The sequence below is a fragment of the Lautropia dentalis genome (assembly GCF_003892345.1).
GTDB classification, from domain to species: domain Bacteria; phylum Pseudomonadota; class Gammaproteobacteria; order Burkholderiales; family Burkholderiaceae_E; genus Lautropia; species Lautropia dentalis.
In genome coordinates, this window is sequence record NZ_RRUE01000001.1 from 792,741 (window position 1) to 850,411 (window position 57,671).

Here is a 57,671-nt window from a genome sequence, read left to right on the forward strand (position 1 = left end):
CGGGAGCGGCTCAGCGCACGATGACCGGCTCCGGATGCAGTTCAACGCCAAAGCGCTCATGCACACTGCGCTGGATGCGCCCCGCCAGATTCAGCAGATCCTGCCCGGTCGCCTGACCGTAATTCACCAGCACCAGGGCATGGGTGGGCGATACCCCGGCATCGCCGTCACGAAAGCCCTTCCAGCCGCAGGTGTCGATCAGCCAGCCGGCCGAGAGCTTGTAATGGGGCAGGGCGCCGGCGGTGGCAGGGGCTGAATGCCCGTTGGTTGCGCAGCGGTGATGTGTGGTAACGGGCGAGGCTGCACTGGAGGGGGGCAGGCGGGTGTCCGTCTCGTGCGCTGCCGGGATGACGGCATGTGCCGGAGGTTCGGGACGTACCGGATGTGCCGGCAGACCTGGGTGCTGGTGCCGCAGCCGCTCCAGCGTGTCGCCATCCACCACCGGGTTGTGGAAGAAGCTGCCGGCGTTGCCCAGCACGGCCGGGTCGGGCAGCTTGCGACGGCGAATGGCTTCCACCGTGTCCGCGACCTGTGCTGCGGTCAGCCCCATCATGCTTTCCGAACCCGAACCCGAACCCGAACCCGAACCCGAACCCGAACCCGAACCCGAACCCGAACCCGTCTTCGTCGGGCTGCCTGCGTTTGCAGCACCAGGGACGCCATCACCCGCCGGTGGCACGACGCCGAGTGCCCTGGCCAGCTCAGCATACCCCAGCCGGGGCTCGAAGGTGCGCGACAGCCGCAGCCGCACCGACAGAATCAGCCAGTCACGCCCCGCAGCCGTCTTGAAAAAGCTCTGCCGGTAGCCAAACGCACAGTCGGCCGCCGCAAAACGGCGGCGTTCGCCCGTGTGCAGATGCACGGCCGCCACCGAATCGATCAGTTCGCCCACCTCCACCCCGTAGGCACCGATGTTCTGCCACGGCGCTGCCCCGGCACGCCCAGGAATCAGCGCCAGATTCTCCAGCCCGTAACAGCCCTGCTCGAGCGTCCAGCGTACCGTGTCGTGCCAGACTTCGCCGGCGGCCACGTCCAGCCACACCGTATCGCCCTGTTCATCGACGATGTGCCGGCCCTGCGTGCGTACCAGCAGCAGCGGCTCGGTCAGGTCGCGGGCCAGCAGCAGGTTGCTGCCGCCGCTCAGAATGAAGGGACGGTGTGTGGCGCCGCTGGAGGTTGGGTGGGCAGGAATCTGGATGAAGGTGTCTGGCGCGGCGGGTGAAGTCGTGCGGGGAGCAGGGGGTGAAGTGGGGTTGCCCTTCTGGCCCGGCGCTGCCTGTTTCGGTGCTGCCTGTTTCGACGCTTCCTGTTCGAGTGCTTCCAGTACCTCGTCCACGCCTGCGTCGTCTGTCAGGGTATATGCCATCCGTGCCGTCGCGGCAATGCCGAAGGTGTTGAAGGGCTTGAGTGGCAGATTGTGCTGGATTGTGAAAGGCATGGCGGGCAGCGGCTTCCTCGGTGGGCTGTCGTGCTGTTATGGCAGGGGGGAACGTGCCCTGTGTGAGGGGAACGTCCAGCATGGCACACTGGGCCGAGACGGGCCGACGGCGGAGGGCAGGCTTGCAGACGGCTGTGCCGACGTCAGGGCAACGTTGACTGTTGCATGATGCCAAAGACAGCGCAACGCCGGCAGGGGCGGCAGCCCCTTGCCGTCAGACCTGGTCAGTCGTCTGCAATGATTTCGTCATCGTCAGCCGTGATCGGCTCGTCCGCCACCGCTGTTCGTGCCTGGCTGGGCAGGTACGACAGCCGCACGTAGATGGGGGCAAAGGCTTCGGCCTGGGTGATCTGAAGGAGGCTTTCGCGGGCCAGCTCCAGCATGGCCACGAAGGTCACGACCACGCCCGCGGTACCCTGTGACAGGTCGAACAGCTCGTGGAACTCGGCAAAGCGCAGGTTCTGCAGCTTGCGCAGGATTTCGGACATGTGCTCGCGCACCGACAGCGACTCGCGCTGCACCTGGTGATGCTGCACGAGCTTGGCGCGCCGCAGCACTTCGGCCCAGGCGGCGCGCAGATCGTCGGCCGATACATCGGGCAGGCGAATCTCGGCCGTGTGGTCCAGATGCACCTGGGCACGCACGAAGTCGCGGCCCAGTGTGGGCAGGGCATCGATCTGGGCCGCACCATACTTGATGCGCTCGTACTCCAGCAGCCGGCGCGCCAGCTCGGCCCGTGGATCTTCCACTTCCTCGTCGCTGTCGGCCTTCTTCACCGGCAGCAGCATGCGGCTCTTGATGTCGATCAGCATCGCCGCCATCAGCAGGTACTCGGCAGCCAGCTCCAGGTTGCGGGCGCGAATCTCGTCCACATAGGCCAGGTACTGCGCCGTCACCTTCGCCATCGGGATGTCGAGGATGTCGAAGTTCTGCTTGCGGATCAGGTACAGCAGCAGGTCCAGCGGCCCCTCGAAGGTATCCAGCAGCACCTCCAGCGCATCGGGCGGGATGTAGAGGTCGTTGGGGATGCGCCGCAGCGGCTCGCCGTGGATGAGGGCGAGCACGGGCAGGTCGGCATCCGGGTCCGGTTTGGGCTCGTCGGCCTGCTTGCCCTTTTTCTTCCTGCCGGAGGCTGCAGTGGTGCCGTCTGCCGCCCCTGCGTCATTGACAGGAGGCGCAACAGCCTCGTTTCTGCCATCAGCAGGAGGATGTGCCTCCGCCCCATCTCCCTCATCAGGGGCGGGGACAATCGCCTCGCCCTCGCCATCCGAGGGAGATGCGGGAGACTGGGCAGAAGGTGTGTCGTCGCTGATGGGGGTACTTGCGTCGCCCGCGGCAGGGGCGCCACCGGCGTGGTCGGCCACGGGGCTGTCGCTGTCCTGCATGCAGGGTTTGCCTTACTCGGCCACTTCGGCAGCGGCGGGCGCTGGCGTCACATCCGTCTGGTACGGGTAGGGTTTCTGGAACACGCGCGAGGCGTTCTCTTCGGCACGGCGGGCCAGGTCGATGGGCGCCTTGTCCCACCAGATGGCGCGGCCGCGCTGCTGCTCGGCTTCCAGCGACGGGCGTTTTTCCTTCAGCTGCTGCAGGAACTGGGTGACATCGGAGACGTACAGGGCCATGACGATGGGCCACGTGGGCGGAAAGAGGGTTGAGAATGAACGGCAGACAGATGGTCGGAGAATCGTTCGAGGCAAATGGCGTAAAAGCGCGCCGCAATGACAGGGTCATTGAGGCGTTCCGGGGCCGGTGCTGGAGGCATCCTGCATGCAAGACCCTGCCGCGGAAACGGATTCTTCGGCAATTGTAATGGAGCTGTTGGCGTTTGCGAGGCTTGCCGGCAGGTGTGTGGCAGATGCCTCCGTCCGGGTGGCGGAAGGATACGAAGCGGCAGCGATGGCGGGGGGCGCCCTGTGTGCGGGGCAGGCGTGCCGGCGTGGATCCGGGATGGGAGGGCACGGGAGTCGGAGTGTCCGGGAGACGAAGCACAGTTTTCGTGTACGCACATGAGAGCTGGTATCCGTGGCCCGGACAAACGGCGGAGCGGGCGAGGAAGCACACGTACACTGTCCGGTGGCGGACAGCCGCAACCGCAATATACGGACGATAGCGAGGAGCGATATGGACAGTATCAACTACACCGACGACAAAAACCTGGTCAACTACGACGAGGTGGCCGAACTCTACGAGAGTGTCGGATTCGGCAAGGCGTCCGATTACAAGGGGGATGCCCGCTACAGAGCCACCCTGAGCCAGCCCGGAACCTACGCCTTTTTCGCACTGGACAGCAACAACCATCTGCTGGGCATGCTGCGCGCCTTCAGTGATGACCGGATCTGCACCTGGGTAGCCGACATCTGCGTCCAGCCCCAGTGGCAGCGGCAGGGTATCGGCGCCCATCTGATGGGTATGCTGGAAAAGCGTTTTGGTCACACGGCCATCTATGTCTCGGCGCTGTCGGGTAGCGAAGACTTCTTTGAGAAACAGGGAGTCAAGCGGGCCAGTAAGCTCATTGCCTGCGCCCGGCGGGGCGGCGACGGCCTGTCGTAGGAGGCTTCCCTTGCAGAGGCGGGGAGAGCCAGAGCGCCCCTGCAGGAGCCATGCGTGCAGGGGACAGTGCAGTGCAAGAAGCACGGGAATCCATGGGTCACAGGAAATCCGTTATGCTTGCGGGCTTTCGTGAATCTCGGCATGACCCCGGTGCCCGGCATGTCTGCTGGGACAGCATGCCGCCTGACGGGGGCTGATGGGCCTGTCTGCCAGCTCCGGGGCCTCCAACACTGCAATTGCCTGCCGATGAACAACCACAGGAAAAACTCTGTTTCCCGCCCTCGTGGCTGGGCTGGTGCGGCCCTGCTGGCCCTGAGCCTGCTGGGCGGCTGCGACTATATTGCCGAGAAGAAGCTCAGCGCCGGCGAAAGCACCGAGGCCGACGTGCGCCGCTACATGGGCGAGCCCGAGATGATCTGGGAAGAGCAGGACGGCAGCCGCACGCTCGAATACCCCCGTGGCCCCCTGGGCAAGGAAACCTACTTCGTGGTCATCGGCGCCGACGGCCGCTACCGCAGCATCACGCAGGTACTCAACGAAGAGAACTTCCGCAAGGTCCAGCCGGGCATGACCCGCGACGAAGTGCGGCAAATTCTGGGCAGGCCCGGCGAGATCACCCGCTACAGGCGCCAGAACGAGGAAGTCTGGAGCTGGCGCTACCTGGGCGGCGACACCCGCACCATGTTCTTCCTCGCCCACTTCGACCAGGACACCGGAAAGCTCAAGCGCACCGATGCCATGCAGGACTGGAAGAAGATGGGGCACTGAAGCCCGGGTGTGTCCATGGTGATTACCCGGTGCATGTCTTGTTGGCGGTCTGAAGTGATGGATGCTCCCGCAGATCATGCACCATGGCATCACGCAGGATGGCGTTCAGACGGCTTTGGTAACCTTCTCCGTCACGTTTGAGCCAATGCAGCACATCCGCATCGATACGGATGGTGATTGGCTTTTTGATGGGACGGTAGAAGCGGCCCTGCACGGCGGGCACTGATTCGAATGCGGAGACGGATGGGGCAAACGCTGCGGGATCGGGATTCATGGAAGTCCTCGCTGAGGGCGTGCTTCCGGCCGTTTGACCAGCGCTTCATACACCTGCTCCAGCGACTCGAAGCAGTTCCCCTTGCCCAGCTCTTCCAGAAAACCGGCCCGGTTCATCAGTGAGGTGGGCTGCCTGTTGGCCCCGCAGACGATCAGCCGGTGGCCGTGTTCCAGAATGTGGTTGTGCAGCGTCTGCAGCGCATCCAGCCCGGTCGTGTCCATGGTGATCACCCGGTGCAGGTCCAGCACCACGATATTGGGCAGGGGCTGCGGTGTGGCCGTGATGGCTTCCAGCTTGCTGATCGAACCGAAGAAGATCGAGCCATACGCCTGCCAGACCCCCACGCTGCGACCATCGGGCAGCGTGGCCACGTCGGCCGGCGCTTCGATGCGGTCCACCCGCGTGACGCGTGCCACCCGGTAGACGAAGAAGAAGCTGGCCAGCAGCAGGCCGAACTGCACGGCCACCGTCAGGTCGAACACCACCGTCAGCAGGAAGGTGGTGACCAGCACGGTCCGGTAGTTGAGCGTGAAACGGCGCAGCCGTGCAAAGGCGCGCCAGTCGCCCATGTTGAAGCCCACGAACAGCAGGATGCCAGCCAGCACGCTCATCGGAATGTTCACGGCCAGCGGCGCCAGCAGCAGCATGAACACCAGCAGCGTGAGGGCATGCACCACGCCCGCAATGGGTGAATGGGCGCCGCTGCGGATGTTGGTCACCGTTCGGGCGATGGTGCCGGTCACCGCAATGCCGCCGAACAGTGGCGTGGTGAAGTTGGCAATGCCCTGCGCCATCAGTTCCTGGTTGGGGTCGTGCCGGTCGTGTGCCATGCCATCGGCCACCCGCGCGCACAGCAGGGATTCGATGGCCCCGAGGAAGGCAATGGCCAGCGTCGGTCCCACCAGATTCTGGGCCGACTGCCAGTCGAAGCTGGGCAGCACCGGCGAAGGCAGGCTCTGTGGAATACCGCCGAAGCGGCTGCCGATGGTTTCGAGCGGCAGCTGCAGCCACCAGGTCAGCACGGTACCGAACAGCAGGACCACCAGCGGCGCGGGAATGCGCCAGAGCAGACGTTTGAGGGCGCTGGCCTGCGGGGCAGCCTCGGTCGGAGTCAGGGGCTGATGATGGGCTGCCGCGCCGTGATTGCGCGGGCTGCCCGGGCGGGGGGCGCCTTCATGATGCAGAGACGCTGGCGTGGCGGCGGGTGCGGCGGTGGATGTGGCGGTGGATGTGGAAGGTAGGGGTTGTCCGTTCGGATCGATGATCGTCGTTGGCACGTCGAGATCCACCACACCCTGTGCCGGCTGTTCCAGCGCGGTCTGACGCGAGGTCATCACCTTCGGCGGCTTGGGCCACAGGAAGAGCGTTACCAGCGTAGCCAGGCCCAGCCCCACGGCGGGCAGGTTCAACCCGTCGCGGTAGTGCAGAAGCACATCCAGCTGCGAGAAGAAGTTGGCCGGCATCTTCTCGATGCGCAGCCCGAGGAAGTCCTTGAGCTGCGACAGCATGATCACCACGGCAATCCCGTTGGTGAAGCCAATCACGATGGAAATGGGCACGAACCGGATGATCTGCCCCAGCTGCAGCGCGCCCATCAGGAAGAGCACCACGCCCGCCATCATCGTGGCCAGCAGCAGGTTCGACATGCCGTAGGTCATGGCAATGCCGTAGAGCATGGCCACGAAGGCCCCGGCCGGCCCGCCGATCTGTACCTTCGACCCCCCCAGCAGCGACACCAGCGCACCGCCGATGATGGCGGTGATCAGCCCCTGCTCGGGCTTGACACCGCTGGCGATCCCGAAGGCCATGGCCAGCGGCAGCGCCACACAGGCCACCGTCAGCCCGGCGCCCACATCGGCCATCAGGTCCTGCCGGCGGTAGGTCTTGAGGCTGTCGAGGAGGGCGGGGCGGAAGTGGAGGGTGAAGCGCTTCATGGTCGAAAGTGCCGTCAACGGAGGTAGGCGAAAAGACAGACGGAGAAGGTGGGACATTCCCTGGGCGAAACGTATGGCGCAGACGACGGGATGACTGACGGGATCATGCGTCAGGCGTCCAAAGGAATGGCCAGCAAACCAGCCGTGTGCTGCCGTGGGGAAGATGATAGCCCATGAATTTTATTGATGTCGTGCATGAATGGTGGGTGAGCCTGGGTCGTGAGGCTCGCGTGGCCGTCTGTTTTGGGGGGAGGCTGCCATTGACGGGCTATGAGATTGACAGGGCGCAGGGTATTCATCCTGATAAAGAAAAACAATGGCTATGAATAAATATGGGAATGCTCGATTGTCAGATGTTTTAGATTTCTGGAATTGGTATCAAATATTTAAGGCGGAGCAATCATGACCAGGAAAACAGCATCAGACATATCCGGAGCCCACTCCAGTAATGGTATATCCGGCCCGCAGCCTCTCACATCGGTGCAGATGGGGGTCTGGATGGATCAGATGCGTTCTCCCGACTGTCCTTCCTACAATGTCGGCATGGCTGTAAATGTGGATGGTCCAGTTGATCAGAACCTGTTCGTCCGAGCGCTGGAGGAAGTGTCGCATCGCCATTCGGCACTTCGCCTCGTGTTTGGTTCTCGTGATGGGGTTCCCTGGCAACGAATTCTCGGAAGAATAGAGGTGCCGTTCCGGAGTCTGGACCTTCGCCAGAGCATATCTCCGGAGTCGGAGGCCAAACAATTGATTCAGGAGGCAATGGACCGGGTATTTCCCTTGGATGGCGGGCTGATGTGGGCGTGTATGCTCATTAGAACCGGTGTGCGGCGTTATGTATGGTCTGCCCGATTTCATCATCTTATTTGCGATGGTGTTTCTGGTGCAAACTTCTTTATGGATCTCAGTCAGACGTATACCAATCTGTGGAAAGGGGGGGCTGATGAAAGGGATGTTTTTCCATCATTTGACATGTATTGGGGTACAGATCGCGATTATCTGGTATCGCTGCGTGCAGACAGGGATCGCAATTTTTGGAAGGAGCGCTTTCGTACATTGCCTCCAGTGCTTTTCCCCTCTCAGCGAACGCTTGGTAAAGAGCCGGAAAGCCGTGGTAGCGGGTTACATGCGTGGATCCTGAGTAGGGAACGATATTCAATTATTGAAAATTATGCGAGGCGGCATGATGTTTCCGTGAATGGTTTTTTTCTTGCTTTGCTTGCATGTTATTTTTATAGAACGACGTGTGCCAGCGATATGGTTATTGGTGTACCTGTGCACAATCGGTCGGGAAAGAGGCATCGGCAGGTTATGGGAATGTTTGCATCAGTAGTTCCTGTGCGATTCGGGGTCGAGGGGCAATGGAGATTCTCAGATCTGATAAGGCGTGCTGGCAACGAACTTCGTCGTAATTATCGCCATCAACGTCTTCCTGTTTCAGAAATAAATCGTTGCGTGTCCCTAGATTACTCGGTGCGGCCCAGTCTATATGACGTTGTTCTGGCATTTGATCAATTTCAGGCTGAAGCTCCGCTGGGTGACGTCGTGACGCGGTGGACAAAGGTCCGACATGGACATGAACAGATGCCCCTTGTCATCAGCGTCAACGATTTTTATGATAATGAAGATGTCGTTGTGGATTTTGCCTATAACTCGGATTATTTGAAGGACGAGGATGTCCGAAACATGGTGAATCGCATCGACTTGATGCTGGATTGTGTCCTGACGCTTGATGAGGTTCTGATTGACTCCGTTCCCATCATGAATAGCGACGAATGGAATAAAGTCATCTTCCGTTTCAATGAGACGGAAATGGACTATTCGAAGGACGCGCTGATTCATGAGCTGTTCGAGCGACAAGGCGAGCATACACCAGAGACTGTGGCGGTTCAGTATGAAGGCAAGAGCATGACGTATGCTCAGCTCAACACGAGGGCCAATCAGCTGGCATACCGGTTGTTGTCGTTGAAGGACACCTCGGGAGAAATGCTGGTCAGTCCAGATACCCGCGTGGCAATCAGTGTGGAACGCAGCCCCGAGATGGTGGTGGGATTGTTGGGCATCCTGAAGGCGGGTGCTGCCTATGTATCGGTGGACCCGGCCTATCCGGCAGAGCGTATCGAATATATGCTTAGGGATTCGCAGGCGCGAGTACTGCTGACGCAACGCAGACTGCTGGAGTATCTATCAACGCCGGCACGGGCTGTTGGCACGGGAATCGAAGAGCTCGTCTTGCTCGATGAGGAATCGACCTATGTGGACCAGCCGGAACAGAATATCGGCCGAGAGGAGACAGGGCAGACCTCATCGAATCTGGCGTATGTGATCTATACCTCGGGCTCGACGGGCTTACCCAAGGGCGTGATGGTCGAGCATCGCCAGCTGGATAATCTGTTGTTGGCCATCCAGCGTGCGTATGGGCTGACGGAAAGGGACCGGGTGCTGCAGTTCGTCTCGATGTCTTTCGACGTGGCAGCCCAGGAGATCTTCAGTACATTGACCTCGGGTGCGACACTGGTGCTGCGTAACGAGGACTGCATCGGTGACAGTGTGTCGTTCTGGCGGGCGTGCCGGGCATGGGGAATCACGGTGGCGCACCTGCCGGCGGCTTTCTGGCACCGGCTGGCCTACGAAGTACCGGAAGAATTGCCCGAAGCGCTGCGGCTGATTGCGCTGGGTGGTGAGCGGCTGGATCCGGCAGCGTTGTCGCACTGGTTCGAGCGCCAGGGCGAGCGGGTGGTGCTGCTCAACGAGTATGGACCGACTGAGGCGACGGTGACGGCCACGACCCATGTGGTGCAGCCGCAGGAGATGGCGCGGGCGCCGATCGGCAGACCGCTGGCCAATGTGCGGATCTATGTGCTGGATGATCACGGTTGGCCAGCGCCGGTCGGTGTGCAGGGGGAAATCTGCATTGGTGGCGAAGGTGTGGCCCGGGGCTATCTGAACCGGCCGGAGCTGAGCGGAGAACGATTCGTGAAGGATCCGTTCAGTGAGAAGCCGGGAGCGCGGATGTACAGGACGGGGGATCTGGGTTACTGGCAGACTGACGGTGTGTTGCAGTTTGCTGGTCGCAACGATGACCAGGTCAAGATTCGTGGTTTCCGGGTGGAGCTGGGAGAGATCGAGGCACGACTGGGCGAGCTGGCACGGGTTCGTGAGGCCGTGGTGGTGGCACTGGAGGACCAGCCGGGAGACAGGCGTCTGGTGGCGTACTGGACGGCACGGGGTACCGAACCATCGGATCGATCGGCGCTGTTGGATGCTGTGGAGCATACCGAAGGTGTTCTGCCAAAAGAGGGCGATCCTCGAGATGCGGTCAGTCATGATGAGGAGGCACGGCAAAAGGCAGATGTCCGGCAGAAGGAATTGGAGCAGCTTCGGGATCATCTGAGAGCGGAGTTGCCAGAATACATGGTGCCGTCGGTATTCGTGAAGCTGGAGGAGATGCCGCTGACCCCCAATGGCAAGGTGGATAGGAAGGCGCTGCCGGCGCCGGATGCGGACGCGCTGACTGCACATGCATACGAAGCGCCGCAGGGTCCGGTGGAAGAGGTGCTGGCTGGAATCTGGCAGGAGCTGCTGGGTGTGGAGCGGGTTGGAAGGAACGACAGTTTCTTCGATCTGGGCGGACACTCGCTGCTGGCAGTCCAGCTGATTGGCCGTATGCGGCGAGATATGGGCCAGGAGGTTCAGCTGGGAGAGATATTTGATGCTCCGACATTGACCGGGGTTGCGGGTAGGCTGCAACGGGTCGATGAAGTTCAGACAACACCGATAGAGCGGGCAGATCGGGCGAAGGATCTGCCGCTGTCCTGGGCACAGCAACGGCTGTGGTTCCTGGAGCAGTTGGAGGATCTGGGGTCGGCGTATCACATCCCGGCCGTGTTGCGCCTGCAGGGTGAGCTGGATCGGAAAGCGTTGCAGCGCACACTGGATACGATAGTGGCCAGGCATGAGGCGCTGCGCACGGTGTTCGAGCGCAATGCGGACGGAGAACCGGTGCAGAGGATACTGCCGGTACGGCCGTTTGAGCTGCAGTACCGAGACCTGTCGCAACTTGCAGGCGCAGAGAAAGAACAGGTGAAGGACGCCCTGATAGACGAGACATTGCACAGACCATTCGATCTGACGCGGGATGCACTGGTCCGGGCCAGCCTGGCGAAGCTGGGCGACCAAGATCATGTGTTGAGCTTGTGCATGCACCACATCGTGTCGGACGGCTGGTCGATGGGTGTGCTGACACGGGAGCTGGCGGCGTTGTACGAAGCGTTCAGCCAAGGTCGGGACAATCCGTTACCTGATCTGCCGATCCAGTATGCCGATTACGCACAGTGGCAGCGGCAGTGGCTGATTGGTGAGCAGCTGCAAACCCAGACTGCATATTGGAAGGAAGAGCTTACAGGGGCGCAGACGCTGCTGGAGCTGCCGACGGACAGGCCGCGGCCGCCAGTGCAGAGTTATGCCGGCAGCGTGGTACCGCTCGAACTGGATAAGCATATAACAGAAGAGCTTAATACCCTGGCCAGGCGCCATGGAGCGACGCTGTTCATGGTGCTGCAGGCTGGGTTTGCGGTGCTTATGGGCAGGCTCAGTGGCCAGGACGATGTAGTGATTGGTACACCGGTGGCCAATCGACGGCGCAGTGAGCTGGAGGGACTGATAGGGTTCTTTGTGAACACGCTGGCACTGCGCACGAGGCTGGATGCACAGGCAACGGTGTCAGAGTTGTTGAGTCAGGTCAAGGAACGGATGCTGGCAGGCTTTGGACATCAGGACGTGCCGTTCGAGCAGGTGGTTGAAGTGGTGAGTCCCGAGCGGAGCATGGGACACAGCCCATTGTTTCAGGTGGCGCTGACATTACAGAATGCCTCCGGAGACGTTCTGAAGCTGCCGGGGTTGAAGCTGACTGAACAGGATTTCAGGCATGAGAGCACTCATTTTGATTTGATGCTGTCCGTGGAGGAGGTGCAAGGGCGATTGCGGGGTGTGCTGGAGTACAGAACGGATATATTTGACCGTGAGACCGTTGAGCGGTGGCTGGGGTGCTGGAAATTATTGTTGCAGTCCATGGCTGCCAATGATGAGCAACGGATCGGTGAACTATCCTGGGTGTCGGAAGTGGAGCGTGAACAGGTCATACGTGAATTCAATGCTACAGAGGCGTCATACCCGAAAGATGCACTGATCCATGAACTATTCGAGCATCAGGCGCAAAGGACGCCGGACGCGGTGGCAGTGCAATACGAGAACAAGACCCTGACGTACGCAGAACTCAATACAAGGGCCAATCAGCTGGCGCACCAACTTAGGTCATTGAAGGATGCCTCGGGAACTACGATCATGGGGCCGGATGTACTAGTGGCAATCAGTGTAGAGCGTAGTCTTGAGATGGTGGTGGGGCTGCTGGGGATTCTGAAGGCAGGTGCGGCGTATGTGCCGGTGGATCCGGCCTATCCCGCAGAGCGTATGCGTTATATCCTGGAGGACAGCAAACCAGTGGCACTTCTGACCCACAGCCTCATTCCCCCGTCATTGCGTGAACAGTTGAAAGACGTGATTGCTGGTCTGCCGCTGATCGAACTAGATGAATCGTCGGAGATTTGGCAACGGTCAACGAAGGTGAATCTGCCTTCAGCGTTGGTTGGGGTACAGCCATCTCATCTAGCATATGTGATTTACACCTCGGGTTCGACAGGTCTGCCGAAGGGGGTCATGGTCGAGCACCAGAATGTCGTAAGACTGTTTTCTGCCACGCAGGAGTGGTTCCATTTTGATGGTCATGATGTCTGGACCCTGTTTCACTCGTTTGCATTCGACTTCTCGGTCTGGGAGATTTGGGGGGCGCTGCTGCATGGTGGACGGCTCGTGGTGGTTCCCTATCTGATGAGCAGATCTCCGAATGCATTCTATGAGCTGCTCCGCAATGAGAATGTGACGGTGCTGAACCAGACTCCCAGTGCCTTCCGGCTGCTGATGACTGCCCAGGATATGGCTGCCGGGGCGGGACACCGGCTGCGTGTGGTGATATTTGGCGGCGAGGTTCTGGAGCCATCCATGCTGGCTCCCTGGTATGGGCGGGAGCAGAACCAGAACACGCAGTTGGTGAACATGTATGGCATTACTGAGACGACGGTACATGTGACGTACAGAGCACTGTGCATTGAGGATTTGAATAAACGAGGTAGCAGTCCGATTGGAGTGCATATTCCGGATATGAAAATCTATGTGCTGGATGTGGACAGGAAACCCGTGCCCATTGGTGTGAAGGGAGAGCTGTATGTGGGTGGACCCGGTGTGGCACGGGGTTATCTGAACCGTGTGGAGCTAACGGCAGAGCGCTTCATGGACGACCCGTTCAGTGATGATCCTAATGCCCGGATGTACAGAACGGGAGATCTCGGCAAATGGCGGGCTGATGGTCAGATCGAGTATCTGGGCAGGAACGACTTCCAGATCAAGATCCGAGGGCTGAGAATAGAGCTGGGAGAGATCGAGACACGACTGGCGGAGTTGCCGGAGGTGCGGGATGCCGTGGTGCTGGCCCGGGAAGACCAGCCGGGAGACAAACGGCTGGTGGCGTACTGGACGGCACGACCCGAAGAGGCAGGGGCAATGTCCGGCACGTCGGGCCATGAAGCAGAAGCCGGAGATGACGAAGACAGGCGCCAGCAGCCGGATGTGGAGCGGTTGCGGAATTACCTGAGGGCGGAGTTGCCGTCGTACATGGTGCCGAGTGCGTTCGTGAAGCTGGAGGCGATGCCGCTTACGCCCCATGGCAAGGTGGACAGGAAGGCGCTACCGGCACCGGGTGTGGATGCGATGATTGCACATGTGTATGAGGTGCCGCAGGGTCCGGTGGAAGAGGTGCTGGCTGGTATCTGGCAGGAGTTGCTGGGTGTGGAGCGGGTTGGAAGGAACGACAGTTTCTTTGATCTGGGTGGACACTCGCTGTTGATCGTGTCAATGGTGGAGAAACTGCGACAGGCAGGACTGAAGGCCGAGATCCGTCAGGTGTTCCAGGCGGGAAGCCTGGCAGACCTGGCAGCGGAGATCCGCGGACAGGAAGTCGATACCTGGCAGGCACCGGCCAACCTGATCCCGCAGGCCTGCACACACATCACGTCGGAGATGCTGCCACTGGTGGCACTGGATCAGGCGCAGATCGATCGGATAGCGGAGACGGTACCAGGAGGGATGGCCAACATTCAGGACATCTACCCGCTGGCGCCGTTGCAGGAGGGGGTGTTGTTCTATCACCGTTTCCACCGGGACAACGATCCGTATGTGCTGAGTGCCATCGTGTCGTTTGCGTCAATGGCGCAGTTCGAGCGCTTTGCATGGGCCATGAATAGGGTAGTGGCGCGGCATGATGTCCTGCGTACGGCGATCCTTTGGGAGGGTCTTCCGCAGGCGGTGCAGGTGGTGTACCGGCATGCGGAGCTGATGACGGAGCCTCTGGAAGTTGCTGCAGAAAGTGATGAATTGCAGAGCATTCGGGCGTACCTGGATGAGGCGCCGCTGTCGATGAACTTGGCTGAGCCGCCGCTGCTCAGCTTTCGGCCGGTGCGTATGATTAGCCGACAAACGGATGAAGATGGACAGTGCCATGCGGTATTGATGTTTCATCACGTGGTGCTGGATCATGTATCTATGGATGTGATGTTGGAGGAAGTCGCGCGAATCCTGGAAGGCGAGGAAGATGAACTGTTGCAGTCAATACCGTACCGGGGATTCGTGGCCCACAGCCTTGACCGTCAGCGTGACGCAGAAGCCGAAACATTCTTCTGGCAGATGCTGGGGGATGTTGATGAGCCGACAGCACCCTTTGGGATGATGGATGTTCATGGCGATGGGGCGGCGATCAGGGAGGAAGAGTTGCTCTTGGATTCAGGGCTTTCTCAGCGGATCAGGACGTGTGTACGCATGCTGGGCATGAGTGCGGCGATACTGTTTCATGTGGCCTATGCTCTGGTACTGGCACGATGCGCATCGCGTGATGATGTGGTCTTTGGTAGCGTGCTGTCGGGCCGGATGGGGAGTGTGGCCGGAGCGGATCGAATGCTGGGGATGTTCATCAACACGCTTCCGGTGCGGTTGAAGATGCAGGGCACGAGTGTTATCGAGGCGATGCGTGAGACGCAGAGTATGTTAGTGGGTTTGCTGAAGTATGAGCAGACTGCATTGGCGTTGGCACAGCGCTGCAGCGGCGTGGCCAGTGGTGCCGCACTGTTTAGTGCGGTGCTGAACTTCCGGCACAGCCAAGGAACGAATGATCTGACAAGCCGTTCTGGTATTGAGGTAGTCGAGCCGAAGGAACGGACGAATTATCCGTTTGTAGTGTCGGTTGATGACCTGGGGGCTGGTGGATTTGCATTGATAGCCCAGACGGACGCTCGTGTTGTTGAACCGGAACGTGTTCTTGGATACTTGAGTTGTGCGGTGCTTGGGGTTGTCCAGGCACTGGAGGCAGAGCCAAAAAGGGCACTTCTTCAGCTGGAGATACTTTCCCAGTCAGAAAAGGAGCAATTGGTCCATGGGTTCAATGCCACGGCAGCGGAATATCCGAAAGAGGCGCTGATCCACGATCTCTTTGAACAGCAGGCCGAGCGTACGCCGCAAGCGTTGGCGGCGCAGTATGAAGGCCAGAGTCTGACGTATGCCCAGCTTAACACAAAGGCCAACCAGCTGGCACACTGGTTGCTGGACCATGGCGTGGGACGGGGACAGAACGTAGCCATTGTTGCGCCACGTGGTATCGAGATGCTGCTGGCGCAGCTGGCGACCCTCAAGGCCGGCGGTACCTACGTACCGGTTGATCCAGAGTTTCCGCAGGAGCGGCGGCGGTTCATGCTCGAGGACTGTCAGGCGAAGGTCGTGCTGTTCGATGGTGCAACGGCGCAGGAGGCCGATGCAACGACGTCCGGCCAGGAGTCGCAGTGGCTGGAGTTGGGTCGGGCGATGAAGGTTGTGGCAGGGCTGTCGGCGGATAATCCTGCTGTGCCGAAAGCAGAGTGCTCGGAAGTGGCATATGTGATGTACACCTCGGGTTCGACCGGCAAGCCCAAGGGCGTGATGACCCCGCACCACGGTGTGAACAGGCTGGTGTTTTCCAACGGGTACGCCGACGTCACACCGGAAGATGTGTTCGTGCACTTCAGCAACCCGACGTTTGATGGTTCGACCTTCGAGGTCTGGGGCGCATTGCTCAATGGGGCACGGGTGGTGATCGTGCCGCAGGATACGGTGCTGGATCCGGTACGGTTCGGGCGACTGTTGCTGGATGAGGGCGTTACGGCGATGTACATCACCATCGGCCTGTTCCACCAGTACGCGGATGCGTTGGCCGAGCCGCTGAGCAGGCTGAAGTATTTGCTGACAGGTGGGGATGTGATCGAGCCGAACACGATCCGTCGCGTGTTGCAGTACGGCGCACCAAAGAACTTCATGGCGGCCTATGGTCCGACGGAGACGACGACGTTTGCTACGACCTGCCGGCTCAATGGCCTGATTGATGAGAGCTGCCAGAGGATTCCGCTGGGCAAACCGATAGGCAACACACAAATCTACATTCTGGACGGACACGGCCAGCTGGTGCCGGTTGGCGTGACAGGCGAGATCTACATCGGTGGTGATGGTGTAGCGCTGGGGTACTTGAACCGGCCTGATCTGACGGCCGAACGCTTCATACCGAATCCGTTCAGTGATGAGCCCAATGCACGGATGTACAGGTCGGGAGACCTGGGTTACTGGCGCGAGGACGGTCTGATCGAGTTCGTGGGTAGGAACGACTTCCAGGTCAAGATCCGTGGTTTCCGGATAGAGCTGGGAGAGATAGAGGCGCGGCTGGGAGAGTTGCCGCAAGTGAAGGAAGTGGTGGTGCTGGCGCGGGAGGACCATCCGGGCGACAAGCGGTTGGTGGCGTACTGGACGGCCCATGAGGCGCTGCCCGAAGAGGCGTTGCCGGATGTGGAGCGGCTGCGGGATCACCTGAAGGCGGAACTACCCGAATACATGGTGCCGAGTGCGTTCATGCGTCTGGAGACAATGCCGCTGAACACGAGCGGCAAGGTGGACAGGAAGGCGTTGCCGGCGCCGGACGTGGATTCGCTGATCACACACATGTACGAGGCGCCACAGGGACCGGTGGAAGAGGTGCTGGCCGGTATCTGGCAGGAGCTGTTGGGTGTGGAGCGCGTGGGGCGCCACGATAATTTTTTCGATTTGGGTGGGCACTCACTACTTGTAATGAGTCTATTGAGTAGAATGAAAGAACGAGGACTGTACTGTTCGGTGGCACAGGTTTTCCGTTTTCCGACCATTGCTCAACAAGAACATTTTCTGCTTGATGAAAGCCAAGTTCCTACTGGAGGTGATTGTCTGGTTCCCATGAGACCAGGCGGTTCAGAGGATGCAGTGCCTTTGTTTTTGATACATGAAGTCAGTGGAACTGTTATGGCATATGTTCCAATGGTTAGCCTGCTTGCGGGTGACTTCCCTGTATATGGGTTTCATGCGATGAATTTCGATCTTGAGGGTAAGGAATTTCTATCAGTGAAAAATATGGCTTCCTCATATATTGAAGCCATAAGAAAGGTTCGGCCAAGTGGGCCTTATAGGCTGTTTGGTTGGTCGGCTGGTGGGTTGATTGCATATGAGATCGGGCGCCAATTGATAGAAATAGGTGAAGATATAGATTTTATAATCATGATCGACACGTACGTTCATTGCTCTTTTGGTCTGAAAAGCTCTGATGTGGATTTTAAAGGATCGGCGGTCAGGTTTATCGATAGGATTATGAATATCGATAGAAGCGATTTCAAAAGAATGATGAATATGGGCAGCGTGGAAGAGGTTATTGATGAATACTATAAAATCAATGGTGGTGATGCTGTGTCGCGGGATGATTTGATTCGCAGGGTGAATGTGGAGCATAGGATAACAAAATCTGTATTTGATTACAGGCCGAAGGCTATTGATGGAGATGTGTACTTCTTTTTGGCTCCCGAAGTGACGCAGGATATGTTGGATGTTAGCGGGTTGAATAGAAAACAGGCGGAGTATGTGCGAGGCTGGGAGTTCATGAAGGAGCAAGGGCCAACTGTAATTTCTATTGGAGGAAATCATGATTCGATTATGCAGCCACCTCATTTGCAAAAAGTAGTTGATATGGTTGGTAATATTATTCGCAGGAAATCGTAACGCATGTCGTCGGGGTGGTGGTAATCCCCCCATTTTTGATTGGCATCAGAAGTAGAGCGATCAGGCGGTCATGGCGTACCGCTGCTTGGGGGTGATGCCGCTCAGTGCCATGTGTGGGCGTTCGTGATTGTAGGACCACATCCACTCCGTGGCAGTCTCCTGCACCTGGGTCAGACTGTCCCAGCGGTACTGGCCCAGCCACTCATGCCGAACCGTCCTGTTGAGCCGCGGTGAAAGTCAACGTTGTTGTCCGATGAATCATGCAGCCACCTGTCCGTTATCGCACGGATTGGTGGCCGCCTGAGCCACGCTGTCACGCTCCGGGTTGAGCGTGACCCTCGTGATGGGTTGCCAGTTGCGGGTATTGCCCGACCAGCGTGATGGTGTCTGGCTGCGTGCCTTCTGGTACAGGTGGTGCCGGGCCTGCAGGATGTTCACATCCCGCCCGTCGTGGCGCTGGCTCGGCGTCACGTAGCCAATACGGCTGTGCCGGTGCTCGTCGTTGTACCAGGTCACGAATCCATGCCCCCACTGCCGGGCTTCAGCCAGACTGGCCACACCGCCCGCAGGGAACTCCGGCCGGTACTTGGCCGTCTTGAACAGCGCTTCCACAAAGGCATTATCATCAGAGACACGCGGCCGTGAGTAGGAGGGCCGGATACCCAGCCAGTTCAGCATGGCCAGTACCGTGGTGGCCTTGAGTGTGCTGCCATTGTCGCCATGCAGCACAGGCCTTTCGGGTTTTGCATGGATGCCTTCCGAGAGCGCCACACGCCTGAGCAGCCGCACGGCATGGTCGGCGCTGTCGTCTGCGTGAATCTCCCAGCCCACGATCTTGCGGCTGTACAGGTCCATGATCAGGTACAGGTAAAACCACTGGCCCCGGACCTTGCTGGGCAGGTACGTCATGTCCCAGCACCAGACCTGGCCCGGTCCGGTGGCCACGTGCGTGGTGGGCGGACGCTGTCTGGCAGGAGGACGAGCCCGTCCCCTGCGACGGTTCTGCCCGGCTGCACGCAGCACGCGCTGAAAGCTCGATTCGCTGGCAATGTAGACGCCCTCATCGGCCAGCATCGGCACGATGCGTGCCGGTGGCAGGTCGGCAAAGCGGGGGGCGTTGGCAGTGGCCAGCATGAGCGCTTTCTCTTGCTCGGTCAGTGCGTGGGCCGGTCGGGGTCGGCTGGACGTGGGACGCCCATCAGGCAGGACCTGGCCGTCCTCTGTGCGCCAGCGCTGCAGGGTTCTGGCCGTGATGCCAGCGACCTTGCAGGCCGGCACGAGCCGGGCTCCGGCTGCATGGGCCTCGTCGATGTGCCGGACGATGATTCGGCGATCTTCCAGGGCTGTCATGTGTCCCCGCCCCCGTCCGGATGGAAGATCGCATCCAACTTTTTTTGCAGAACCAGCAGTGCGGTGGTCTCGGCCAGTGCCTTCTCCTTGCGCCTCAGATCCCGCTCCAGCTCCTTGACCCGGCGCCGGGTGGCCTGGGTGGCACGCTGCACCTTCTGGGAGGCTTCTTCCGGGTCTGCAACCCCCTGAGTGGCCGCATCGCGCCATTTCTGCAGGTCCTGCGGGTAGATGCCTTTCTCACGGCACCAGGCGCTGCGTGATGCGTCATCCATTGCAGCTGTGGCAATGATGGCGTCCATGCGCGCCGCTGGCGTCCAGACCCGCTCTGCTGCTGGCGCAGCCAGCGCGTCTGCCCGCCAGCGCTCCAGCGTTGCCACCGAGATGTGCAGCTCTTGCGACACCACATCCACCGGAGCGCTCTCCGGTGGCAGCAGTCTGGCCACTGCCCTGTCCTTGAATGCCTTTCCGTATCTGGCCACGTTCCTTGTCCTGTTTCGCCCTCGGGTTGGAGATTACTATCGATCGGACAACTATTGTGAACTATAGGGGCCGCTCGATGCTGTAATGACCCAGTAGAAACCTGCTCAGGTGTTATCGTAACGAGGAGAGCACAATGAGCACGTTGATGGACGAAGAGATCAAACGTTGGACAGCGCGGCGCAAGACCGCGCTGGTACTGGACATCATCCAGGGCAAGTGTCAACGCCGATTGAAAACTGACCCAGGGTGCCGAAGTAAAACTGACCCACCTGGGCACGCGATAGAATGGGTTACCAGCCCTCAGTCAGGCGGCCTTTCCCTCCTTGCTGGCCACCTGTCCGGCACGCACCTTGTCGCGTAGCCGGTAGCTTTGGCCGGAGATCTGCACGATGTGAGCATGATGCAGCATGCGGTCGAGCATTGCGGCCGTCAGGGTCTGATCACCTGCGAAGGTTTCTGGCCATTGCGTAAATGGCAGGTTGCTGGTCAACACGATGGAGGCATGTTCATAACGCTTGGCTACAACGTTGAAGAACAGGTTGGCCTCATCCCTGCCAAACGGCAGGTAACCTATCTCATCGATGACCAGCAGCCTGGGCCCGAGCACTGCCCGGTTGAAGTACTGCTTGAGGCGCCCCTGCTGGCGTGCCGTTGCCAGCTGCAGCATCAAGTCTGCGGCAGTGATGAAGCGTGTCTTGATACCTGCCATGGTCGCCCTGTAGGCCAGCGCGCAGGCCAGGTGCGTCTTGCCTACCCCACTGGGGCCAAGCAGGATGACGTTCTCCGCACGTTCAATGAAGGTCAGTGCTGCAAGATCCTGCAGCTGACTGCGCGGAGCCCCTGTAGCGAAGTTGAAATCGAACTGCTCGAAGGTCTTCACCGAAGGCAGCGTTGCCATCTTCAGCAGCGTTTGCCTCTGGCGTTCCGTGCGTGCGTCGCGTTCTGTACTGAGCACCCTTTTGAGGAACTCGGCATAGCCAGCCTCTTCGGCTGCGGCTCGCTGGGCAATACCAGGCCAGTCTGCAGCCAGACGCTGCAGTTTGAGTCCATGGCACAGCTCGGCAATCTGATCATGCAGAAGGTTCATGCTGCCACCTCCAGCAGGGCCTGATACACCGACAGCGGGTGCTGCAGGCTCTCGAACGGTACGGGCGCCGACGTGCGCGGCGCTGCAACGATGATCTCCTGCCTGGAGGGTAGCTGCAGCAGATGATCGCGCTCGATGACCAGGCGCCGCTCGGGACGCTCTCCAGTCGTGCCATGGATACGGGCATTGGCCACCGTGTCAAGCCAGGGACCGACGTATCCGTTGGCCGCTGCCACATCCAGAACCAGCCCGGCTGTGCGCAAGCTTGCCGCCAGGGGAACGATGAAGCTGCGCTTGAGGTATCCGTTGAAGCGCTCGACTTTACCCTTGGTGCGGGCCCGGTATGGACGGCATACCCTGGGAACAAACCCATAGCGGTCTGCCAGCCCCAGTAGCTGCGGGTTCCAGCGGTGCTGGCCGGGACCGAAGACATCACGCTCGATGATGATGGTTCTGGCGTTGTCGAACAGGACGGTTCGGGGGACTCCACCAAAGTAGGCGAACGCATTCTCCAGACCTGCGCACCACGCCGGCGAATCCTCCCGTGCCGAGAAGCGCACGAAGCTGGCCCGGCTGAAGCCCAGTGTAGCCACAAAGGCCAGCAGCGGGTCGCGACCACGGCGGATGATGGTGAAGTCAGCCTGCATCTGCTGCCCGGGTTCGGTCTCGAAACGCACCACGGGATCATCTGCAGGGCGCGGGCGCTGTTGGGCCACAAAGGCCTTGAGCTGGCTGTAGCCACCGTCATAGCCTCGCTCCTGAATCTCGCGCAGCAGGACGGTGGCTGGAATCCAGTCCGGGCGCGCAGCTGCGATGCGTTCGAGCAGGTACTCCTGGAACGGTTCCAGCTTGGTAGGACGGGCTGCTCTGGGCGGATAGCCCACCGCTTCGGGCTCACGCAGATAGCGTCGGACAGTGTTGCGAGAACACGACATGCGTCGTGCAATCTCTCGGATGGGAAGACCCTGACGGGCCATGACTCTGATCTCCACTGCTTGTTCCTGGGTCAACATGTTCGGCGGTCACAAAGCCGCCATCTTCACCCAGGTGGGTCAGTTTTACTTCGGCAGGTGGGTCAGTTTCTCATCGGCGGTGACACAAGACCACAGTGGCCGAGGCGTCGCGGGCCTACGACCTCACCCCTTCTGAGGTCGAGAGCTGGGTGGAGGATGGCAAGAAGGGCATGGAGAATGCCCTGAAGGCCAATCCGCTGGATATCCACAGCCAGTACGAGAGGCAGATCAAGGATCTGCAGGAGGCGTACGGCGAGGCGATGCTGGAGCTGCGTGCCCGAAAAAAGTTGCAATCCCTGTTGGACGAGGCAGAGAAATGATCGAGACGATCCGCCAGGGACTGGAAGAAGACGGTTTCAAGGTCTCGATCAGCAAGCTGTGCCGCTGGTTTGGCGTACCCCGGCGTACGTTCTACTACAGAACCGTCAAGGCACCGCCGAAGCTGCAGGAGCGGCTTGTGGAGCCGGTCAAGGCCATGATCGAGGAGAACCCTTCCTTTGGATACAGAACCGTAGCGGGGTTGCTGGGTATGAACAAGAATACGGTGCAGCGCATCTTCCAGATCAAGGGCTGGCAGGTCCGTAAACGGGCCGTCGGATTCCGGCCCCGGATTCAGGCACTGCCCTCCGTGGCGCAGGCCCCCAACGAGCGCTGGGCCACCGACCTGTGCCGGATCTGGGCCGGCAAGGACAAGTGGTGCACGCTGGCAGTCGTCATCGACTGCTACAGCCGGGAATTGCTGGGCTGGCAGCTCTCGCGCAGTGCCCGGGCCAAAACGCCCGAAGCAGCGCTGGAGCATGCCCTGATCGCACGGTTCGGCACCCTGGGACGGGTGCCACGGCCCTTCCTGCTGCGCTCGGACAATGGCCTGGTGTTCACCAGCCGCAGCTATACCCGTCTGGTCAGAAGCTACGGCCTGCAGCAGGAGTTCATCACCCCACACAGCCCTGAGCAGAACGGCATGGTCGAGCGGGTCATCCGCACGATCAAGGAGCAGTGTGCCCACCGGCACCGGTTCGAATCCCTGCAGCACGCCAGCCGTGTACTGGGTGACTGGATCCGGTTCTACAACCAGCAGCGCCCACATCAGGCGCTGAACATGAAGACACCCGCCGAAGCTTACGCTTTAGCGGCATGAACTGTGCAGGTTCCGCTGGGTCATTACAATGCAGGCATTCTGCAGTGCCCTGATAACCCGGGCTGGAGATCGTCACCTGCCATAGAAGGTAACAGACCATTCCCCCAGTCGCCCCGTATTGCCCGCGCGGCGGTCCGCCGCCGCCAGCGTCCAGGTGCTGCCGCCGGAGGTGGCTACCACGGGTTCTTCCATGTGACGGCGGATGCCGAAGGCAAAATTCGACAGGCCCTGGCAGGCACTGGTGGAAACCCGGGTGTTGTTGACCATGTGGTAGCACGTGTGTGGAATGGTCAGCGTACTGGTCTGGCCACTGGGGCTGGTCAGCGTCATCTGCAGATCACCCGGGCTGGGATGTGCGCCCGTGCCGGCGGCGTCTGTTGCCGTGACAGTCACGTCGATATGCTCGATGTGGGTGATGTTGCAGTCGGACGGGCTGACTGTCGAGGCAATGCCGTCGGCCACGGGCTGGTTCAGGCTGGCCGCATTCTGGAATGGATCGTCCGGCTGGCTGCCGCTTGCGGAATTGACTTCGGGAATGCCCGCATTGGCAGTCACCTTGTAGGGTCCGCACTGCTTCAGTGTGCTGCTGCCACCCACGCTCTGCCAGGTGCGGGCCTGCGCCACGGCGGCTGCCGCATCGGCCACGCCAAAGCCGTATTCGTGGTTGAAGTGGTAGCCGCCGTAGCTGGTCCAGCCCGCGTTGCCGGTATCCACCTGCCGGGCCGTTCTGGCCAGAATCAGTGGTACGTCACGCCAGGTCAGGTTTGGGTTGGCCTGCAGCATCAGGGCCACCACGCCCGAGATCATCGGTGTGGCCGCCGAGGTACCAGAGAAATCGTCGCTGTAGGTGTTCTGCAGTCCGGTGGTGCTCACAGCGGGCAGGTTGCTGGCGGTTTTCTGGCCACTGCCCGAGGAGGGGGCACAGACCAGCAGGTTCGGGCCGGGTTCGCTGTAGATGGCGCGCTTGCCCGAGGCATCAGTGGCGCAGACGGGCAGGGCGCCCAGCACACTCACGCTGCCGTCCAGCACCGAGTAGTCGCCATATTCGGCCCCGTTGCCACCGGCGAAGGTGAAGATGCTGCCCAGTCCGTTGCGGCCGTTGTCCAGCCCGCGGCGGATCGTGGCGGCATGCGTGATGCCTACGGACGGGGTATTGAAGTGACCGTCGTCGAAAGCGCCCCAGCTGTTGTTGTAGATATGGTTCCTGTCCTGGTCGCGCACCATGGCGTCCAGCACGTCGGCGCTGCTGCCGGTTTCCAGGGCGTTGTAGCCCACCAGGCTGGCACGTGAGGCTACGCCACGACCGCCGATGCCGTTGTCGTCGCGGGCGGCAATCACGCCGGCCACGTTGGTGCTGTGGGAGTCATTGGCGTCGCAGGGCATGGGCCAGGGGCTGCCGCGCTTCCAGCTGCCGTCGTCGACGTAGTTGTAGCTGCCGCCTTCCACCACGTTCGGGGCCAGATCGTCGTGGGTCACTTCCAGCCCGTGGTCCACCAGGGCGATGCGTATGCCCTCGCCATGGGCATTCGTGTTCCAGACCGGCAAGACGTTCAGATCCTCGGCGGCTTTCATCCCGGAGTAGCCGGTCAGGTTGCCACCGTTCTGCAGGTACCACTGGGTCGGGAAGCGCGGATCGGCGCCGCTGCCCTGGGCTGCAGCTGCCTTTGCATGGTATTTGAGTGTGCAGTTGCTGCCGTTGAGCAGCGTACCCGGCTGGGGCCTGTCGCTGGCGGCCTGGCCACCGCTGCCACTGTCGCCGCTGCCGCTGCAGGCCGCCAGCAGGGCGGCCATCAGCATGGGGATGATTCTGCGGGGGAACAGGGGCGGGGTGGCTTTCATGGTCATTACCCCACCTTCATCCCCGCCTTCGCCCCACTGTCCACATCCAGCAGGAACAGCCCCTCACTGTCATCCTGTCCCACGGCCGACAGGATCATGCCTTCCGACACGCCGAACTTCATCTTCCGGGGCTTGAGGTTGGCCACCACGATCACGTTGCGGCCGACCAATGCGGCCGGATCCCTGTAGAAGGCGGCAATGCCGGAAAACACCTGCCGCGGCTTCTCCTCGCCGATGTCCAGCATGAAGCGCAGCAGCTTTACTGAACCTTCCACGGCCTCGCAGGAGATTACCTTCGCCACGCGCAGGTCGGGGCGGGCGAATTCGTCGATGGTGATGTACTCGGGTTCGCCGGAGCCCGTGGCTGCGGCACCCGCCACGGCAGCGGCCTGTGTTCCACCTGTCTGGCCGCTCTTGCCTGTTCTGCCCTGGCCGTCAGCGCCCGGCCTGCCCGGTGCGCCGTGGCCGGCGGCTTTTCCGGCGGTGTCGGTTCGGCCGCCTTTGGCATCCTTGCCGGCTGTGCCCCCCTGGCTGCCCGAGGCATCCCCGCTGCCGGCGTTACCTTTGCCAGACGCTGTCTTGCCCGCCTCTTCCGCCGCCCAGCCAAACAGCGCATCCAGCTGCTTCATGTCCACCCGCTGCATCAGGTGCTGGTACGGCTGGATCTGATGCCCGGCCGGCAGGGGCTGGCCGATCGTGTCCCAGGCAAACGGCTGCGGCAGGTTCAGGAAGGTGGCTGCGCGGGCGGCCGTGTCGGGCAGTACCGGCGAGAGCAGGGTGATCAGTTCGGCGAAGGCGCGCAGGGCATCCGAACACACCTGGTGCAGGCGGGCCTCCTGGCCTGGCTGTCTGGCCAGTTCCCAGGGCTTCTCGGCGTCGATGAACTGGTTGACGCGGTCGGTGTAGGCCATGATGGTGCGCATGGCCCGGGCGTAGTCGCGCTGCTCGTACATGTCGGCCAGGGCGCCGGCACCGGGCCAGCTGGCGGCAAAGGCGGCCATCGTTTCGGGGCTGGCTGCGGCCAGCCTGCCGTCGAAGCGCTTGACGAGAAAGCCTGCCGAGCGGCTGGCAATGTTGACCAGCTTGCCGATCAGGTCACTGTTGACGCGGGCGACGAAGTCCTCGGCGTTGAAGTCCACGTCTTCCACCCGCGGGTTCAGCTTGGCAGCCAGGTAGTAGCGCAGCCATTCGGGGTTCATGCCCAGTTCCAGGTACTTCTTCGGCGACAGGCCCGTGCCGCGCGATTTGGACATTTTTTCGCCGGAGATGGTGAGGAATCCGTGCACGAAGATGTTGTCGGGCGTGTGCAGGCCGGCAAACTCCAGCATGGCCGGCCAGAACAGGGTGTGGAAGTAGATGATGTCCTTGCCGATGAAGTGCACCTGCCGGTACGGCCGCTGCGGATCCCTGCCAGCGTCGGCGGCGATGAAGGGGCCGAAGTCGATGCCGCGCTTCTCGCACAGGGCCTTGAGCGAGGCCAGATAGCCCACCGGGGCATCCAGCCAGACATAGAAGTATTTGCCCGGCGCATCGGGGATGGGAATGCCGAAGTAGGGTGCATCGCGCGAGATGTCCCAGTCGGCCAGCGGGTTGCCGGCGCTCTGGGTGGCGGCATTGGCCTGGGCCGTGCCGGCATTGTTGGCGACGCTGGCGGCATCACCGGGGGCATGGGGCGCGTCCGGGTCGATGCCCGATCCGGCTGCCACGGCACCGGCTTCGGTGGCAGCATTCCAGCTGTCGCTGCCCAGCCATTCCCTGGCCTTGTTGGCCACTTCGGGCTGCAGCTGGCCGCGGCCCAGCCAGTCGTGCAGGAACTTGCGGCAGCGCGGGTCGGACAGGCTGAAGAAGTAGTGTTCGGAGGTGCGCATCACGGGCGTGCTGCCGGTGAGCGTGGAGTACGGGTTGATGAGGTCGGTGGGGGCGTAGACCTTGCTGCACACTTCGCAGGCATCACCGTACTGGTCCTTTGCGTGGCAGTTGGGGCATTCACCCTTGATGTAGCGGTCCGGCAGGAACATTTCCTTCACCGGGTCGAAGAACTGCTCGATGGTGCGGGTGCTGATCAGTCCAGCGGCCTTGAGGCTGCGGTAGATGCCCTGTGACAGTTCGACGTTCTCGGGTGAATGGGTGGAATGCCAGTGGTCGAAGCTGATGTGGTAGCCGTTCAGGTAGAACGGACGCTCGGCGGCAATGCGCGCCACCAGTTCCTCGGGGGTGATGCCTTCGCCCTGGGCCTTCAGCATGATGGGGGCGCCGTGGGCATCGTCCGCGCCCACGAACAGCACCTCCTTGCCCTGCATGCGCTGGAAGCGCACCCAGATGTCGGCCTGGATGTATTCCATGATGTGGCCGATGTGGAAGGAACCGTTGGCGTAGGGCAGTGCCGTGGTGATGAACAGGCGCTCGGGCTGCTGGCTGGCGGAGGGCTGGGTCTGGGTCATGGAGGCAGAAGGCTGGTGGAAGGGCGGCGGGAGGGGCGTTTCGATGGTGAAGGTTGTTCGGCGTGCCGTGGACGCCCTGGGTCAGACCGGGGTGTTGCCCATGGCGCCGACAGGATCCGACAGGATGTCACGCTGGTGCAGCGTGCATGGATGACGGGACACAGCGCCTTTTGTCCCTGCCGCGGTCATGACGGAAGTTTATCAAGCCGGCGCACGAATTGAGATGCCGGCCATCGGGCCCATCTATGATCCATGTCCTGCCAGTCCCTGTGGGAACGGGAAGCGCCGGTGCCGGTATCAATGGTGCTGGTGCCGGTGTGGCCCATGGCACCGGTACCGATGCGCTTCCTGAAGTCCGGCGGGGTCCGGCGAGAGCGTTGGTGTGAGCCGGGGCGCCTGCGCCTCGTGTGCCACCACCGGTCGGCCGCTGTCGGCGTGTCGCGACGCCGGCTGTGGTGTCATGGCCAATGTCAATTTGGCCGGCGTGGGAGCGTGCGAGCATCATGAGAATCGTCCGGCGGGCGTTTTCTGCGCCCGGTTACCGCCGGCTGCACATGCTGGCGCATGCTGGTTCAGGATCCGGTGCTCCGCCCGTGAGGCAGAGGCCGGGTCGGTGGCCATGGCATGACGCCATTTCTTTTTATTGATTCAATCATCATGAGTGTTACCGTAGAAGCCGTCAATCAGGCACTGGTTACTGTCGTCGATCCCAATACCGGCAAGGATCTGCTGTCGAGCCGTTCGGCCCGCAATGTGCGGGTGGAAGATGGTTATGTGAGTCTGGATGTGGAACTGGGCTATCCGGCGCTGAGCCAGATCGGCCCGATCCGTGATGCGGTCGTGAAGGCCGTGCGCCAGCTTCCCGGGGTGGAGAATGTGTCGCCCCACGTGTACCAGAAGATCATCGCGCACCAGGTGCAGGGCGGGGTGAAGCTGCTGCCGCAGGTGCGCAACATCATCGCCGTGGCCTCGGGCAAGGGCGGCGTGGGCAAGAGCACGATGACGGCCAACCTGGCGCTGGCGCTGGCCGCCGAAGGCGCCAACGTGGGCGTGCTCGATGCCGACATCTATGGTCCGTCACAGCCGGTGATGTTCGGCATCACCGACAAGCCGCAGACGCCGGATGGCAAGTCGATGGAGCCGCTGGAAAACTACGGGGTGCAGGTCAGCTCCATCGGCTTTCTGATCGACATGGACACGCCGATGGTCTGGCGTGGCCCGCTGGTGGTGCAGGCGCTGGAGCAGCTGCTGCGGCAGACCAACTGGCGTGACCTCGACTATCTGGTCATCGACATGCCTCCGGGTACGGGCGACGTGCATCTGACGCTGTCCCAGCGCATTCCGGTGACGGGCGCGGTGATCGTCACCACGCCGCAGGACATCGCGCTGCTCGATGCCCGCAAGGGCTACAAGATGTTCGAGAAGGTGGGCATTCCGGTCATGGGCGTAGTCGAGAACATGGCCATGCATGTCTGCAGCAACTGCGGCCATGTGGAGCACATTTTCGGCGAGGGCGGCGGGAAGAAAATGGCCGAAGACTACGGGCTGGAGTATCTGGGCGGACTGCCGCTCGATATCCGCATCCGCGAGCAGGCCGACAGCGGCAGACCCACGGTGGTGGCCGACCCCGATGGCGATCTGGCGCAGCAATACCGGAAGATCGCCCGCCGCGTGGCGGTGAAGGTGGCCGAGAAGGCGAAGGACATGTCGTCGAAGTTCCCGTCGATCGTGGTGAAGAACGACTGAGTCCATGGCACGCCCCAGGGGCCGGTGCTCTCGCCCCCGGGGGCTGGCACTGCCTGCCGGAGGCTTTCCGGTGCGGCGTGCGGCCGTGTCGTGGCGTGTCTTCGGCCTCCCCGGCAGGGGCTGCGCCGTCATATATCATTGGGACATCTGCAACTTCGATGGCCCATGCCTAGCCTGCTGCCGGCCGCTGTTCCTGCTCCGCGGGGAAGGGCGCCTCGCTTTCGGCAGCGGTACCTTCCTCTGGACCTGTGGCGGGAAGGCACGGGGCTTTCATCACCGCCAACACCCATGAGCATCAAATCAGACCGCTGGATCCGTGAAATGGCCGAGAAGACGGGCATGATCGAGCCCTTCGAGCCCGGTCAGGTCCGCCAGGTCGATGGCCGCCGCGTGATCTCCTACGGTACGTCCAGCTACGGCTACGATATCCGCTGCGCGCCCGAGTTCAAGATCTTCACCAACATCAACAGCACCATCGTCGACCCCAAGCAGTTCGACGAGAAGAACTTCGTCGACTTCGTGGGCGATGTCTGCATCATCCCGCCCAACTCGTTTGCGCTGGCCCGCACGGTCGAGTACTTCCGCATTCCGCGCAATGTGCTCACCATCTGTCTGGGCAAGTCCACCTACGCGCGCTGCGGCATCATCGTCAACGTCACGCCCTTCGAGCCGGAGTGGGAGGGCTATGTGACGCTGGAGTTCTCCAACACCACGCCGCTGCCGGCCAAGATCTACGCCGGCGAGGGCTGCGCCCAGGTGCTGTTCTTCGAGTCCGACGAAGTCTGCCAGGTGTCGTACCGCGACCGGGGGGGCAAGTACCAGGGCCAGCGGGGCGTGACGCTGCCGCGGGCCTGATGCTGCAGTTTTTTCGGGTTTCGGATTGTGGGCGGACGTGGTTATAATCCGCCCTCGCTGGTGATGTTCATGTCCGGCTGCACGGAGGCGTCTGCATGACGCATTTTCGTGGGGCGTTTTTCCTGTGTGCCTGTGGGCGTTCAGGGGGCGGGCAGGGCGTTCCGGCTTTTCAGGCACGGCCCGTTCGGGTGTGCTGGCCAGGTGCATGCAGGGCGTTCTTGCCTGTTTCTTTGGGGGCAGGAAGGTGCCGGGTTCCTTCGGAACTTCATTGCGTGCCTGTCCGGCCGCCCCTGCCAGACGGGACCGCAGGTCAACCCCCATTTTTCAAAAGGGACAATCATGGCAATGCAAGCTGCCGACAAGGCAAAGGTCGTTTCCGAATACCGTCGCGCCGAGAACGATACCGGCTCTCCCGAAGTGCAGGTCGCGCTGCTGACCGCCCGCATCAACGATCTGGCCCAGCACTTCAAGGATCACGCCAAGGATCACCACTCCCGTCGCGGCCTGCTGCGCATGGTCAGCCGCCGGCGCAAGCTGCTCGACTACCTGAAGCGCACCAATCTGGACGCCTACCGCACGCTGATCGAGCGGCTGGGTCTGCGCAAATGATCGGCTGAAGCCATCCCGGATGCCCGCCTTCGTGCGGGCATTCTGTTTTGCGGGGACGGTCTGTTTCCCGAAAGGCGGGCGCTGCGGCAGGGGGTTTCCGGCTGCGGTGCCTGGACGTGGCAGGGCGGCGGCATCGGACCATGTGGCCTCGGGCCATCGGGTCAGGCGCCGGAACGCCAGCCATGGCAGGCAGACAGTCTCCTGTGTCGCCGGATGTCCGGCGACCGAACCAGGAATGAGTCGAAGGTGAACCGTGCCACCGGGTTTGCATGGGAAAGGCACCAACGGGGTGCGAGGAAAAACGATGTTCGAGATCGCCAAGAAAACATTTCAGTGGGGCAGCCACACGGTAACCCTGGAGACCGGAGAGATCGCCCGCCAGGCCACGGGCTCCGTGCTGGTCACCATCGATGACACGATGGTGCTGGCCACTGTGGTGGCCGCGAAGGAGCCCAAGCCGGGCCAGTCCTTCTTTCCGCTGACGGTCGACTATTTCGAGAAGTTCTACGCCGCGGGCCGTATCCCGGGTGGCTTCTTCAAGCGTGAGGGTCGTCCCACCGAGAAGGAGACGCTGACCGCCCGCCTGATCGACCGTCCGATCCGCCCCCTGTTCCCCGAGGGCTTCATGAACGAGGTCCAGGTGGTGCTGACGGTGCTGTCGAGCAACCCCGAGATCGATGCCGACATCCCGGCCATGATCGGTGCCTCGGCCGCGCTGGCCATCTCCGGCGTGCCGTTCAATGGCCCGGTGGGCGCGGCCCGCATCGGCTACATCGACGGCCAGTATGTGCTGAACCCGTCGGCCTCGCAGCTGAAGGAATCACAGCTGGACCTGGTGGTGGCCGGTACCGACCAGGCCGTGCTGATGGTCGAGTCCGAGGCCCAGGAGCTGCCCGAGGACGTGATGCTGGGTGCCGTGGTGTTCGGTCACGAGCAGATGCAGACCGTCATCCAGGCCATCGAGGAGCTGGTGGAAGCCGGCGGCAAGGCCGAGTGGGAATGGACGGCCCCCGAGAAGAACACCGCCCTCATCGACCGTGTGCACGGTCTGGCGGCCGATGCCATGCGTGACGCCTACAAACTGCGCGTCAAGCAGGAGCGTTCGCAGCGCATCAAGGCCATCGAAGCCGATGTGCAGGCCCAGCTGGCTGCCGACGAAAACCCGCCGGCCGCCACCGATGTGGGCGACATCCTGTTCGAGCTGCAGTCGGGCATCGTGCGCAATCAGATCCTGTCGGGCGAGCCCCGCATCGATGGTCGCGACACCCGCACCGTGCGCCCGATCTCCATCCGCACCGGCGTGCTGCCGCGTGCCCACGGCAGTGCGCTGTTCACCCGTGGCGAGACGCAGGCGCTGGTGGTGGCCACGCTGGGTACGGCCCGCGACGAGCAGATCATCGACGCAATCACCGGCGAGTACCGTGAGCGCTTCATGATGCAGTACAACATGCCGCCGTACGCCACGGGCGAGACCGGCCGCATCGGTACGCCGAAGCGCCGCGAAGTGGGGCACGGCCGGCTGGCCAAGCGCGCCATCCACCCGCTGGTGCCCTCGCAGGAAGATTTCGCCTACTCCATCCGTCTGGTGTCGGAAATCACCGAGTCCAACGGTTCGTCGTCGATGGCCTCGGTCTGCGGCGGCTGCCTGGCGCTGATGGACGCCGGTGTGCCGGTCGAGCGTCACGTGGCGGGCATCGCCATGGGCCTGATCAAGGAAGGCAACAAGTTCGCCGTGCTGACCGACATCCTGGGCGATGAAGATCACCTGGGCGACATGGACTTCAAGGTGGCCGGTACCGAACAGGGCGTGACCGCGCTGCAGATGGACATCAAGATCCAGGGCATCACCCGCGAGATCATGCAGGTGGCGCTGGCTCAGGCCCGCGAGGCCCGCATGCACATCCTCGGCAAGATGCAGGAGGCCATCCCGGCCGCCCGCACCGAGCTGTCGGACTTCGCGCCGCGCATGTACCAGATGAAGATCAACCCCGAGCGGATCCGCGACGTGATCGGCAAGGGCGGTGCCACCATCCGTGCCATTACGGAAGAGACCGGTACCACCATCGACATCCAGGACGACGGCTCGATCACCATCGCCGCCGTGGATGCCGAGGCCGCCCGCCGTGCCCAGCAGCGCATTGCCGACCTGACCGCCGAGGTCGAAATCGGCAAGGTCTACAACGGTACCGTGCTGAAGATCCTCGAATTCGGTGCCATCGTGCAGGTGCTGCCGGGCCGCGACGGTCTGCTGCACGTCTCGCAGATCGCCCAGGAGCGCGTCAACCGGGTCGAGGACTACGTCAAGGAAGGCCAGACCGTGCGCGTCAAGGTCATCGAGGCCGACGACAAGGGCCGCCTGCGCCTGTCCATGAAGGCCGTGGCCATCGAAGAGGCCAACCCGCCGGCCGAAGGCGCCTGAGCCGGGCATGATCTGATGGCGTCAGTCCTGCGCTGACGCCAGCCTTGCTTTGATGCCTGTCTTGCGCTGATGCCGGCCCTGCCTTCGCGGCAGGGCAGACTGGCCCCACGAAAAACGCCCCCTGTCCCCTGTGACAGTGGGGCGTTTTTCGTGGGCATGACGGGCTGATGAGGACGCCCTCCGGCTGTCTGTCATGCCCTGCCAGCGCGGGAGGGTTTCCGGACGAGGGGGCTCATGAGGCCCTGAAGGCCCTGGAAGAGGGTTCCCGGAGAGATGGCACGGAGGGACGGTGTGGTGGATACGGGGAGCGCGGTCCGCTTACTGGATCAGCGCCTGCCATCCGGCCGGCAGTACAAAGCGCTGGCCGTAGCGTTCGGCCAGCTCGGTTGCGCGTTTGCCGACTACAGCGGCATCCTGCGCGCGCAGCGTGGCCAGCGGATCGGGCTGGTCGTCGGCCCAGAGACCGCTGCTGCGGGCGGAAACGGCTGCGGCCGCCGCATTGCCCAGCGCACGCGCCTGCAGGCTGTTCAGCAGCTCGGCCCATGTGATGTACTGCAGCCGGTCACGCACATCGTCGGCCGGCATCTTCAGGCTCTTGCGCACGAAGGCCGACAGACCGGACCACAGATCGGGTTCTTCCTCCTCATCGTCATCGTAGTCGTAGAAGCCGGCCCCCTGGGCACGTCCCTTGCGCTGGAAGCCATGGGCCATCTTTTCCATGGCATAGGCGGCTTCTTCGGTCAGGGCCGGCCAGGCGGGTTCTGCGGCGGTATGGCCGTGTGCGTGGTCATGCGCGTGGTGGTGGGTGTGTGCATGTCCATGTTCGTGTGGATGATCCTCCGCGTGCTCATGATGCTCATGCTCATGCTCGTGGTCATGGTCCCTGGCGTGCCCGTGATGTTCATGCCCGTGACCGTGTGCATGCTCGTGTCCATGGTCATGAGCATGTGCGTGGCCGTGTTCGTGGTCATCATGGCCGTGCCCGTGCCCGTGCCCGTGCCCGTGCCCGTGCGCGTCTGCATGCGTGTGTGCGTGGCTGGCGCAGCCGCATCCTTCGGTGTGGGTATGCCCATGTGCTTCATGCCCGTGCGGCCCGTGGCTGTGCTCGTCGCCGGCATGCCCCTGGTCGTGCGCTTGTTCATGATGGTGCGCGTGGCCGTGTGCCTCATCGTGGTGATGTGCATGATCGTGCCCATGCCCATGGTTGTGGTCGTGCTCGTGGTCATGGCCATGCTCGTGTTCATGGCTGTGATCATGGTCATGCCCGCAGCCGCAGCCATTGCCCCCCAGGCTCTGGTGGTAGAGCGCATCGGTGGTGGCCAGTCCCTGTTCATCCAGCAGGGCCAGCGGACCGGCGCGGTAGCCAGCGTCCAGGGCCGCCTGCTCGATCTGTTCGGCCGGTACCCCTTCGCCCAGCAGGGCAAGCCCCTCGTTGAAGTACGCGTGGCGCACGCGGTCGATGACCAGACCAGGACGGGCCGGGGCCAGGGTGATGCTCAGGCCCAGCTGCACGAGCAGGTCGGCGGCGTGGCTGACCTGGGTTTCGCTGCGCGAGGGCAGCACCACCAGTTCGGCCGCGTGGGGGAGGTGGAAGCGCACCGGGACGTGGTCGGGGGCGACGTGTTCGAACCAGTGTGCGTCGGCGGTGGCGGGTACCGACTGCAGCTTCACCCGGAAGCTGCTGGTGGAGGTTGCCACTGTACCGGCGGGGGTGGCTGCGGCACTGGTGGGGATAGTCGTGATGCTGGCAGCAGCTGGCGCGTCACCGGTGGCGGCTGTCTGCACGGTACCGTCCTCTGCGGCTTCGGTCAGCAGCAGGCCGGCGCGCTGGGCCAGCGGCAGCAGATCGTTGCGGATGCCGGCGGAATCCAGCAGCTGGAGCGAGGGAGGGAAGGGCTGGTTGGGGATGCTCATGGCGGTTTTCCTTGGCTCGACTGAGGTGCAGTGTTGGTGTCTGGCAACAGGCGGGCAGCGCGTCCCCGGGGAAGGCTCTGCCGCCCGCAAAAATATGCATTGTATTTGTTGACCGGACACACCGCTGCCGGTTTTAATGGAACCGGTGCGGGGACGAACCAGTCCGTGACACGCACCCGATTCTCTCTATCTCTCCCCTGTCTCCCAGCCATTTCCAGTTCTCTCCCCGTGAGAGTCATTTTCCCCGTGCGCGTCCGGAGGGTTTCCCCCTGGGGCCAGCGCGGGGGCGAATGCGTTCATGACACGCGCCTGACGATGAACCCATTGCGACGGTTGCTGACACTGTTCATGTCGCCCTCGGCGGCATGGCGTGCCATCGACCAGGAAGATACGCCGCTCTGGCGCCTGTACCTGCTGCAGTTGCTGCCGCTGGTGCTGCTGGCCATGGGTACGGTGATGCTCGGCCAGCACCTGTACGAAGAGCCGTCACCCTTTCAGACGCCGGGGCTCTGGCCGCGCATGCTGGCCCTGCTGGGTTGGGTGGGGGTGGTGTTCTTCGTGCAGCTGACGGTGGCGGCGCTGGTGGCACAGGTGTGCGCGCCGTGGTTTGGCGGGCGTCCGGTGCGGCGCCGGGCCTTTGCGCTGATCATCCATGCGATCAGCGGCCTGCTGGTGGCGGCCGTGCTGCAGCCGCTGCTGATGCCGCTTTCGCCGCTGCTGATCGTGCTGGGTGGGGTGTGGTCGGTGCATCTGCTGCTGACCGGCATGCCGGTGATGCTGCAGATGCCGCCCCGGCGGGCGCGGGTGCTCAGCGGCATCATCGTCGTGCTCTACCTGCTCTGCAGCAGCCTGCTGATGCCGCTGGCCGACCGGACCTGGGCCAGGCTGCTGCTGCCGGCGGCCGTGCCGGACGTGCGGGTCCAGGCCGGCCATGCCGACCCCGCTGGAGCGTCGCCGTCCGCACATGGGCTGGACAGGATACAGCAGGCCGACCGCAATCTGGACGAGGCGGCCCGCGAGGCCGGCAACGCCCGGGCCAGCAATGATTCTCTCGCAGCCGCCCAGGCTGCCCGCGATGCCGCTGCGGCGCTGGCCGCCACGGTGGCCGGGGGGCAGGAGCGTGTGCCGCTCACCCCGGCCGAGCTGACCCGCTGGTTCCCCCGTGAGATGCTCGGCATGACGATGCAGTCGCTGGACGTGGAGCCGTGGGGTGGTGTGTCGTCACGCGCGGTCATGGTCCATGCCAGCTATGGTCGCCCGGGAGCCTTCACGCTGGAGCTGCGGGTGATCGACCCGGCCAGTGCAGGTGCGCTGCTGGCCGAATCGGCGGCGACCGGTGCCCAGGGCCGCAAGGAGGGCGAAACGGCCGCCACCTGGGAGCGCAGCTACCACGAAGGCGCCCGCAGCGTGTCGGAGCTGCGCTGGAAGGATGCCGACCGCGTGGAAGTCAGCTACGTGCTGGCCAATGGTGTTCGCCTGATCGCACTGGCCAGTGGTGGTGGCATCGAAGCGGCGGCCCTGCACGAGGCCATCCGCGCGCTGCCACTGGATGTGCTGGAAAGGAACCGCATGGTGCCGGTCGGGCGCCTGAACGCACCGGCCGGGGAGACAGTTCCGGCGGCCAGTGGCGCGCAGCAGTCTGCCGGGCGTTGATCCCGTCCGTTTTGTGGGGCCGTTTTCGGCGCGGTTGCGGCATGCCCCACGCACTTCCGGTACAATCGCCGCCTGCGCCTCCGTAGCTCAGTGGATAGAGCATCCCCCTCCTAAGGGGAGGGTCGCACGTTCGATTCGTGCCGGAGGCGCCATTTCCCTTGTTTATCAAACACTTGCAGGCCGGACTGGTACAGCCCAGGCGATGGCTACAGGATGATCAGCCCAGGTGCCTTCCCGGCCATGTCAGAGCAATCGCCCCATATCTTCCTGAAGGGCCTGTCCGTCGATTCCCTCATTGGGGTCTATCCCGAAGAACGGCGTGCACCGCAGCCGCTGCTGATCGACGTGGAGGTCGGTCTGCCGTCGCTGTCCCCTTTCCTTACCGACCAGTTCGAGCAGACCATCGATTACGCCGGCGTGGCCGAACTGGTCCGGCATGAGGCCGCGCAGCAGCGCTTCCAGCTGCTCGAGCGCATGGCGCATCATCTGTGCGAAACCATTGCGACGCGCTTCCATGCTCCCTGGGTGCGCATGGCCATCGTCAAGCCGGGCATCGTGCCCGGGGCTGATGCCGTGGGGGTGCGCTACTGCTTTCGCGCGCCGGTCAGTGCGTCCGGCGAATGATCTGCACCCCGTCGGGTGAGCTGTTGACCGGCCGGTGACGCCTGTGGGCAGCCCTGGCTCTGGCACTGCTGGTCCGGGTGGCCCGCTGTCCGGCAGCGGTCGTGCTGGTGGACCCTGCGGCCTTCTGTCCGGCAGGGTTCGTGCTGGTGGTCTTTGTGGCCTTCTGCCCGACAGGGTTCGTGCCGCTGGTCCTGGTGGCCTTCTGTCCGGCAGGGTTCGTGCCGTTGGCTCTTGCGGCCTTCCGCTTGGCAGGGTTTGTGCCGCTGGCCCGTGTGGCCTTCTGCCCGGCATGGCCCGTACTGGTTGCCGTAGCCCGGGATGTTCCACTTCCCGAGGTTGCTGCCCTGGTTCCCGCCCTGGATCTGTCGGCCCCGGACCTTGCCGCTCCCGGTGCGGCCCCGCCGGAAGCCGTGTCACCGGCCGCCTTTGCGGGTGAAATCTTCACGAACCGCATGTCGGGCCGCTCGCCCGGGGCGGCCAGCAGCGTGACGGGTTTGCGCATGGCCCAGGCACGCATGGCGTGGGCCAGCGGCAGGTAGTAATACTGTTCCTTCACGATGCCCAGCGCCGATTCGAGCAGCCGGGTGCGGGCCTCGGGGTCGCTCTCGGTACGGGCCTGGTTGATCAGTCTGTCCAGGGCTGGGTCGCTGATGCGGGCGGCATTGTAGGCGCCGTCCACCTTCTCGGAGCGGGTGTAGGCCAAGGACACCAGGTTCTGCAGGGCGTCCAGATCAGGACTGCCCCAGCCCAGCATCCACAGGCTGCTGTCGAGCGTTTCCAGCTTGGGCACCAGGCTGGCAAACGGCATGCTGTTCACCTTCACGCGGATGCCGATGCGACGCCACATGGGCACCAGCGCCTTGCAGAGTTCCTGGTCGTAGGCGTAGCGGTTGTTCGGACAGTCGAGGGTGACGGTGAAGCCCTGGGCAAAGCCTGCGCTGCGCATCAGCTGGCGGGCCTGGCGGATGCTGGCGGAGGGGCGCTCATCCAGTTCGGGGGTCCAGCCGGTCACACCGGGGGCCACGATGGTGCCGGCTGGCCGGTACATGCCCTGGCCGATCTGCATCAGGGCCTTCGTGTCGATGGCCAGTGACATGGCATGACGCACGCGCTGGTCCTTGAACGGGTTGCGCAGGCCGGTCTGGCCGTGGGTGAGCGAATCCGAAAACTGGTCCATCCCGATCAGCAGCGTGCGCTGGGCCACGTCGGTCTGGATGTTCAGCGCCGGCTGGCGCTTCAGCGCGGGCACGCGCTGGCTGGCCGGATCGGTGACGAGGTCCACCCGGTTGGCCAGCAGGGCCTGCACCCGGGCCTCGTCGTCGGCCACGGGCTGGTAGACGACGGTATCGGCGTTGCCCGGAAAGCCGCCGGTATCCCACCAGCCGGCATGGCGCTGCAGCTGCAGGGGCTGTCCGGGAGCCCAGCCATCCTCGATGCGGTAGGGGCCGGTGCCGTTGGCGTGGCGTGCGGTGTAGCCGACGGCATCGGGCTTGGTGCCCGAAACGGCATCGACCTTGTGTTCGCGCGCCCAGCGGCGGCTGAGAATGCGTGCGTCGGTGAGGATCCGGGGCAGCAGGGGCATCGGCCGGTCGAGGATGATGTCCACGGTGAGATCGTTGATGCGGCGCACGCTGCGGATGTTGCCCAGCATGGCGCCCACGGTGCTGCCGGCCGCCTTCAGGCGCTCCAGCGAATACTGGACATCATCGGCCGTCAGCGGGCTGCCGTCGTGAAAGCGTACGCCTTCGCGCAGATGGAAGCGCCAGGCCAGCGGCGTGACCTGTTCCCAGCGGGTGGCCAGCGCCGGTTCGATGCGCAGGTCGGGCGAATAGCGGGTCAGCCCCTCGTACACGTGCTGCAGCACGGCCTGGGCCTGTGACTGCTGCAGGGCATGCGGATCCAGCCCCGTGAGTTCGGACTGTGCGGACCAGCGCAGCGTTTCGGCACCTGCTGGCTGGGCCGTCGCGGCCAGCAGGCCGAGCGCCAGCGACAGCACCAGCCGGCGCAGCCGCGGCAGCCCGGATGGCGGTGTCAGCCGGGACGATGCTGCCGCTCGGGATGCTGCCGCCCCCTGGAAGGACGTCGTTACCCCCGAAGGCTGCGCCGTTCCCATGCCGGACGGATGGCCGTCATGCCCGTGCCGTTGCCGGTCATCGGGGTGACGGCAGGGGCGGGAGATGGATGGGTCCGCGAACGGGGCAGCACGGGTGATCATGGGAGCAACCAGCGCCCGGGCCTGCGCCGTCCGGCCGGACGGGTCAGGGGGCACTGCACCAATTTCCTACTGTGTCTTTATTGTTGCAATTTAACATGTTTGCCCGTAAGACGTGCCGACATACGCAGGAATCAGCGCGCGAAAGGGCCGGATTTCAGGCCGATATTGCCATAATTTGCAAAAAATCAAAGAGATGGTGCCGTGTTGCCTTTCCGGCAAAACCGTCTTGCATGGTTTGCCATACCAGCGATGGGGGTCATACCGGTGACAGGGGCCGTACCTGCGATGAGTTTCCATACCGGCGATGGAGGGCCATACCGGCGCTGCAGGCATGGCCCTGCGTGGAGCCTGTCATGAACGCATGCCTCCCCGCGCCGATCCCGGCCGTATGCGACAAGGCGTCGCACAGAGGAGGCTGGCCGCTCTGCCAGACAGCGCAACGCTGGCAGCGCGAGGGCTGGGGCTGGTGCGGCAATGCATGCGCCCATGACGCGTCCCCATGACACCCATTACGCGCTGCGCCGCCGATACTCCACGAAGGCGTATGCCACCCCTTGCGCACTGGTGGCGGATTCGCGGGCCGTTTCCTGCCACTGGGCCGGATCGGGCAGGTCCATCCAGGCATCGCCCTCGGGGGCCAGGTCGACTTCGGTGAGCAGGACGCGACCGGCCAGGGGCCTGGCCAGCGTGTAGATCTGGGCGCCTCCCATCACGAACACCTCAGCCTCGTCAGCATGGCGGGCGATGGCCTCGTCGAGGCTGCGGGCCTGGCCGACGCCTTCGGGCAGGTCCAGTGGCTGGCGGCTGATCACCACCATCTGCCGGCCGGGCAGCGGCCGGCCGATCGATTCCCAGGTCCTGCGACCCAGCAGGACCGTATGGCCCATGGTCTGCTGCCGGAAGTGCTTCAGGTCTTCGGGCAGGTGCCAGGGCAGGGCGTTGTTCTGGCCGATCACGCCATTGCGGGCGCGGGCGGCGATCAGGGTGATCAGGGGCAGCGGCATCGGTGAAGAAGGAAAACGGGCAGGATCGTTGCGTCAGACGGCAATGGGCGCCTTGATGCCCGGCCATGGATCGTAGCCCTCGATGACGAAATCCTCGAAGCGGTAATCGAAGATGCTGTCGGGCTGGCGCGTGATGCGCAGCGTGGGCAGTGTGCGGGGGGCGCGCGACAGCTGCAGCCGGGCCTGTTCCAGGTGATTGAGGTACAGGTGGCAGTCGCCCCCGGTCCAGATGAACTCGCCGGGCTGCAGGCCGGTCTGCTGCGCCACCATGTGGGTCAGCAGTGCGTAGGAGGCGATGTTGAAGGGCACCCCCAGAAAGATGTCGGCGCTGCGCTGGTAGAGCTGGCAGGAGAGCCGGCCGTCGGCCACGTAGAACTGGAAGAGGGCGTGGCAGGGCGGTAGCGCCATGTCGGGCAGGGCGCCGACGTTCCAGGCCGACACGATGAGCCGGCGCGAATCCGGTGTGCGGCGGATGTCGTCGATGATGCGGCTGATCTGGTCGATGGACTGGCCATCCGGTGTGGGCCAGCTGCGCCACTGGGCGCCGTAGATCGGCCCCAGGTTGCCCAGTTCGTCGGCCCATTCGTCCCAGATGGTCACGCCGTTGTCACGCAGGTAGCCGATGTTGGTGTCGCCCTGCAGGAACCACAGCAGTTCGTGGATGATGGAGCGGGTGTGCAGCTTCTTGGTGGTGAGCAGCGGAAAGCCCTGTTCGAGCGGAAAACGCATCTGCCAGCCGAAGACGGACAGCGTGCCGGTGCCGGTACGGTCTTCCTTGCGGGTACCGTGGTGCAGGACGTGGTCGAGCAGGTCGAGATAGGTCTTCATGGATCAGCGGTTCAGCTCCTGGGTGATGTTCTGCTGCAGCTGGTATTCGCTGTCGCTCATGCCGTTGCGGTAGCCGGTGTTCATGCGGCCGCTGTCGCTCTGGGGACGCCCGCTGGCCTGCTGCAGGGCGTTGAGGGCGGCAGCGCGTTCCTCGGGGCTCAGGCCGTTGGGGTCGGCGCTCGTGTCCTGCCAGTTGCCCTCGGTGCCGTCCTGTGGCTCGTCGTTCTGGAACTCGGGCTGCAGGCCGTTCTGCATGTCGTCGGCGTCGCCGCCGTAGGGCAGGTCGCCGGCGTCCTCGTCCTGCAGCTGCTCGCGCATCATGCTGGCGCCCTGGCCGCCCGTTTCCTGTTCGGGCTGGTTGTCGGGGTAGCCCATGCTGGCCGGCATGGCGCCATCTTCGGGCAGGGTGCCGTCGCTGGTCATGCCCATGTCATCGGCCTGGCCGTCTTCCACGGCCTCGATGCCCTCGGGCAGGCCCTGCGGCAGGCGCGAATTGCCCGCGTTGCTCGACAGGATGTCCAGGCTGTAGCGCTGCGGTGCCGGAAATTCGATCTTGCGACCCCGGTGCTCGATGATCACCTTGTCGTCTTCCACGGCCCTCAGCACCGAGCCATCACCGATCTTCTGGTTGACGGCATAGGCGGCCACCGGACGTTCGTTGACGCCCAGCACGGCCACGCCGCGCCGGCCGGCCTGCAGCACGCCCAGCACCCTCACATTAATGGGAGGCGGGGCGGCATCGGCTGTGGCCGTGTTGCGTGCACCGAACAGTTTCGCGGCGATGGGCAGCGGGGGACGGCCGTTTTCGCCGATGGCGTCGTTGGGGGCGATGGCGCCCCGGGGCGCCAGCAGCTGCATGGCCCAGTAGGTGATGATGCTGACCAGCAGCAGGAAAAGCAGCAGCGAAAGCAGCCGGATGGCAGCAGAAGAACTCCGCATGGTCGGGGTCTCGTGGGAAAGGACAGGACCGTGTCCGACCGGGCGTCGGCCCGGTGGCGGAAACAGTGGCTGGTATCATACAGGCCCATTGCAGCAGACACAGAATCTGCTTCAATCATCCCATATTAAAACCTCCCGGGTCTCTCTGCGAGAAAATCGCTGGTATGAATACACCTGTTACCGCATCGACGGCACGCGCAACCGATACACGGTCGCCCGCAGTCTCTCCGGCACCGCGCCCGCTCCGCACGCGCCGTGCCCTGGGTTTCACCCTCATCGAGCTGATGGTGGTGGTGATGATTCTCGGCGTGCTGGCCGCGCTGGTGGTGCCCCGCTTCATGTCGCGCCCCGACGAGGCGCGCGCCGTGGCCGCCAAGCAGGACATTGCCGCCATCATGCAGCAGCTCAAGCTGTACCGGCTCGACAACGGCCACTACCCCTCAACCGAGCAGGGCCTGGCGGCGCTGGTCACCAAACCCACGTCCGGTCCGGCCGCCAAAAACTGGAAATCCTATCTGGACAAGGTGCCCGTCGATCCTTGGGGCAAACCGTACCAGTATCTGAACCCCGGCATCCACAGCGAGATCGACGTGTTCTCCTATGGGGCCGATGGCGTGGCCGGTGGCGAGGCAGGTGATGCCGACATCGGCAGCTGGGATCTCTGACCGACGCCGGGCGGCCGGCTTTACCCTCATCGAGCTGATGGTGGCGCTGATCATCATCGGCATCGTGCTGTCGATGGTGGTCATCTCGGCCTCGCCCAGCCCGCTGCGTTCGCTGGAAGGCGATGCCGAGCGGCTCAGCCAGCTGTTCTCGCTGGCCCGCGAGGAGGCGCAGATCCGTGGCGCTCCCATCCGCTTCGAGACCACGCGTGACCGCTACCGCTTCGTCATCTTCAAGGACCGGCAGTGGCGTCCCATCGAAGACGACACCCACCTGCGCGTGCGCGAGTGGGAGGCTCCCACCCGGGTGCGGGTCGTCAAGTCCGATGGCTCCGACATTCTCGAATTCGGACGCGACCTGATCGAGCCGCCATTTCGGGTCATCCTCACCCGGCCGGCCGGCAGCATCGAAATAGCGGCCAATGGCCTGGGTATTTTCGAGGTTCAGCCGGCGCAGCAGCAGCCATGATGTCATCCTCCGGTCACTCTCTTTCCCTTTGATGCCACTCGCCTTTTTCCTCCCCTTTTATCACGGGTCCATGCCGGTACCGGCATGTGGGCCTGCTGCCGTGCGGTACCGTGTCGGGCCGTGCGGGGAGGGGTGGGTGTGAGTCTGCCGTTGCCGGGGGTGAGTGAACACGCCGGACGTGGCGCATCGGGCCGTCTTTCTGCCCGCTGTGACCGTGATGGCGCCTGCCGCCCGATGGCGTGCGTGGCCAACGGAACAGGGCATGTGGTGCGTGGCGAGCCAAACAGGACATGCGGCGGTACGGCCCCGGCAGCCCTGGTCACACGCGGCTTCACGCTCATCGAGGTGCTGGTGGCGCTCACCATCATTTCCATCGCGCTGATGGCCTCGCTGCGTGCGGTGGGTTCCATCACGGCCAGCTCGGCCGAGCTGCGGGCCCGCACGCTGGCCCAGTGGAGTGCCGAGAACCGCCTGACCGAAATTCGCGTGCGGCGGGAATTTCCGGCCGTGGGGCGCCGCAATTTTCCGTGTCCGCAGGGCGACCTGAACCTGATGTGCGTGGAAAACGTCTACACCACGGCCAACCCCAATTTCCGCCGCATCGAGATGCAGGTCTACGATGCCGACCGCAGCGAGCAGGGCGCCAATGGCAACATGGAAGGCGGCCGGCTGGCCCGGCTGCTGGGCTTTGCCGTGGTCGAGAACAACAATGTGGTGCGCTGAGTGATGAGTGTGCGCACCGTCATGTCCATGGATGCCACGTCCCGTCAGGGCGCGCCTGCGCATGCCGTGCACGGGGATGGTCCGGCACCCGGCACCGGCGCACGGAAGACCCTGCCACGTTCCCGCCCGGCGGTGCGCGTCGCGGGGGGCTTCACCCTCATCGAGCTGCTGGTGGCCGTGGCGCTGCTGGCCGTGCTGGCCATTCTCAGCTGGCGCGGGCTCGATACCGTGCTGCAGAGCCGCGAGCGGCTGGTCACCGAATCGAACGAGCTGCGCTCGCTCACGCTGGCGCTCGCCCAGCTCGAGGAAGACCTGCTGCAGACCTGGCCGGTCAACGGCATGGGTGGCGGACTGGTTCCCATCCGGGTGGTGGTCGACCAGGGCGGGGCCGGCGGTGGTACCACGCAGTCGATGATGCTGGTGCGCGAGATCGCCCGGCGCGGGCAGCCCACCCGGCTGCAGCGCGTGGTCTATCAGGTGCGTGACGGCAGGCTGGAACGGGGCTTTTCCGAATGGCAGAAGAGCACCGATGGGCGTGGCTCGGTGGGCGGTTCGGTGCAGTCGCTGGTCTGGCAGCCCATTCTGCCCGAGGTGCGCTCGATGCGCGTGCGGGCCTGGATCCGCAACAACTGGGTGGGAGGGGCCCAGCTGGAGGCGCTGACCTCGCGCGGCAACCGCGCCGACCGCCAGCCCAACGATCCCTACAACAACGCCCGTTATCAGGGGCTGCCGGGCATCACCGCCACCACACCCGCCGAGGTGCGGCAGAACATCGAGCAGATGCGCCGTGTCTACGACCTGCGGCGCGAGACCGAAGAGGCCATCACCGGCATCGAGGTGCTGGTCGAGCGCACCAATGGCCAGCGCTTTCTGCGCATCTATTCGATACGGGACTGATCACCATGCGCCATCCCGTTGCAAATTTTCCCGATCGGGCCATGACAGGGGGCCATGCCAGCGCCGATACTGCGGTCATGCATTCACGTCATGGTCGATTTTCTGTCCGGCACCGGGGCCTGCACTCAGGCGTGGGCACGGATCAAGGCTTGCCAATACTTTCGAAAGCCGGGAGCCTGCGGGGTCAGCACCCAGACATGGATATGAGCCTGGACATCGGCCGCCAGGAGAGCATGGGCAGCGCGCGTCGCAGCCTGAACGGACGGATGCATGCACAGCATGGTGCTGCCATCGTCACGGCGCTGCTGGTGGTGGCGCTGGCCTCGGTCATCGTCACCACGCTGTTCTATCGCGAGAGCGTGGCCATCCGCTCCATCGAGAACCGGGCCACGCTGTCGCAGACCCGCTGGATCGAGCGCGCCGTCATCGACTGGGCCAAGGTCATCCTGAAGAATTCGGTGAGCCAGGTCGACTGGTCCGGCTCCATCTGGGCCACGCCCGTGGCCGAGACCCAGCTGGACGAAACCGTCACCGGCGGGGCCAAGGTGGGCGATTCTTCCCGCCAGGCGTTGCTGGCCGGGCGGATTCGCGATGCGCAGTCGCGTTTCAACATCAACGCGCTGGTCAATGACGACACCAACCAGATAAACGGGGCGACGCAGACCGGTACCAATGGCAACAGCGGTAACATCAACGGTAACGGTGGCAACGGTACCGGCAGCAACGGCACCAGCGCCGAAAATGCCGATATCTCGGTACCGCACCTGCAGGCGCTCAAGCGGCTGATGGGCATCCTGTCGCTGCCCGAGAGCCTGGCGGACCGGATGCTGCAGTACGTGCGCAAGGTGGCACGCCAGCGTCGCAGCGGCCAGAAGGCCGGGTCGGATGACTGGGTCATGCCGCTGCAGCGGCTGGACGACCTGCGCGACCTGCCCGGCTTTTCGGACGAGATCATCCAGAAGCTGACACCGCACCTCACGGTACTGCCGGTGGATGCCCGGACGGTGAACATCAACTCGGCCTCGCCCGAGGTGCTGGAAGCCGTGGCGCCCACCTGGCCGGCCGGTTCCATCCGTTCCTTCGTGGCCAACCGCGATGTGGTGCCGGCCAAGAACATTTCCGACCCGTCGATGGGGCTTGTTGCAAATACCCAACTGGACAGTACGCTCGTCGCAGTGCAATCGAATTATTTCATCGCGGACGGCATCATTCATTACGATCGCGTTGAATCCCAAACCCTAACCTTGCTCAAGCGCCTCAATGAAGGGGGTGTACAGGTGATATGGCGTCACAGCAACTGAAACGGCACCAGGCCGTCATCTGGTTACCGCCGCGCAGCGCCGGTGAAGCTGTCCTCAGCAGCGGACGGCCCGTGTTCCAGGCGCACATCGGCAGTGACGACGAGCCCGTGCGCCGGCCCGTGTCGCTGGAGGCGCTCGAAGGCATCCGCCAGGTCTGGCTGGTGGCCGATGCCCGTGATGTCACGCTCATCACCGTGCCGGTGCCACCGCTTTCGGGCAAGCGCCTGAAGCAGGCACTGCCCAACATCATCGAAGAATACGTGCTGCAGGATCCGGCCCGCTGCCTGATCGTGCCCGGTCCCGTGCAGCCCGACGGCCAGCGCGTGCTGGGTGTCATCGACAGTCACTGGGTCGATGCGGTGCTGGCCGCCTTCAAGTCGCACGGCATCCGGGTCGATGCGCTGTGGCCGGGGCAGCTGGTGCTGCCGCTGCGCGAGGGGCGCTGGTCGGTGCTGGCCTCGGACGACTGCCTCACGGTGCGTACCGGCGAGTGGTCCGGCACCGGCTGGGCGGCCGGCGAATCCGAACAGGCCAACCGCGAAACCGCCAGTGCGCTGCTGGCCGGCAAGCTGATGGGCCTGCCACCGGCGCAGATCGATGTCTGGCTGGGCCAGCCCGAATGGCGCTCGCCCCTGAAACTGGCGGCCCGGCCCTCCGAGGTCACGCTCGATTTCGCCGATGCGCCGCTGGTGCGTGGCGCACCGATGGATCTGCTGTCGGTGCACAATGCCGGCCTGCGGACCATGCTGTCGCGCGTGGACTGGCGGCTCTGGAAGGGCGTGGGGGCGCTGGCGGCTGCGTCGGTGGCGGCTGCCGTCATCGGCCTGAACCTGCAGTGGATGCAGCTCGGTGCCGAGGCGCGCAGCCTCGAGGCGGCCGTGCGCGACCGCTTCCACCAGGCCTTCCCCAATGCCGCCATGGTCGATCCGGTGCTGCAGATGCGCCGCAGCATCGGTGAGCTGCGTCTCAAGAGCGGCCGCCCGGGGCCGGACGATTTCGTGCCGCTGCTGGCCCGTTTTGCGCAGGCCATCGGCGAGCATGGCCGGGGCACCATCGAGGCCATCGAGTACCGCGAGGGCACCATGAAGATCCGCTTCGTGGCCGAGGCCGCCAGCGATGAATCGCTGCGCGAGAGCCTGGTGCAGGACTCGGCGCGGCTGGGGCTGACGCTCACCTTCGACAACCCCCGGGATCCCACTGCCCGGCTCACCACCCAGGGGCGCTGACACATGCTGGAAAACCTGTTGCAGAAATGGGCCTCGCTGGCGCCCCGTGACCGGCGCATGCTGGTGATTGCCGGGGCCTTCCTCGGTGTGATCATCTTCTGGCAGCTGCTGCTGGAGCCCGCTTGGGTGGGCCGGCAACGGCTGGAAAAATCCCTGCCCAAGCTGCGCGCCGAAGTGGCGCAGATGGACAGCCTGGCCGTCGAGGCCCGCGAGCTGGCCAACGCCGCCGAGGCACCGGCCGAGTCGGTGGCCCAGGTGACCACGCGACTGGAACAGTCGCTGGCCGGCCGGGGCATGGACAAGGAGATGGCCAAGGTGCAGGCGCAGGGCGATATCATCGAAGTGCGCTTCCGCCAGGCCCCGTTCGAGAACTGGGTGTTCTGGCTCGATGGGGCCGTGCGCGAAACCCGAACCCGTATCGTCGACCTGTCCGTCACCCGCGAATCGCCGGGGGTGTTCAGTGGTCGCATCGCCCTGGAGATGGCACGCCGTGGCAAATGATTCCCGTCGATCCCGTAACGCGAAGCCGGCCTGGTTCGGCCCGTGGAGTACCGGGCGCATCGTGCTCTGGGTGGTGCTGGGCCTGGTGACGGCGCTGGTCACCACGCTGATTCTCGCCCCGGCCTCCATGGCCGACTGGGGCCTGCAGGTGGCCACGAAGGGCCGGGTGCGCCTGGCCGATGCCACCGGTTCCATCTGGAACGGGCAGGGCAAGGTGGTGCTGGTCGATGTGGCCGCGCAGGCCACGCGCGACCGCGAAAAGCCCAATGCCGTGCTGCCGCTGCCCGGCGTGCTGGTGCCCGGCAGCATCCGCTGGAACATCCGCGTGCTGCCGCTGCTGATCGGCCAGATCCAGGTGCATGCGCGTCACGACAGCATGAACCAGCCGCTGGAGATCTCCGGCAGCTTTGCCCGTCCGCGTTTTTCGGCCGGCAGCATCCGCCTGCCCAATGTCAATCTGGCCCGGCTGGGTTCGCCGTGGAGCACGGTGCAGCCCACCGCGTCGCTGGCCCTGAGCTGGGAGCCGTTCGAGATCGTCGACGGCCAGGCCCGGGGTGTGGCTGCCATCGAACTGCGCGATGTCGCCTCGGCGCTCACGCCGGTGCGTCCGCTGGGCGCCTACCGCCTCGACATCGACGGCCGGCAGCCCGAAACCACGCTGAAGATGTCATCCCTCGAAGGTCCGCTGCGTTTGAGCGGAGAAGGTGTTTTCAATCCGAGTCACGGACTGCGTTTCACTGCCTGGGCAGAAGTCGACGAGTCTGAACGCGAGAAACTGCAGTCCCTCGTACGCTTGCTGGGACGGCAGGATGGGGCTCGTACCATGATCAAGATAGGAGCATGAAATTGCGCCATTCCCAAAAAATCCTGGCCCAGGCCCTGCTGATCGCCCTGGCGGCGCCGGCCCTTGCCGCAGCGCAGACCCGGCAGGCCCCGGCCCAGCAGCCGCCCGCCCGCAACGTGTCCGGGCAGATCAACCTCAATTTCAAGGATGCCGAGGTCGATTCGGTCATCGGCGCCTTTGGTCATCTGCTGAACAAGTCCTTCGTGATCGACCCGCGGGTGCGCGGCAAGATCTCGCTCGAAACCCCGCGTCCGGTCAACCGCCAGCAGGCGTTCACGCTGCTCAAGACGGTGCTGCGCCAGCAGGGCTTTGCCATCGTCGATCTGGGTGACCTGTACAAAGTGGTGCCCGAGGCCGATGCCAAGCTGCAGTCCGGCCCGGTCGAGATCGGCCCGGCCTCCGGGCGGCACGGGGACGAGGTCATCACCCAGGTCTTCCAGCTCAGCCACGAGTCGGCCAACAACATGATTCCGGTGTTGCGGCCGCTGGTGTCGCCCAACAACACCATCACGGCGTTCCCGGGCAACAACGCGCTGATCATCACCGACTACGCGGCCAACCTGAAGCGCCTCTCGAAGGTGATCGCCACGCTGGACAGCCCGCGTCCGGCGGCCGACGTGCAGGTGGTGGTCATCAAGAACTCCATTGCCAGCGACATTGCCGTGGCGGTGTCCAAGCTGCTGGACGACAACAACCGCCAGGGCGGCGGGGGTCCCACCGGCGCGCAGGATCCTACCCAGCGCGTGGTGGTGATGGCCGACCCGCGCACCAACTCGGTGCTGCTGCGCAGCGCCAATGCCTCGAAGCTGTCGCTGGCCCGCTCGCTGGTGGACCAGCTCGACCGGCCGGCCAATGCCGACCAGGCCAACATGCGCGTGGTCTACCTGAAGAACGCCGAGGCCACCAAGCTGGTGGAAGTGCTGCAGGCCGTGCTTTCGGGTGAATCGAACGGCAACGGGGGCAGCAGCGGCTTCGGCAGCAGCAACCGCAGCAGCAGCCGCAGCGGCAGTGGTGGCTTCTTCGGTGACAACAGCAGCAGCTCGTCCGGCCTGTCCTCGGCCTTCGGTGACAGCGACAGCAGCAGTGGCGGTCTGGGCAGCCAGACCGGCCAGCTCAACCGTGACCGTGGCAACCAGGGGCCCACCTCGATCAAGGCCGGCGGTGCCGTCATCGCGGCCGACCCGGCCACCAACTCGCTGATCATCACGGCGCCCGAGCCGGTCTACCGCAACGTCCGGGGTGTGATCGACCAGCTCGACAGCCGCCGGGCGCAGGTCTACATCGAGTCGCTGATCGTCGAGGTCAAGGCCGACACGGCGGCCGAGATGGGTATCCAGTGGCAGTTCATGTCGGGCCGCAATGCCGGCAACAATGTCATTGGCGGGACCAACTTCGGTGCCAACGGTCAGAACATTCTGAGCGTCAGCCAGAATCCAGCTGCGCTGGCCGGTTCCAACGGCATCAACATCGGGGTGGTGCGCGGCAATGTCAGCCTGTTTGGCCAGCAGTTCGTCAACCTGGGCCTGCTGGCCCGGGCACTGGAAACCGAAGCGGGCGGCAACATCCGCGCCACGCCGAACCTGCTGACGCTCGACAACGAGGAGGCCCGCATCGTCATCGGCCAGAACGTGCCGTTTGTGACAGGCTCCTACACCAACACCAACAACAACCTCTCCAGCCCGTTCCAGACCGTCGAGCGCAAGGACGTAGGTACCATGCTGCGTGTGCGCCCGCAGGTGTCGGAGGGCGGCACGGTGAAGATGGAGATCGCGCAGGAGATTTCTGCGGTGGTCCGCGACAACCTGCCTTCCGGCATCATCACCAGCCGGCGCGCCATCGAGTCGAACGTGCTGGTCGACGATGGGCAGATCGTCGTGCTGGGCGGCCTGATCGAGGACAAGGTCGACGGAACGGTCAACAAGGTGCCGCTGCTGGGCGACATCCCGTTCCTGGGCCGGCTGTTCCGCTACGACAGTCGCACCCGCCAGAAGACCAACCTGCTGGTGTTCCTGCGGCCGGTGGTGCTGCGCAGCGCCGATGCCGCCTGGGATGTGACCGCCAGCCGCTACGACTACATCAACCAGCGCAGTCAGGATGCGCAGCTGCCCAAACCGGCCGGTGTGGCCGACGTGCGCCAGCCGCCGCTGGATCCGCTGCCGCCCCGTCCGGGCACGCCGGGCAAGCGGGTGCCGCCGGCCCGCGAGCCCAGCATGATGCCGGGCGCCGCCGACGAGGCCAAGAGCCTGGGTGTGGTGCCGGCCAACTCACTGCAGGCACCGCAGCCCGACATGTCCAGCATGCTGGCACCGCGCCGGCTGCGTCATGCCAACCGCCAGCGGGGTGGCAACGCCGGCAACGACGGCGCCTCCCGTGCCGGCCAGCAGGGCTGGCAGCGGCAGCAGCAGTCGGATCAGTCCTTCGGGGCCGGGCAGCAGCAGTCCGAACAGTCCTACGGGACTGGGCAGCTGCAGCAGCCGGGGCAGTACGGATCGGGCCAGCCCTCGCAGCCGGATGACCGGCAATACCCGCCGTCGCAGCAGGCCTTCGTCGACCTGCGCCAGACCGGCCAGGGGGCCGGCGGCCAGCGCCGGCGGGCAGGTCCCCAGTCCTGGGAAGGTGTGGGCGAGCACGGGCAGGGTGTTGGCCAGATGGGCAACAACACCATCCAGCATGTGCTAGATGCCCGCCAGCGCCAGGGGGGCGGTGGCAGCTACCGCTCGCTGGACGAGGCCGTGCGGGCGCAGCAGGGCGCCGTGCGTCCCCAGAATGATGTGACCTCGCCGGTACGGCTGGGCAATCAGGTCGAAGTGAACGTGGACTGATCCGCATGGCTTCCATTTCTCCGCAGCGTTACGTCCCCTACGGCTTTGCCCGTGCCCACCAGATCCTGGTCTCGGCGCTGAGCGACGATGCCATGGAAGTGTGGGTGGGCGAGAACACCCCACCCACGGCACTCGCCGAACTGTCGCGTTCGCTGAAATACCGGCTGGTGCCGGTGATCAAGCCGGCCGATGAGCTGTCGGGCGCCATTTCGCGCGCCTACTCGCAGCAGGAAGGCTCGGCCGCCGCCGTGGTGGACGAGGTGGGCGGTGACATCGACCTCTCGCGTCTGATGCAGGACCTGCCCAAGGTGGAGGACCTGCTCGAATCCGAAGACGATGCACCGATCATCCGGATGATCAACGCGCTGCTCACCCAGGCCGCGCGCGACAACGCCTCCGACATCCACATCGAGCCCTTCGAGACCTACTCGATGGTGCGCTTCCGCGTGGACGGCACGCTGCGCGACGTGGTGCGGCCGCGGCGCGAGCTGCATGCCGCGCTGGTGTCGCGGATCAAGATCATGGCCAGCCTCGACATTGCCGAGAAGCGCCTGCCGCAGGACGGCCGCATCACGCTGCGCATCGGCGGCCGGCCGATGGACGTGCGGGTCTCCACGCTGCCCACCGGCCATGGCGAGCGCGCCGTGCTGCGTCTGCTCGACAAGGAGGCCGGCCGGCTCGATCTGGCCCGTCTCGGCATGAGCAGCGACCTGCTGCGCCGCTTCGACAACCTGATCAACCAGCCGCACGGCATCGTGCTGGTGACCGGCCCCACCGGTTCCGGCAAGACCACCACGCTGTATGCGGCCCTCTCGCGGCTGGATTCGAAGACCACCAACATCCTGACGGTGGAAGACCCGATCGAATACGATCTGGACGGAGTGGGGCAGACGCAGGTCAACGCCCGCATCGACATGACCTTCGCCAAGGCCCTGCGCTCCATCCTGCGTCAGGACCCGGACGTGGTGATGATTGGCGAGATCCGTGACGTGGAAACCGCGCAGATCGCCGTGCAGGCCTCGCTCACCGGCCACCTGGTGCTGGCCACCCTGCACACCAACGACTCGATCTCGGCCGTCACCCGTCTGATCGACATGGGCATCGAGCCCTTCCTGCTGTCGTCCAGCCTCATTGGCATCATGGCGCAGCGGCTGGTGCGCAAACTGTGCCCCAGCTGCCGCGAGGAAGACCCGGTCACCGGCAAGTGGCGTGCCGTGGGCTGCCTGCATTGCGGCCGCTCCGGCTATCAGGGCCGTACCGGCATCTACGAGATCGTCTCCGTCGATGATGCGATGCGCGGCCTCATCCACCAGAGCGCCGGCGAGGGCGAGCTGCGTGCGGCCGCGCGGGCCAATGGTTTCCGCTCGATGCGCGAGGACGGCCAGCGCTGGATCGATACCGGCATCACCTCGCAGGACGAGGTGGTGCGGGCCACCCGCGATTGATGGCAAACGTCAGATGGCCCCCGATATGCGTCTGCAGTCTGTACGGTTTTGGCACAGGCCGGTGTGTGTAACGGCCCGGGCCGTACAGATGGGGCGTGCCACGCGAAACGACAGGTACTGACGGGACAAGAGGGACAGATACATGCCAGCCTACCGCTTTCAGGCGGCCGATGCCTCCGGGGTACTGCACCGGGGTATCGTCGATGCCGACTCCAGCCGCCAGGCGCGCGCCATCATCCGCGAGCGCGGCCAGACGCCCATCGAGGTGGTGGCGCTGTCGGCCGAGCACAATGCCGGCCACATCAACATCGGCGGCCGCCTGAAGGATGCCGACCTGGCGCTGTGCACCCGCCAGCTCTCCAGCCTGCTCACCGCCCGTCTGCCGCTGGAAAAGGCGCTCAACGCCGTGGTCGAGCAGGCCGAATCGGCCCGCGTGCGCGAGCGCTTTGCCGCCGTGCGCAGCGACGTGGTCAGCGGCCAGACACTGACCGCCGCCATGGCCAAGTTTCCGCGGGACTTTCCCGATACCTATCGCGCGCTGATCAGCGCCGGCGAGCAGTCGGGTGATCTGGCGCAGGTGATGTCCCGGCTGGCCGCCTACGTGGAGAACCGCACCCAGCTGGTCAGCAAGGTGAAAATGGCCTTCACCTACCCGATCATCGTGGCGGTGGTGGCCATTCTGGTGATCATCGCGCTGCTCACCTATGTGGTGCCGCAGGTGGTGCAGGTGTTCAACCAGACCCGGCAGGACCTGCCGCTGCTCACGCTGATCCTGATCCGCACCTCCGACTTCATCCGCAACTGGGGCTGGCTGGTGCTGCTGGGCCTGGGCGGTGCCTGGGCGGCCTTCCATTATTCGATGAAGGCGCCCACCGCGCGGCTGAACTTCCATAAAAAGCTGCTCGGCATGCCGATGTTCGGCCGGCTGATCCGCGGCATCAATGCGGCCCGCTTTGCCTCCACGCTGGCCATCCTCACGGCCAGCGGCGTACCACTGATTCGTGCGCTGGAAGCCGGTGCCGACACGCTCAACAACATGGCCATGAAGGCCGAGGTGCGCGAGGCACTGGGCCGGGTGCGCGAAGGGGCGCCGCTGGCGCGCGCGCTGGGAGCCGGCAAGACGCTGCCGCCGCTGCTGATCCACATGACCGCCAGCGGCGAGGCCACCGGCGAACTGCCGCAGATGCTGGAACGTGCGGCCGAAACGCTGTCGCAGGAAGTGGAGCGCAAGACGCTGACCATGACCACGCTGCTGGAACCGATCCTGATCCTGGTGACCGGCGCCATCGTGCTGATGATCGTGCTGGCGGTGCTGCTGCCCATCATCGAGATCAATCAGCTGGTCAAGTGAGGCTATGGCCCTTGTCCCGTATTCTGATAGGGGGGTTGAGATATGTACCCGTTACGGGTATAGTTTTGGGTCGATATGACACGCATCCTCAAACGGAAGGACTTTGCGCGGTGGCAGGTGGGCGAGAGGTTGCCTGATGTCGCCCTTTGCAAGGCAGTCAAGGAAATGGAGGACGGTCTGATCGACGCGGACCTGGGTGGCTTCCTTTACAAGAAGCGGGTGGCTCGACCCGGCGCTGGCAAGAGTGGTGGCTACCGTACGCTATTGTCGGCGAGAATCGGCGACCGTTATGTGTTCCTGCATGGCTTCTCCAAGAGCGAGAAGGCGAACATCACGCGGGATGAGAAGAGGGCGCTGCAATTTGCCGGCAAGGTGTTTCTGGAGCTGTCGGGTGCAGCATTGTCGAAGGCATTGCTGTCGGGCGTTTTACTGGAGGTGCACTGTGAGCAAGATCATTGAATCGCTGCGAGGCGATCTGGCCACGCTCCATGATGCTGGCGCGATCGGCAAGGTGACGATGCGTCAGTTCGACGCGATCTGTCCCCCGCCAGTGCGGGCGTTTGGTGCATCCGACATCAAACGCCTGCGCGAGAGCCTGAAATTCAGCCAGCCGGTATTTGCGCTTCACCTGCATACGTCGGTGTCGACCGTGCGCAAATGGGAGCAGGGTGAAACTCACCCTGTGGGTCCAGCACTCAAGTTACTGAATGTGATTGCCGACAAGGGATTGCAGGCTATTACCTGACGTTTGCCAGAACTGAACCTCCAGTTTTCTGCGGAATTGCCTGATGTTCTCATGACGGAGTCTGACCACGCTGTTCGGCCAGGATGTCCTCGATCGTACGCTGATGCCCAGGCCTGACCAGCTTCAGGTCATAACCGGCCGCTTCGAGCAGCCGCAGCAGGGCCGAGACACTCATGTCGCCCCGTGACAGGCTTTCCATCCGGGCCACGGTGGTGCGCGCCACGCCGGCGCGGCGCCCCAGTTCCTCCTGGCTGAGCTTCGCGTCGCGGCGCGCCTCTTTCAGCATGTCGGCGATGTCGTACAGCGTGGTCATTGTAGCCCCTGGGCATCAAAAACTGCGTATATGCCCAAATATGTAGCCCAGGGGCGTCATTCCGGGTGCAATGGACGTGCTGTGCTCAGCGCTTTCGTCGCGGCGCCATCAGTTCCGACTGCCCGATGAGGGTACGTGACCGGTCGGGTGGCTCCGGATCGGAAAATCCGGCCGCCGCAATGGCCGGGTCCAGACCACGCAGGGCGAGCGGCTTTTTTGGGTCACGCAGCGATGACATCCCCTCGTTCCAGGCGTGCACCATCTGTTTGGCCACGGTGTGCCAGCGTGGCTCGTTGCGGGCGGCCTCGATGACCTCCCGCCCGGTCTCTACTGCCGATTCGCACAGCTGCTCGACCATTTCGTGGTAGCGGCGGGGCGGAATGCCCAGCCGGGCATTGAAGAAGCGCTCCAGTGCCTTCCCGGCCGTCCAGCTCTGCCGTCCTTCCACCGGCAGCCCGGGCGGGTTGCTGGCAAAGCGCGGGTAGGCCTGGGTGGTGACCACATCGAATACCGGGGTGAAGGCCACGTCGTCGAGCCCGGTGTAGAACAGCGCAATGTTCTTGGCGTGACAGTCGGCATTGCGCACCACATAGTTGATGAGCAGCTGCCAGCCGAAGTGTTCCAGCTGGGCGCGCATCCGTTCACGTGGCAGATAGGCCCGCGTGGTGTTCAGTACCTTCTCGGTGGTGGTGGCGTACTTTTCGTGAGGCGGCAGACCGAGCAGGGCACAGGCGTCTTCCACCCCATGCGTGGGGATGCCCTGCCCATCCACGTCGAAGCGCTCGACCACCAGTACCCGGCCGTCATCGGACATTCGTGCCTGGACGACCGGCACGACCTGGAGGCGATCCAGCACACGCAGGCTGTAGAACTCGTTGAAGCCGAGGTAGGGCGTGCTGTCATCCGAACCCTTGATGATGTGACGGCTGGTGCGCAGGGTGGGCTTGCCCAGTGCCGGGCTGTGGGGGCTGTCGAGCAGGGCAGATGTGCCGGTCGCCTGCACATCACCATGTTCGCTGTGTTCGTCGGCCCCGGGGGCCATGAATTTCGGTACCACGCCCGAAATGGCCGCACGGGCATGGCGTTTCACCAGCGCGGCGAAGTGTGCCGTGGAATTGTCGGCCTTCAGCAGCGCGTCGATCTGCAGCGGGGCCAGTTCGGCACCCGGTGTGCCGCCCTCCGGCGTCACGGTGACACGCCCGATGCCATGGCTGCCCACCACGGCCAGCAGTGAAAGGTCGGTGCCGTCGAGCAGTGGGCCGAATTCTTCACGGATGATGCCCAGCAGATAGCCTTCGGGCAGGTTCTGGCGGAAGAAGGGATGCAGGTCGCGCGGCCAGCGCCAGGGTTCGGGACGCACCGGCATGAGCAAGCTGACGAAATCTCCCGTGTCTGCATCCGGAAGGTAACGCAGAACATATTCATCGTGTTCACGGTAGAGCTGGGAGACTGTCTTGCCCCGCACCTGAACGTCAAGCCTTATTGCGGAATTGCTCCGTACCGTCATGAGGAAAACTCGCCACGCTGTTCGGCCAGCACATCTTCCAGCGTACGCTGATGCCCCGGCCTGACCAGCTTCAGGTCGTAGCCGGCCGCTTCGAGCAGCCGCAGCAGGGCCGAGACACTCATGTCGCCCCGTGACAGGTTTTCCATCCGGGCCACGGTGGTGCGCGCCACGCCGGCGCGGCGCCCCAGCTCTTCCTGGCTGAGCTTCGCGTCGCGGCGCGCTTCCTTCAGCATGTCGGCGATGTCGTACAGCGTGGTCATTGTAGCCCCTGGGCGTCAAAAACTGCGTATATGCCCAAATATGTAGCCCAGGGGCGTCATTGTCAAGTGTTATCGCTGCGGGCCGGCCGGCCGCAACAGGCTGCCGGCCCCCGCCAATCCCGGTCAGTCAGCCGTACCGTATGCCTGCCGTTCCCACCTGCCAGATGTCTTCCCGGTGCCAGCCGATAAACACCGTGGGCATGCGTGCCGTTACCGCGATCCATATGCTTATGCCTGTCTGCCGGCTGTTGCCACGACATGGTGCCGGGGACACCTCCAGGAATG

The 57,671-nt window shown here is 63.7% G+C and carries 41 protein-coding genes, 1 tRNA gene and 6 pseudogenes; 29 read left to right on the plus strand and 19 right to left on the minus strand.

Features of this window, described 5'->3' with window-relative positions; translation table 11 throughout:
* Nucleotides 1-10: 10 nt before the first annotated feature.
* From murB to EHV23_RS03115, 3 genes are all read right to left on the minus strand, one after another.
* Nucleotides 11-1,438: a UDP-N-acetylmuramate dehydrogenase gene (gene murB / locus EHV23_RS03105; RefSeq protein WP_125094671.1), complete on the minus strand. Its 1,428-nt coding sequence runs from the start codon at nt 1,436-1,438 to the stop codon at nt 11-13.
* A gap of 224 nt (nt 1,439-1,662) precedes the next feature.
* Nucleotides 1,663-2,508 (minus strand): segregation and condensation protein A, encoded by an 846-nt coding sequence (locus EHV23_RS03110; RefSeq protein ID WP_125095482.1) that lies wholly within the window; start codon nt 2,506-2,508, stop codon nt 1,663-1,665.
* Between the two features lie 327 nt (nt 2,509-2,835).
* Nucleotides 2,836-3,060: a DUF3460 family protein gene (locus EHV23_RS03115; RefSeq protein WP_125094672.1), complete on the minus strand. Its 225-nt coding sequence runs from the start codon at nt 3,058-3,060 to the stop codon at nt 2,836-2,838.
* Between the two features lie 499 nt (nt 3,061-3,559).
* Here EHV23_RS03115 and EHV23_RS03120 point away from each other — a divergent pair, with 499 nt between their 5' ends.
* Both EHV23_RS03120 and bamE read left to right on the plus strand, forming a co-directional pair.
* Nucleotides 3,560-3,988 carry a GNAT family N-acetyltransferase gene (locus tag EHV23_RS03120; protein ID WP_125094673.1) on the plus strand — a complete coding sequence of 143 codons (429 nt, stop codon included), beginning with the start codon at nt 3,560-3,562 and terminating at the stop codon, nt 3,986-3,988.
* Nucleotides 3,989-4,234: 246 nt separating this feature from the next.
* Nucleotides 4,235-4,756 (plus strand): outer membrane protein assembly factor BamE domain-containing protein, encoded by a 522-nt coding sequence (gene bamE, locus EHV23_RS03125; RefSeq protein ID WP_125094674.1) that lies wholly within the window; start codon nt 4,235-4,237, stop codon nt 4,754-4,756.
* A 22-nt stretch (nt 4,757-4,778) separates the two neighbouring features.
* Here bamE and EHV23_RS03130 read toward each other — a convergent pair whose 3' ends face one another.
* Both EHV23_RS03130 and EHV23_RS03135 read right to left on the minus strand, forming a co-directional pair.
* Nucleotides 4,779-5,030 (minus strand): BrnA antitoxin family protein, encoded by a 252-nt coding sequence (locus EHV23_RS03130; protein WP_125094675.1) that lies wholly within the window; start codon nt 5,028-5,030, stop codon nt 4,779-4,781.
* The gene (locus EHV23_RS03135) at nt 5,027-6,964 is read right to left on the minus strand and encodes a SulP family inorganic anion transporter (RefSeq protein WP_125094676.1); all 1,938 of its coding nucleotides are present in this window, start codon (nt 6,962-6,964) and stop codon (nt 5,027-5,029) included. Before EHV23_RS03135 ends, EHV23_RS03130 begins: the two co-directional genes overlap by 4 nt.
* A gap of 173 nt (nt 6,965-7,137) precedes the next feature.
* Here EHV23_RS03135 and EHV23_RS15155 point away from each other — a divergent pair, with 173 nt between their 5' ends.
* The 4 genes and pseudogenes from EHV23_RS15155 to EHV23_RS16700 form a co-directional block, all read left to right on the plus strand.
* Entirely contained in the window at nt 7,138-7,290 is a 153-nt protein-coding gene (locus tag EHV23_RS15155; protein ID WP_158615813.1) for a hypothetical protein, read from the plus strand.
* 76 nt (nt 7,291-7,366) lie between these two features.
* A pseudogene (locus EHV23_RS16690) lies at nt 7,367-10,696 on the plus strand (non-ribosomal peptide synthetase); the annotation flags it as partial.
* Between the two features lie 78 nt (nt 10,697-10,774).
* A pseudogene (locus EHV23_RS16695) lies at nt 10,775-15,487 on the plus strand (amino acid adenylation domain-containing protein); the annotation flags it as partial.
* 81 nt (nt 15,488-15,568) lie between these two features.
* A pseudogene (locus EHV23_RS16700) lies at nt 15,569-18,166 on the plus strand (non-ribosomal peptide synthetase); the annotation flags it as partial.
* A gap of 60 nt (nt 18,167-18,226) precedes the next feature.
* Here the strand turns inward: EHV23_RS16700 and EHV23_RS03145 are convergent.
* Nucleotides 18,227-18,394 (minus strand): annotated as a pseudogene (locus EHV23_RS03145) (integrase core domain-containing protein); the annotation flags it as partial.
* A gap of 30 nt (nt 18,395-18,424) precedes the next feature.
* A protein-coding gene (locus EHV23_RS03150) for an IS3 family transposase (RefSeq protein ID WP_125094678.1) occupies nt 18,425-19,995 on the minus strand; the annotation gives its coding sequence in 2 pieces (ribosomal slippage) (nt 18,425-19,548 and nt 19,548-19,995; 1,572 coding nt in all).
* A gap of 134 nt (nt 19,996-20,129) precedes the next feature.
* On the opposite strand from EHV23_RS03150, the pseudogene EHV23_RS15865 reads away from it, so the two are divergent.
* Nucleotides 20,130-20,213, plus strand: a pseudogene (locus tag EHV23_RS15865) (DUF1153 domain-containing protein); the annotation flags it as partial.
* Between the two features lie 87 nt (nt 20,214-20,300).
* On the opposite strand, the gene istB reads toward EHV23_RS15865, so the two are convergent.
* Together istB and istA are read right to left on the minus strand one after the other, a co-directional pair.
* The gene (gene istB, locus EHV23_RS03160; RefSeq protein WP_125094389.1) at nt 20,301-21,083 is read right to left on the minus strand and encodes an IS21-like element helper ATPase IstB; all 783 of its coding nucleotides are present in this window, start codon (nt 21,081-21,083) and stop codon (nt 20,301-20,303) included.
* Complete coding sequence (istA, locus tag EHV23_RS03165; protein ID WP_125094390.1) at nt 21,080-22,096, minus strand: IS21 family transposase; 1,017 nt, start codon at nt 22,094-22,096, stop codon at nt 21,080-21,082. Before istA ends, istB begins: the two co-directional genes overlap by 4 nt.
* An 86-nt stretch (nt 22,097-22,182) precedes the next feature.
* Here istA and EHV23_RS03170 point away from each other — a divergent pair.
* Nucleotides 22,183-22,416 (plus strand): annotated as a pseudogene (locus EHV23_RS03170) (DUF1153 domain-containing protein); the annotation flags it as partial.
* A complete protein-coding gene (locus EHV23_RS03175) occupies nt 22,413-23,234 on the plus strand; it encodes an IS3 family transposase (RefSeq protein WP_125094679.1) in 822 nt (273 codons plus the stop codon). The pseudogene EHV23_RS03170 and the gene EHV23_RS03175, both read left to right, overlap by 4 nt.
* Nucleotides 23,235-23,306: 72 nt before the next feature.
* Here EHV23_RS03175 and EHV23_RS03180 read toward each other — a convergent pair whose 3' ends face one another.
* Both EHV23_RS03180 and metG read right to left on the minus strand, forming a co-directional pair.
* Nucleotides 23,307-25,073 (minus strand): S8 family serine peptidase, encoded by a 1,767-nt coding sequence (locus tag EHV23_RS03180; protein ID WP_125094680.1) that lies wholly within the window; start codon nt 25,071-25,073, stop codon nt 23,307-23,309.
* Nucleotides 25,074-25,078: 5 nt separating this feature from the next.
* The gene (gene metG / locus EHV23_RS03185; protein WP_238990251.1) at nt 25,079-27,514 is read right to left on the minus strand and encodes a methionine--tRNA ligase subunit beta; all 2,436 of its coding nucleotides are present in this window, start codon (nt 27,512-27,514) and stop codon (nt 25,079-25,081) included.
* Nucleotides 27,515-28,171: 657 nt separating this feature from the next.
* Here metG and apbC point away from each other — a divergent pair.
* The 4 genes from apbC (at nt 28,172) to pnp (ending at nt 33,143) form a co-directional block, all read left to right on the plus strand.
* Nucleotides 28,172-29,260, plus strand: a complete 1,089-nt coding sequence (gene apbC, locus EHV23_RS03190) for an iron-sulfur cluster carrier protein ApbC (protein ID WP_125094681.1) — start codon at nt 28,172-28,174, stop codon at nt 29,258-29,260.
* A gap of 288 nt (nt 29,261-29,548) precedes the next feature.
* A complete protein-coding gene (gene dcd / locus EHV23_RS03195; RefSeq protein WP_125094682.1) occupies nt 29,549-30,115 on the plus strand; it encodes a dCTP deaminase in 567 nt (188 codons plus the stop codon).
* Nucleotides 30,116-30,460: 345 nt separating this feature from the next.
* Nucleotides 30,461-30,724 (plus strand): 30S ribosomal protein S15, encoded by a 264-nt coding sequence (gene rpsO, locus EHV23_RS03200; RefSeq protein WP_203228930.1) that lies wholly within the window; start codon nt 30,461-30,463, stop codon nt 30,722-30,724.
* A gap of 304 nt (nt 30,725-31,028) precedes the next feature.
* The gene (gene pnp, locus EHV23_RS03205; RefSeq protein ID WP_125094684.1) at nt 31,029-33,143 is read left to right on the plus strand and encodes a polyribonucleotide nucleotidyltransferase; all 2,115 of its coding nucleotides are present in this window, start codon (nt 31,029-31,031) and stop codon (nt 33,141-33,143) included.
* 318 nt (nt 33,144-33,461) lie between these two features.
* Here pnp and EHV23_RS16345 read toward each other — a convergent pair whose 3' ends face one another.
* Nucleotides 33,462-35,057, minus strand: coding sequence for a 3-hydroxyacyl-CoA dehydrogenase family protein (locus EHV23_RS16345; protein ID WP_125094685.1), 1,596 nt, complete (start codon nt 35,055-35,057; stop codon nt 33,462-33,464).
* Nucleotides 35,058-35,372: 315 nt separating this feature from the next.
* On the opposite strand from EHV23_RS16345, the gene EHV23_RS03215 reads away from it, so the two are divergent.
* The 3 genes from EHV23_RS03215 to EHV23_RS03225 all read left to right on the plus strand — a co-directional run bounded on the left by EHV23_RS03215 (nt 35,373) and on the right by EHV23_RS03225 (nt 37,334).
* Nucleotides 35,373-36,710 (plus strand): Yip1 family protein, encoded by a 1,338-nt coding sequence (locus tag EHV23_RS03215; protein WP_125094686.1) that lies wholly within the window; start codon nt 35,373-35,375, stop codon nt 36,708-36,710.
* A 76-nt stretch (nt 36,711-36,786) separates the two neighbouring features.
* Nucleotides 36,787-36,862: transfer RNA gene (locus tag EHV23_RS03220), tRNA-Arg, on the plus strand.
* 88 nt (nt 36,863-36,950) lie between these two features.
* The gene (locus EHV23_RS03225) at nt 36,951-37,334 is read left to right on the plus strand and encodes a dihydroneopterin aldolase (RefSeq protein WP_238990252.1); all 384 of its coding nucleotides are present in this window, start codon (nt 36,951-36,953) and stop codon (nt 37,332-37,334) included.
* Here EHV23_RS03225 and EHV23_RS03230 read toward each other — a convergent pair.
* The 4 genes from EHV23_RS03230 to EHV23_RS03245 form a co-directional block, all read right to left on the minus strand.
* On the minus strand, nt 37,315-39,549 hold the full coding sequence (locus EHV23_RS03230) for an ABC transporter substrate-binding protein (RefSeq protein ID WP_125094688.1): 2,235 nt from the start codon (nt 39,547-39,549) through the stop codon (nt 37,315-37,317). The two genes, EHV23_RS03225 and EHV23_RS03230, sit on opposite strands and share 20 nt — an antisense overlap.
* A 509-nt stretch (nt 39,550-40,058) precedes the next feature.
* Nucleotides 40,059-40,553, minus strand: coding sequence for a dihydrofolate reductase (locus EHV23_RS03235; protein WP_125094689.1), 495 nt, complete (start codon nt 40,551-40,553; stop codon nt 40,059-40,061).
* A gap of 33 nt (nt 40,554-40,586) precedes the next feature.
* Nucleotides 40,587-41,381 (minus strand): thymidylate synthase, encoded by a 795-nt coding sequence (locus EHV23_RS03240; protein WP_125094690.1) that lies wholly within the window; start codon nt 41,379-41,381, stop codon nt 40,587-40,589.
* Between the two features lie 3 nt (nt 41,382-41,384).
* A complete protein-coding gene (locus tag EHV23_RS03245; RefSeq protein WP_125094691.1) occupies nt 41,385-42,320 on the minus strand; it encodes a type II secretion system protein N in 936 nt (311 codons plus the stop codon).
* Nucleotides 42,321-42,484: 164 nt separating this feature from the next.
* On the opposite strand from EHV23_RS03245, the gene gspG reads away from it, so the two are divergent.
* The 13 genes from gspG (at nt 42,485) to EHV23_RS03310 (ending at nt 55,306) form a co-directional block, all read left to right on the plus strand.
* Nucleotides 42,485-42,985, plus strand: coding sequence for a type II secretion system major pseudopilin GspG (gspG, locus tag EHV23_RS03250; protein WP_275265079.1), 501 nt, complete (start codon nt 42,485-42,487; stop codon nt 42,983-42,985).
* Nucleotides 42,957-43,451, plus strand: coding sequence for a GspH/FimT family pseudopilin (locus EHV23_RS03255; protein WP_158615887.1), 495 nt, complete (start codon nt 42,957-42,959; stop codon nt 43,449-43,451). The genes gspG and EHV23_RS03255 overlap by 29 nt, the downstream gene beginning before the upstream one ends.
* A 315-nt stretch (nt 43,452-43,766) precedes the next feature.
* Nucleotides 43,767-44,174 carry a type II secretion system minor pseudopilin GspI gene (gene gspI, locus EHV23_RS03260; RefSeq protein ID WP_238990352.1) on the plus strand — a complete coding sequence of 136 codons (408 nt, stop codon included), beginning with the start codon at nt 43,767-43,769 and terminating at the stop codon, nt 44,172-44,174.
* A gap of 3 nt (nt 44,175-44,177) precedes the next feature.
* Nucleotides 44,178-45,071: a PulJ/GspJ family protein gene (locus EHV23_RS03265; RefSeq protein WP_125094693.1), complete on the plus strand. Its 894-nt coding sequence runs from the start codon at nt 44,178-44,180 to the stop codon at nt 45,069-45,071.
* A 197-nt stretch (nt 45,072-45,268) separates the two neighbouring features.
* Complete coding sequence (gene gspK, locus EHV23_RS03270; protein WP_158615814.1) at nt 45,269-46,372, plus strand: type II secretion system minor pseudopilin GspK; 1,104 nt, start codon at nt 45,269-45,271, stop codon at nt 46,370-46,372.
* Nucleotides 46,354-47,598 carry a type II secretion system protein GspL gene (gene gspL, locus EHV23_RS03275; RefSeq protein WP_125094695.1) on the plus strand — a complete coding sequence of 415 codons (1,245 nt, stop codon included), beginning with the start codon at nt 46,354-46,356 and terminating at the stop codon, nt 47,596-47,598. Before gspK ends, gspL begins: the two co-directional genes overlap by 19 nt.
* Nucleotides 47,599-47,601: 3 nt before the next feature.
* Complete coding sequence (gspM, locus tag EHV23_RS03280; RefSeq protein WP_125094696.1) at nt 47,602-48,099, plus strand: type II secretion system protein GspM; 498 nt, start codon at nt 47,602-47,604, stop codon at nt 48,097-48,099.
* Nucleotides 48,089-48,943, plus strand: coding sequence for a type II secretion system protein N (gene gspN, locus EHV23_RS03285; protein WP_158615815.1), 855 nt, complete (start codon nt 48,089-48,091; stop codon nt 48,941-48,943). Before gspM ends, gspN begins: the two co-directional genes overlap by 11 nt.
* The gene (gene gspD, locus EHV23_RS03290) at nt 48,940-51,765 is read left to right on the plus strand and encodes a type II secretion system secretin GspD (protein ID WP_125094698.1); all 2,826 of its coding nucleotides are present in this window, start codon (nt 48,940-48,942) and stop codon (nt 51,763-51,765) included. Before gspN ends, gspD begins: the two co-directional genes overlap by 4 nt.
* A 5-nt stretch (nt 51,766-51,770) precedes the next feature.
* On the plus strand, nt 51,771-53,210 hold the full coding sequence (gspE, locus tag EHV23_RS03295; RefSeq protein WP_125094699.1) for a type II secretion system ATPase GspE: 1,440 nt from the start codon (nt 51,771-51,773) through the stop codon (nt 53,208-53,210).
* Nucleotides 53,211-53,352: 142 nt separating this feature from the next.
* Entirely contained in the window at nt 53,353-54,561 is a 1,209-nt protein-coding gene (gene gspF / locus EHV23_RS03300; protein WP_125094700.1) for a type II secretion system inner membrane protein GspF, read from the plus strand.
* Between the two features lie 75 nt (nt 54,562-54,636).
* Nucleotides 54,637-55,020 (plus strand): type II toxin-antitoxin system RelE/ParE family toxin, encoded by a 384-nt coding sequence (locus tag EHV23_RS03305; RefSeq protein ID WP_125094701.1) that lies wholly within the window; start codon nt 54,637-54,639, stop codon nt 55,018-55,020.
* Nucleotides 55,004-55,306: a helix-turn-helix domain-containing protein gene (locus tag EHV23_RS03310; RefSeq protein WP_125094702.1), complete on the plus strand. Its 303-nt coding sequence runs from the start codon at nt 55,004-55,006 to the stop codon at nt 55,304-55,306. Before EHV23_RS03305 ends, EHV23_RS03310 begins: the two co-directional genes overlap by 17 nt.
* Nucleotides 55,307-55,355: 49 nt before the next feature.
* Here the strand turns inward: EHV23_RS03310 and EHV23_RS03315 are convergent, their stop codons facing one another.
* The 3 genes from EHV23_RS03315 to EHV23_RS03325 form a co-directional block, all read right to left on the minus strand.
* Entirely contained in the window at nt 55,356-55,619 is a 264-nt protein-coding gene (locus EHV23_RS03315) for a helix-turn-helix domain-containing protein (protein WP_125094703.1), read from the minus strand.
* Nucleotides 55,620-55,704: 85 nt separating this feature from the next.
* Complete coding sequence (locus EHV23_RS03320; RefSeq protein WP_125095486.1) at nt 55,705-57,102, minus strand: type II toxin-antitoxin system HipA family toxin; 1,398 nt, start codon at nt 57,100-57,102, stop codon at nt 55,705-55,707.
* 20 nt (nt 57,103-57,122) lie between these two features.
* The gene (locus EHV23_RS03325; protein WP_125094704.1) at nt 57,123-57,386 is read right to left on the minus strand and encodes a helix-turn-helix domain-containing protein; all 264 of its coding nucleotides are present in this window, start codon (nt 57,384-57,386) and stop codon (nt 57,123-57,125) included.
* Nucleotides 57,387-57,671: the final 285 nt, after the last annotated feature.

Coding starts and splice junctions, on each gene's coding strand:
- EHV23_RS03325 (WP_125094704.1), bottom strand. CDS start 57,386: ATGACCACGCTGTACGACATCGCCGACATGCTGAAGGAAGCGCGCCGC.
- EHV23_RS03315 (WP_125094703.1), bottom strand. CDS start 55,619: ATGACCACGCTGTACGACATCGCCGACATGCTGAAAGAGGCGCGCCGC.
- EHV23_RS03245 (WP_125094691.1), bottom strand. CDS start 42,320: ATGCGGAGTTCTTCTGCTGCCATCCGGCTGCTTTCGCTGCTGCTTTTC.
- EHV23_RS16345 (WP_125094685.1), bottom strand. CDS start 35,057: ATGAGCATCCCCAACCAGCCCTTCCCTCCCTCGCTCCAGCTGCTGGAT.
- rpsO (WP_203228930.1), top strand. CDS start 30,461: ATGCAAGCTGCCGACAAGGCAAAGGTCGTTTCCGAATACCGTCGCGCC.
- istA (WP_125094390.1), bottom strand. CDS start 22,096: ATGTTGACCCAGGAACAAGCAGTGGAGATCAGAGTCATGGCCCGTCAG.
- gspG (WP_275265079.1), top strand. CDS start 42,485: ATGAATACACCTGTTACCGCATCGACGGCACGCGCAACCGATACACGG.
- EHV23_RS03255 (WP_158615887.1), top strand. CDS start 42,957: ATGCCGACATCGGCAGCTGGGATCTCTGACCGACGCCGGGCGGCCGGC.
- dcd (WP_125094682.1), top strand. CDS start 29,549: ATGAGCATCAAATCAGACCGCTGGATCCGTGAAATGGCCGAGAAGACG.
- gspL (WP_125094695.1), top strand. CDS start 46,354: ATGGCGTCACAGCAACTGAAACGGCACCAGGCCGTCATCTGGTTACCG.
- EHV23_RS03215 (WP_125094686.1), top strand. CDS start 35,373: ATGAACCCATTGCGACGGTTGCTGACACTGTTCATGTCGCCCTCGGCG.
- gspK (WP_158615814.1), top strand. CDS start 45,269: ATGGATATGAGCCTGGACATCGGCCGCCAGGAGAGCATGGGCAGCGCG.
- EHV23_RS03230 (WP_125094688.1), bottom strand. CDS start 39,549: ATGATCACCCGTGCTGCCCCGTTCGCGGACCCATCCATCTCCCGCCCC.
- gspE (WP_125094699.1), top strand. CDS start 51,771: ATGGCTTCCATTTCTCCGCAGCGTTACGTCCCCTACGGCTTTGCCCGT.
- bamE (WP_125094674.1), top strand. CDS start 4,235: ATGAACAACCACAGGAAAAACTCTGTTTCCCGCCCTCGTGGCTGGGCT.
- gspM (WP_125094696.1), top strand. CDS start 47,602: ATGCTGGAAAACCTGTTGCAGAAATGGGCCTCGCTGGCGCCCCGTGAC.
- istB (WP_125094389.1), bottom strand. CDS start 21,083: ATGAACCTTCTGCATGATCAGATTGCCGAGCTGTGCCATGGACTCAAA.
- EHV23_RS03305 (WP_125094701.1), top strand. CDS start 54,637: ATGACACGCATCCTCAAACGGAAGGACTTTGCGCGGTGGCAGGTGGGC.
- EHV23_RS03235 (WP_125094689.1), bottom strand. CDS start 40,553: ATGCCGCTGCCCCTGATCACCCTGATCGCCGCCCGCGCCCGCAATGGC.
- EHV23_RS03240 (WP_125094690.1), bottom strand. CDS start 41,381: ATGAAGACCTATCTCGACCTGCTCGACCACGTCCTGCACCACGGTACC.
- gspD (WP_125094698.1), top strand. CDS start 48,940: ATGAAATTGCGCCATTCCCAAAAAATCCTGGCCCAGGCCCTGCTGATC.
- apbC (WP_125094681.1), top strand. CDS start 28,172: ATGAGTGTTACCGTAGAAGCCGTCAATCAGGCACTGGTTACTGTCGTC.
- EHV23_RS03175 (WP_125094679.1), top strand. CDS start 22,413: ATGATCGAGACGATCCGCCAGGGACTGGAAGAAGACGGTTTCAAGGTC.
- EHV23_RS15155 (WP_158615813.1), top strand. CDS start 7,138: ATGAATTTTATTGATGTCGTGCATGAATGGTGGGTGAGCCTGGGTCGT.
- EHV23_RS03225 (WP_238990252.1), top strand. CDS start 36,951: ATGTCAGAGCAATCGCCCCATATCTTCCTGAAGGGCCTGTCCGTCGAT.
- EHV23_RS03120 (WP_125094673.1), top strand. CDS start 3,560: ATGGACAGTATCAACTACACCGACGACAAAAACCTGGTCAACTACGAC.
- EHV23_RS03265 (WP_125094693.1), top strand. CDS start 44,178: ATGAGTGTGCGCACCGTCATGTCCATGGATGCCACGTCCCGTCAGGGC.
- pnp (WP_125094684.1), top strand. CDS start 31,029: ATGTTCGAGATCGCCAAGAAAACATTTCAGTGGGGCAGCCACACGGTA.
- murB (WP_125094671.1), bottom strand. CDS start 1,438: ATGCCTTTCACAATCCAGCACAATCTGCCACTCAAGCCCTTCAACACC.
- EHV23_RS03130 (WP_125094675.1), bottom strand. CDS start 5,030: ATGAATCCCGATCCCGCAGCGTTTGCCCCATCCGTCTCCGCATTCGAA.
- EHV23_RS03180 (WP_125094680.1), bottom strand. CDS start 25,073: ATGAAAGCCACCCCGCCCCTGTTCCCCCGCAGAATCATCCCCATGCTG.
- metG (WP_238990251.1), bottom strand. CDS start 27,514: ATGACCCAGACCCAGCCCTCCGCCAGCCAGCAGCCCGAGCGCCTGTTC.
- EHV23_RS03135 (WP_125094676.1), bottom strand. CDS start 6,964: ATGAAGCGCTTCACCCTCCACTTCCGCCCCGCCCTCCTCGACAGCCTC.
- gspF (WP_125094700.1), top strand. CDS start 53,353: ATGCCAGCCTACCGCTTTCAGGCGGCCGATGCCTCCGGGGTACTGCAC.
- EHV23_RS03115 (WP_125094672.1), bottom strand. CDS start 3,060: ATGGCCCTGTACGTCTCCGATGTCACCCAGTTCCTGCAGCAGCTGAAG.